The sequence below is a fragment of the Enterococcus dongliensis genome, assembly GCF_031927985.1.
Taxonomy (GTDB): Bacteria; Bacillota; Bacilli; order Lactobacillales; family Enterococcaceae; genus Enterococcus_A; species Enterococcus_A dongliensis.
The window spans coordinates 1-57,671 of sequence record NZ_JARPZC010000009.1 but is presented as its reverse complement, the minus strand read 5'-3'; the positions used below and the strand labels follow the sequence as shown (position 1 = coordinate 57,671).

Sequence of the window (57,671 nt, the reverse complement as noted above, 5' to 3'; positions counted from 1 at the left end):
TTGCAAGAACGGTTGCAGCAACAAATGCAAGGCTATTTAGAAAATCAACAACGCAGAGTCCAGCAAGCCATTGCATCGCTAGATCTATTAAGTCCATTAAAAACAATGGGTCGCGGCTTTACTTATACGACGCAAGATGATCAAGTGATTCGTTCAGTAACGGATCTAACAGAAAAAGAACTGACGATCCATTTTGTAGATGGTTCTGTGAAAGCATCAATTTTAGAAATTCAAAAGGAGCAAGAATAATGGAGAATAAGACCTTTGAGGAATCAATCGCACAATTAGAAACTATCGTGACTCAATTAGAACGAGGAGATGTTCCCTTAGAAGAAGCATTAGAAGCTTTTCAAAAAGGGATGGTCTTGAGTAAACAATGCCAAGATACGTTAACAAAAGCAGAAAAAATGCTGACAAAGATGATGAGTGAAGATGGAGAAGTCCCTTTTACAGGTGAGGAGGAAGCTTAAATGCTGCAGCAGCTTTCTGCTGAGGAGCTACCTAAAGTTGAAAAAGAGATTAGTGATTTCATTAATACGTACACGTCTCATGAAGAATTAAAAAAGAGTATGCTTTATTCGATTGAAGCAGGAGGAAAACGGCTGCGACCGTTGATTATTTTAGCAACGGTAAAGGCCTTCCAAAAAGAATTAACGACTCCTGTATATCAGACAGCCGGAGCACTTGAAATGATTCATACATATTCCTTGATCCACGATGATCTACCTGCGATGGATGATGATGATTTGCGTCGAGGAAAGCTCACGAACCATAAAGTTTTCGGCGATGCGTTAGCGATTTTAGCCGGAGATGGATTGTTAACTGGTGCTTTTCAACTGCTCAGTGAAACTACTTTAAGTCCAAGCGAAACTGTTTTGTTGATTCAGCTTTTGGCCAAAGCCGCTGGTATTGGTGGAATGGTGGCTGGGCAAGCAGGTGACATGGCAGCAGAAAAAAATCAGATTCCATTGAAGGATTTACAAGCCATTCACCATAGAAAGACTGGTGCATTGTTGACCTATGCTTTTGTAGCAGGAGGTATTCTAGCAAATCAAACGGAATATGTGGCAGAATTACTTGAGACACTGGGTGGACACATCGGATTAGCTTTTCAGATCCGAGATGATCTACTAGATATCGTTGGAACGACTGAGGAATTAGGAAAGCAAATTGGTCAGGACGAAAAATCAGAAAAGAGTACTTATCCGAGCTTATTAGAACTTGAAGGTGCTCGTCAAGCGCTAGCTGATGAATTAGGACAAGCAAAGATTGTGATCCACCAATTGGCAGAAGTTGCTGAATTTCAACCACAAATTTTTGAAGAATTGCTGACACTTTTTGACTTAGAAAAGTAACTGATTGAATCAAACGAAATCTATTTATGAAGTAGGGGACGAAATGAAAAAAGAACGTGTGGATGTGTTAGCTTTTAATCAAGGGCTTTTTGAGACGAGAGAAAAAGCTAAGCGCGGCGTAATGGCAGGACAAGTCTACGACCAAAAAAATGAACGGTTGGACAAACCTGGCGAAAAAATTCCGGTTGAAACGATTTTACAAGTCAAAGGACAAAGTTTGGCGTATGTTTCTCGTGGTGGATTAAAATTAGAAAAAGCATTAAAACAGTTTGATGTAGATATCCGTCAAAAAATCTTATTAGATATTGGTTCTTCTACAGGCGGTTTTACAGATGTTGCTTTGCAAAATGGAGCTACATTGAGTTATGCGTTAGACGTCGGCTACAATCAACTAGCTTGGAAATTACGGCAAGATGAACGAGTAGTCGTAATGGAGCGAACGAATTTCCGCTATTCTAAATTGGCTGATTTTGATCGCGGGCAACCAAACTTTGCGACAATCGATGTGTCATTCATCTCATTACGCTTGATTTTACCGCCACTACACGATATTTTGACAGAAGATGGCGATGTAGTAGCGTTGATCAAACCCCAATTTGAAGCAGGAAAAGAATTTGTTGGAAAAAAAGGGATCATCAAAGATCCAAAAATTCATTTGATGGTATTAAAAGAGATTACAGATTTTGCTGTGGAACATGGCTTCGATGTACGAGAATTGACTTTTTCTCCAATTACTGGCGGTGAAGGCAATATTGAATTTTTGGCCCATTTAAAAAAAGTGCCAGAAAAAGGTCATTTAAATCCAGAAATAGAGTTAGCGGCTGTCGTATCAGAGGCTCATCAACAACTAGCTAAATAATCGGGAGGAGAAGGAATGCGAAAACAAGAAAGACATCGTATTATCACGCAACTGTTAAGCGAACACGATGTAAAAAAACAAGAAGATTTCGTAGCGATTTTTGCACAGCGAGGTGTGGCAGTAACGCAAGCCACAATCTCACGCGACATCAAGGAAATGAAATTAATCAAAGTCCCCGCACAAAATGGTGGGTATCGCTACAGTTTGCCGCGCAAAGAACAAGAAGATGTAAATGAGAAGTTAGCGGATCTTTTGAAAGAGGCAGTGGTATCTGTCGATCAGATGGAAAAATTCATTAATGTAAAAACATTACCAGGAAATGCAGCAGCTTGTGCCAATTTATTGGAAAAACAATTTGCGGCAAGTTTATTTACGACGTTGAATGATGATGACAGTATCTTATTGATTGTTCGAACAGAAGAAGATGCTAAACGAATCCAACAAGATATTATGGAAAAAAGTCAAAATAACTAGCAGGTCTGAGTAAAGGGGAATAGGAAAAATGTTACAAGAATTGACAATCAAAAATTTTGCGATCATTTCTTCGTTACATTTGAGTTTTACTAATGGAATGACGGCTTTGACTGGAGAAACAGGCGCCGGGAAATCGATTATTATTGACGCCGTCAGTTTGTTAGCTGGTGCTCGCTCTTCAATCGAATATATTCGTCAAGGCAGTGACAAATGTTTGGTGGAGGGTCTATTTGATCTGCCTGAACAACAAGCATTTTATTTATTGATGGAAGAACTTGGGATAGAAGTTGATGAAGCAGAGCTGATTGTTCAAAGAGATTTGAATATCTCAGGCAAAAGTATCTCTCGAGTAAATGGCCGAATCGTGACTTTAGCAAATTTACGCCGAATCGGACAATTCTTAGTCGATATTCAAGGACAAAATGATCATCAAGAGCTGATGCATCCAGAATCCCATTTGCGTCTGTTAGATAGTTTTGGCGATACGGCATTTCAAAAAATTAAAGCGACTTATCAGACTGCGTATAAAAGCTACGTTTCCTTAGCGAATCAAGTGAAAAAATTCAAACGAAACGAACAATCTTTCGCTCAACGAATCGACATGCTGACTTTTCAGCAAGAAGAAATCAGCAATGCTGGTTTGGTCATTGGCGAAGAAGAAAAGTTGGTCGAAGAACGTGAAAAACTGACGAATTATCAAAAAATCGTCGACAGTCTTTCTTATAGCTATCAGGCGATGACCAGTGAAGAAACGAGCGCTTTGGATGCAATCGGTTCAGCTAGTCAAGAACTGCAAACAATTGCTTCTTTAGATAAAGAGTATGAAACTATTTCTGATAACGTCCATAGTGCCTATTATTTGTTGCAAGATGCTGTCAGTGAGATCGGTCGCCAATTGGACTTATTAGAATTAGACGAAGAACGACTAGACCTGGTTAATGAACGCTTGGAATTGATCCATCAGTTAAAACGAAAATACGGCGATTCGATTGAAGTCATTTTAGACTATTATAATCAAATCAGCCAAGAATTATTGGATTCCGATTTTTCAGGAGACAAGCTTGAAAAATTAGAACAGGAATTGGCGACTAAAGTAGCGAAACTGCAAAAATTAGCAGAGAAATTACAAATTGCACGCAAAAAAATGGCTAAAAAATTAGAGGCAGCAATTCAAGCTGAATTAAAGGGACTGTATATGGAAAATGCTCGCTTTGAAGTCACCTTCAAAACGATCTCTTTTGAAGGAGAAGGAATTGATGAGGTGGAATTTTACATTACGACGAACCCGGGAGAGCCATTGAAACCTCTAGTCAAAGTAGCTTCAGGTGGAGAAATTTCACGTGTTATGCTCGCCTTGAAGACCATTTTTTCAAAAACACAAGGACTGACGAGTATTGTTTTTGATGAAGTGGATACTGGAGTTAGTGGACGAGTGGCACAAGCAATCGCTGATAAGATTTATCAAATCGGTCAAAATTCGCAGGCATTGTGCATCACACATTTGCCACAAGTTGCCGCTAAAGCCGATCATCAATTGTTTATTCGCAAAGAAGTAATTGCAGGCCGTACTGTGACTAAAGTAGAAGAATTGGCTGAAGGAGAACGAACGAAAGAAATTGCTCGTATGTTAGCAGGAACTGAGATTACCGATTTGTCAGTGGAACATGCCAAAGAATTATTGCAATTAGCTAAAAAATAGCCGGAGCAGCTGCTCCGGCTATTTTTTATATAAGAGACAACAGTCATAGTAAAACGACCTACCAAATGCAGTCATTTTTACATAATACTAAACAGACTACTCAAAACTAATGAACCAATTGTTAAAATCAACATGGTCCAAATAACGACTTTAGTAACTTTAGAAAATGTGCTCGTAGATTTTTTGTTATTCATGATGTCACCATCCTCAAAAAAATGTCAAACTCATCATACTCCATTTAGGAAAACTCCGCAAATAACTAAAAAAACTTTTAAAAAATACTAAGAAATCTTTTCGTGAGATTCTCACGAATTCAATTGTTAAAACTTGTTAAATCCTTTATATTTTAAATGAATTGCAACACGAATGTAACGATAAAGCAGTATAGTGAAAAAGTAATTTAAAGAGGAAGGACTGTGTTTATTGGCATCATCGCTACCAGTACTATTGTTATGGTATATTTTTCCGATTATCGTCTTTTTAGGGTCTGATTATATCGTAACAATATTTAAATTAAAACAACGCTTTAATTTGAAGACTCCCGATATCACCGTGCCATTTTTGATCGTTGGGATGCATGAGATCTCTAAAAGTATCAGCACATTTTCGATTTTACCATATTTTTTATTGACCATTTTATTGTTAGGAATTGGTGTCGTCGTTTTTCAAGCCTATCGTTATCGTGACATCATGTATGGCCGTTTTTTTAAAATGTTTTGGCGTTTAACATTCCTACTAGCTGTTTTGATTTATTTGGTTTTGATTATTGCAAGTATTATCAGTGTATTATAACCGATAAGAACTTTAAAAAAACTCCGAATTGTTCTGGAGATTCTCTATTTCATCATATGGTCAATGAAGGTAAAAAAAGTGTTATTTTTGTTTTTTACAAAGTGTGGTAGATTGTGGGGGATTGTGGTAGACTAATCACATATGGTGGTAAAAAGGGGTGGAGTCTAGATGTTCATGGGCGAATTTCATCATAATATTGATGCGAAAGGCCGATTGATCGTTCCATCAAAATTACGTGAACAGCTAGGCGAGAAATTTGTTATTACCCGTGGAATGGATGGGTGTTTGTTTGGCTATCCGTTGAACGAATGGAACCAACTTGAAACGAAACTAAATGAGATGCCGCTTGCAAAAAAAGACGCGCGCGCATTTGTCCGTTTCTTTTATTCTGCAGCCACTGAATGCGAGATTGATAAACAAGGACGCATCAACATACCTGTGTCTTTACGCAATCATGCATCACTTGAAAAAGAATGTGTCATTATCGGCGTGGCCAATCGAATCGAAGTTTGGGATCAAACACGTTGGAATGAATTTACAAAAGAAACAGAAGCAAGTTTTGATGACATTGCAGAGACAATGGTCGATTTCGGATTTTAGAGAAGAGGATTATTCATGACAGACTTTCAACATACAACCGTTTTACTCCACGAGACAGTTGACGGTCTAGCAATCAAACCAAACGGTATTTATGTTGATTGTACATTGGGCGGAGCTGGTCATAGTGAGTATTTATTAAGTCAGCTAGACACAGACGGGCATCTTTACGCTTTTGATCAAGACCAAAAAGCAATCGATAACGCAAAAATTCGTTTAGCTGAATATGTGACTAAAAATCAAGTGACCTTTGTTAAAGCAAATTTTAGAGAACTTACGACAGAATTGAACCGTTTAGGTGTGACGGAAGTCGACGGGATTTTATATGATTTAGGTGTTTCTTCTCCGCAACTTGATGAAGCCGAACGTGGATTTAGTTACCATCAAGATGCGCCATTAGATATGCGGATGGATCAAACGGCACCACTTAGCGCGTATCAGGTTGTAAATGAGTATTCTTATCATGAATTAGTAAAAATCTTCTTTCGTTATGGTGAAGAAAAATTTTCTAAACAAATTGCTCGTGTGATCGAGCGTAAACGAATGGATCAGCCAATCAAGACAACTGGGGAACTTGTAGATGTTATTAAAGAGGCTATTCCTGCACCGGCAAGACGAAAAGGCGGTCATCCTGCTAAACGAGTCTTTCAAGCGATTCGAATTGCTGTAAATGACGAATTAGGAGCAATTGAACGTTCATTAGAACAAGCCATCGATATATTGGCTCTTGAAGGTAGAGTGAGTGTGATTACCTTCCATTCATTAGAAGATCGAATCGTAAAAACGATGTTCAAAGAATTCAGCACGCCAAAAGATATGCCTCCAGGTTTACCGATGGTTCCTGAAGAATTTCAACCAGTATTGAAGTTAGTTAACCGAAAACCAATTATTCCTTCAGAAGAGGAATTAGATAATAATAACCGTGCAAGAAGTGCGAAATTACGAATCGCTGAGAAAGTGAAGAAAGGATAAGGATTATGGCAGAATTAAAGAACAATCAATCATTTCCATTTGATTCTCAGCAAGAAGAAATTCGCCAAACGCCAGATTCTTTTAAAGTTTTTGTTTCTCCGGGAGATCGTTTAAAGAAAATCACGCGTGTAGAAAAATTTGCAGTATTGGCGTTTTTAGCGATGTTGATTGGTCTTTCAATCGTAATGGTTAATTATCGAAATGAAATCAGCAAAACACAAAATGAAATCACCAGTATTCAAACAAATATTGATGCAAAAGAAAAAACAGCTACACAACTACAACAAGAAAAGAGTGAACTGTCTCGCTCGGATCGTTTGAAAGAAGTTGCGGAAAAAGCTGGACTTTCAATCAATGATGAGAATTTAAGGAAAGTGAAGTAGATGAGCTTTAAAAGGCTAAAAAGAAAAATCCGAAAAAAGAATCTGACTCCGATGAACAATCGCAAAAAAGTAGGCGTTATTTTGTTTGCTACGAGTATTGTATTGTTCTTTTTCTTTGCCATCCGCATGATTTATGTAGTGGCAGGAGGACACGTAGCAGGAACCTCATTGAAGGTGAAAACAGAAGAATTGTATCATGGCGGTGAGGTTGTCAAAGCCAAACGCGGGACGATTTATGATCGGAATGGGGAAGTCATCGCAGAAGATGCCACTTCTTATTCGATTTATGCAATCTTATCAGAAAGCTATGTATCAGGAAAAGAAAAACTCTATGCTCAAGAGAAAAATTTTACTGAGTTATCCTCAATCTTACATAAGTATTTAGGAATCAAAAAAAAATCAGCATTGAAAACCCTAAAAAGTGGGATTAATAGTGATGGTACCAGCAAATATTATCAAGTCGAATTTGGTAATAAAGGTAAGAATATTTCTGAGGAAACCAAACAAAATATTGAAGATGCCATGAAAAAAGCAAAAGTCAAAGGATTGTATTTCACGGAACACACAGATCGCATGTATCCAAACGGGAATTTTGCTTCTCATTTTATTGGTTATGCTCAGCCGGACAAGAAAGAAACATTGGTTGGAATGATGGGTGTTGAAGCGGCTTATGATGATGTCTTAAAAGGAAAAGATGGAAAAGTCGTCTATCAAAAAGATGAAAACCAACGACCAATTCCTGGCAGTGTCGCCGAAGAAAAAAAAGCAGTTGATGGCGAAGACATCTACACGACTTTAGACGCTGGATTACAAAGTTACTTGGAGACACTTTTAGATAATGTAAATGCAGAAGTTAAACCAACTGAGATGACAGCCATGCTGATGCAGGCAAAAACAGGAGACATTTTGGCAATGTCTCAACGTCCAACATTTAATCCTGAGACAAAAGAAGGTCTGGGAGAATCAGATGCTTGGCGCAATTTTTTAATTGAAGACAGCTATGAACCAGGTTCAACAATGAAAGTATTCACGACTTCTGCTGCGGTAAACGAAGGCGTATTTAATGAAAATGAAAGTTACGTCTCTGGTAAGATTCAGGTGGCTGATGCGACGATCAATGACTGGGATTTAGGTAAAAAAGGAATTCTGACGATGCGTCAGGCACTTTCTTGGTCTAGTAATGTTGGAATGGTCAAGCTAGAGGAAAAACTAGGTGATCGTTGGCCGGAGTATGTAAAACGTTTTGGATTTGGTCAGAGTACGTATTCCGGTCTGCCGGGTGAATCAGAAGGCACGTTGCCGACTAGCAATATCGTTGACCAAGCAATGAGTTCATATGGACAGGCAATCGGTGTAACGAATTTTCAAATGATGCGCGGATTTACTGCTGTAGCAAACGATGGAAAAATGCTGCAACCTCATTATATCGAAAAGGTCTCTGATCCTAATACAGGCAAAGAGATCATTGCTGAACCTGAAGTAGTTGGAGAGCCTATCACAGCTGAGACGGCTCAAAAGGTTCGTGAATATATGCGGGACACGGTCGAAAGTGAAAACTATGGTTCTGCCTATGATCAATACAAAGTACCTGGTTATAATATTTCTGCTAAAACAGGGACTGCACAGATTGCAAGCGGGGGAACTTATCTAACGGGAAGTACCAATTATATTTATTCGATTGCTTTGATGATCCCTTCGGAAGATCCTGAATATATTTTATATTTGACAATGAAACAACCCCAAGAAAGTAAAGAAGGTGTTTTGGGAGAAATCGCTAATCCGTTATTAAGTCGTGCGATGGAATTTCAAAATAATCAAGTAGATTCTTCAGAGGAAAAAAGTGATACTAAAATCACTGTAGAAGACTATCGGAATCTCTCAACTGCTAAAGCTGCCGCTGATGCCAATAAACGAGGATTGACAGCAGTCGTGGTTGGCGACGGAGATAAAGTCATCAAGCAATCAGAAAAACCAGGTGAGAAGGTCATGGCAAATGAGCACTTGATCTTACTGACTGATGGTAAGAAAGAAATGCCCGATGTACGCGGTTGGTCAAAAGCAGATATCTTGAAATTAACAAATCTGTTAGACATTGAGGTCAGCTTTAAAGGAGATGGTTATTGTACAAAACAAAGTATCGCTCCTTATGCAGCAATATCGAAAAAGAAATTGAAAATTACGTTAAGTTAAGACTGGAGAGAAAAAAATGCAACCGGCACAATTTTTTATTGCCTTTGCCAGTAGTTTTGCAATTACTGTAGCAGGCATGCCCTTTATAATCGGCTATTTTAAAATGAAAAAACAAGGTCAAGAAATTCGTGGGGACGGTCCTAAATGGCACAATTCAAAAGCGGGAACACCGACAATGGGTGGGCTAGGATTTTTGACCGCTGCTGTAATCACGGCAATCTGGTTCAGTCTTTGGACACAAACAATGACGACTTCACTAGTGATTTTAGTGTTTGTTCTATTGTTATATGGAATCATTGGATTTTTAGATGATTTCATTAAATTAACAAAAAAACAAAATGAAGGACTGACTTCAAGACAAAAATTCATCGCGCAAGTCGTTGTAGCGATTATCTTCTACCTTGTCTATCGGATGGAAGGATATCCTAATACATTGAATTTCTTCGGCATTGATTTGCCGCTAACTATCTTTTATGGCTTGTTTGTAATTTTTTGGCTGGTTGGTTTTTCCAACGCAGTAAACTTAACGGATGGTATCGATGGATTAGTCTCTGGATTAGGGACAATCTCATTTGCAACTTACGGAATCATTGCATGGAATCAACAACAATATGAAATCTTGATCGTTTGCTTAGCTGTAATGGGCGGATTGGTCGGTTTCTTCCCATACAATAAAAAACCGGCGAAGATTTTTATGGGTGATGTAGGTTCACTTGCCTTAGGTGGCTTGTTAGCAGCGGTGTCAATCCTCTTGCATCAAGAATGGACATTGTTATTAGTTGGTCTAGTTTATATTTTTGAAACAGCTAGCGTGATTATTCAAGTCACTTCCTTTAAAATGACAGGAAAGCGTGTTTTCAAAATGTCACCATTGCATCATCATTTTGAAATGTCTGGCTGGTCAGAGTGGAAAGTCGATACGGTGTTTTGGGCAATCGGACTCATGGCATCCATTATTGTTTTATTGATCGTACTGTAGGAGATGACTAAGGAAATGAAACAAATTAAACAATATGAAAACGAAAGAGTATTAGTGTTAGGATTAGCAAAAAGCGGATTTAGTGCGGCTAAGTTATTAAATGACTTAGGCGCACTTGTTACGGTCAATGACGGGAAGCCTTTTGAAGAAAATCCCGAAGCGCAAGATTTACTAGAACAAGGAATCCGAGTAATCACGGGACATCATCCTATCGAATTATTAGATGAAGATTTCGCTTTAATGGTAAAAAATCCTGGAATCCCTTATGATAATCCGTTAGTAGCAAAAGCAGAAGAATTACATATCCCTATTTTGACTGAAGTAGAATTGGCTTATCAAGTTGCTGAATGTCCAATCATAGGTATCACTGGAACAAATGGCAAAACAACGACCACGACTATGATTGGTCTATTACTGAATCAAGAACGCACAAAAGGAAAAGCATACTTAGCCGGAAATATTGGCTTTCCTGCTAGTGAAGTTGCTGCTAAAGCTACAGCAGAAGATGATATCGTGATGGAATTGTCAAGTTTCCAATTGATGGGGATTGATGGATTCAAACCGGAAATTGCAGTTATTACTAATATGTATGAAGCACATTTAGATTATCATAAAACTCGTGAGAATTATGTAGCAGCTAAGTGGGCGATTCAAGAAAATATGACATCGGATGATTATGTCGTCTTAAATTGGAACTCTGAAGAATTACAAGAAATGAGCAAACAAACCAGTGCCCAAGTTGTTCCTTTTTCAACAAAGGAGAAATTGGTAAACGGCGCTTATTTATTAGATGGTGGATTATACTACAAAGAAGAAAAAATTATGGATGCTGCTGAATTGGGAGTGCCTGGTGCACACAATATTGAAAATGCGTTAGCAGCAATTGCCGTAGCAAAATTAAAAGGTGTCTCTAATGAAGGAATCCGCACAGCATTAAGTACTTTTCATGGCGTGCCTCATCGGACACAATATGTAGATACAATCAATGGTCGTAAATTTTATAATGATTCAAAAGCGACCAATAGTTTAGCTACAGAAATGGCACTGAGCGGTTTTGCTAATGAACAGTTGATCTTGCTAGCTGGCGGTCTGGATCGCGGAAATGGTTTTGATGAATTGATCCCAGCTTTTAAAGGAATCAAAGCGATTATTTTATTTGGTGAAACAAAAGATAAATTAGCTGAAACAGCAAAAAAAGCTGGTATCTCAACGATTATTATGACTTCTAATGTTGAAACGGCTGTTCCATTAGCGTACGAACAAAGTGAAGTCGGTGACAGTATCTTATTATCGCCGGCAAATGCAAGTTGGGATCAATATCCGAATTTTGAAATTCGGGGCGATAAATTTATGCATGCTGTAAAGCAACTAGAAAAGTAGGGAAATAACATGAGAATACTTGTTACAGGCGGCGGCACGGGCGGACATATCTATCCAGCCTTAGCATTTATCCGCTACGTACAAAAAATCCAACCGGATTCTGAGTTTTTATATGTAGGAACACACCGTGGATTGGAAAATAAGATCGTGCCTGAAACAGGCATTTCTTTTAAAACCATTAAAATTCAAGGATTCAAACGAAAAATTTCGCTTGAGAATGTTAAGACCGTTCGACTGTTTCTTGAAAGTATCAAACGTTCGAAAGAAATCTTGCGTGAATTCAAACCAGATGTCGTAATCGGTACAGGCGGATATGTATCTGGTTCGGTAGTATATGCTGCTGCACATATGAAGATTCCGACGATCGTTCATGAACAAAATAGTGTCCCAGGGATTACGAATAAGTTTTTAAGTCGGTTTGCGGATAGAGTCGGCATTTGTTTTCCTGACGCAGCACAATATTTTCCACAAAATAAAACCGTTTTAGTAGGAAACCCTCGAGCACAAGAAGTTGTCGCTAGTGGAAAATCAGAAGTTTTGGAACAATACGGCCTGCTAGCTGATATTCCTACTGTGTTGATCTTTGGTGGTAGTCAAGGGGCTCTTAAGATTAACCAGGCAGTTATACAGGCATTACCTAAATTTTCACAAAAAGAATACCAAGTGTTGTATGCGTCAGGCGACCGTTATTATAATGAGTTGTCGGAAAAATTCGATGTAACAAAAATTAACCACAATCTTTCACTACAACCATATATAAAAAATATGACAGACGTTATGGCAAATGTAGACTTGTTGATTGGACGTGCTGGAGCGACATCGATTGCAGAATTCACAGCTTTGGGACTACCAGCAATTTTAATCCCTAGTCCATATGTGACAAATGATCATCAGACGAAAAATGCACAAAGTCTAGTGAATGCCGGTGCGGTCCAAATGATCACAGATGCGGAATTAACTGGTGAAAATTTAGTTGAAGCAGTTGATGAGATCATGGATAATGCCGAAAAAAGAGAGAGAATGGCCAAGGCTTCAAGACAAGAGGGTATTCCAGATGCTGCTGAACGTTTATGGTCATTGGTCAATGAAATCGTTAAATAATTTTTGGAGGTGAGGATCATTAGTCGTGAAGAGTTTCCAAAAGAAAGCAAAGAACAAGAAGAACAGCCGAAACAAGATCATTTAACACCATGGCAATTAGCAAATTTAGAGTATCTAAAACAAAAGGCACTTGAAAATAACGAGTCAGAAGTACCGTTGGAAAATTCTGAGCAATCGGATGAAACGTCAAACACTAGTGAACCTGCCGATGAAAAGCTTGAAGAACCAGAAGAAACTGTTAGTGAACCTTTAGAAGAGGATCTGGAAGAAGTTGAAGAAACTGCCAAAGGACCTAAAAATGGTTCGTTTTTAGAACGACTGCCTAATATCAAACATGAACGAAATCGTCGTTTAGTTCGCCGAGCTTCTATTTTGATCGGATTGTTCTCCATTCCAGCATTATTATTGTTGTATTATATCTCACCTTTGGCTAAACTGAGCGGGGTAAGCGTGGAAGGAAATGAACGAATCTCAGCAGAGACGATTGAAAAAGAACTTGGTTTTGCAGTCGGCGATAACTTGTGGCAACAATATTTTGATCGTAAAGATAAAGTAAAAACATTGAAAAAACAAGAATTACAAATCAAAGATGCAGAAGTCCATATAGAAGGATTCAATCATTTCAACGTACAAATTAAAGAATATCCTGAAATTGCTTATCTGGAAAGTGACGGTAAGTATTCACCGATTATTTCAAATGGAAAAATCATTCCGATTGAGGTTGAAAAAAGTGAAGGGGATCTGCCAATTTTAGAAAGCTTTACTGGACCAAAACGTATCCTAAAAGTACTTCAAGGGTATAAAAAATTATCTGAAGAAGTCAAACAAGGGATTTCTCAGATAAAATACGCACCTACGAATGAGAACAAAGAATTGTTGGAAGTTTTCATGAATGATGGAAACAAGGTTCTGGTAACAATCAATGATTTTGGGAAAAAAATGAATTATTATCCACAAATCGCTAAGGATATGGCTGACAAACAAATCAAAGGTGTTGTTGATATGGAAGCTGGGATATATAGTTATCCTTATGAAGAAGATACAACCGCTGAAAATCCGACACAAAACTCGGTAGATCAATCAGAAACACCAATTGTAAATGATTAAATTTATTACAAGAAAGTGTTGAATCTTCTTTTTCATTCTAGGGAAAATGTGTTAAAATTGAAGGCAGTGAATTACTTGCAAAAAATTATATTTCATGCTTGACAGTAAGTGAGAATATGGAAGCTGAATAAAGCATTTATTTAAAAAATAGGAGGGAATCCCATTCATGGCAAAAGCAGGAATGTATGTAGGCCTTGATATCGGGACAACATCGATAAAAGTTGTTGTTGCCGAGTACATCGATAGCCAAATGAATATCATTGGTGTTGGAAACGCAAAATCAGAAGGAATCAACCGTGGGATTATCGTAGACATTGATAAAACCGTACAGGCGATTCAACGAGCAGTAAAACAGGCCGAGGAAAAAGCTGGGATTCAGATTAAAAGTGTCAGCGTGGGACTACCTGCCAACTTATTAGAAGTTGAGCCATGTCAAGGTATGATCGCTGTTAACAATGAGTCAAAAGAGATTATGGACGAAGATGTTCGTAATGTCGCTTCAGCAGCAATGGTTCGTTCAGTTCCTCCTGAAAGACAAATCGTTGCGCTATTGCCTCAAGAATTTACTGTTGACGGCTTTGAAGGCATCAAAGATCCACGCGGTATGATTGGGGTTCGCCTTGAAATGTTTGGGCTAGTCTTCACAGGACCAAAAACAATCATTCATAACATTACAAAATGTGTGGAAAAAGCTGGATTATCTGTGGCAGAAACAGTGATTACTTCTTTAGCATTAACAGAATCTACTTTATCTGATGGCGAGAAAGACTTTGGGACGATTGTGATTGATATGGGTGGCGGTCAAACAACGACGGCTGTCATGCATGACAAGCAGTTGAAATTCACCCATGTCGATCAAGAAGGCGGCGAATTTGTCACTAAAGATATCTCTATCGTTTTGAACACGTCATTTAATAATGCAGAAGCATTGAAGATCAACTACGGGGATGCATATCCAAGTCGAACTTCTGCAGACGAAGATTTTCCAGTTGACGTTATTGGTAAAACAGAACCAGTTAAAGTTGATGAACGCTATTTAGCTGAGATTATTGAAGCACGTTTAGAACAAATTTTCCGTAAAGCAAAGGATGCTTTAGATGAGATTGAAGCGCTCGATTTACCCGGCGGTGTAGTTCTAACCGGTGGTGCAGCAAGTCTGCCTGGCGTGGTCGATTTGGCCGAAGATATTTTTGGAACGACAGTAAAATTGCACGTCCCTAATCAAATGGGCTTGAGAAATCCAGTCTTTACCAATGTCATCAGTATCGTTAATTATTCAGCAGAACTAAGTGATGTCTATCATTTAGCAAAATCAGCTGTAACGGGTGAAAAAGTGCCTCTATCTACTTCACCGCAAACAAGTGCTGTTTCAAATACACCAGTATATGATGATTATGAAGCAACCAATGACTATGAAGAAGAAACAAAACCAAAAAATGAAGAAAAAGTAAGTGGGAAGATTAAAGACTTCTTCTCTAATATATTTGACTAATTCACAGGAAAATAGTTTTTCTTTTGACTTTAGCAAAGCAGTTTAGTGGCATGATTTACGGATGAAAATGAAGATTTGCTTTTTCCCCTGAAAAAGTAATTACATTAGTATGAAGTAGGAGGAATAGAAAACATGGAATTCTCAATAGATAACAATATTAACGAAGGTGCGGTTATTAAAGTTATCGGTGTTGGCGGCGGCGGTGGCAATGCCATCAACCGTATGATCGAAGAAAACGTCAAAGGCGTTGAATTCATCGCATCAAACACTGATGTACAAGCACTTAAAAATTCAAAAGCAGAAACAGTTATCCAATTAGGACCTAAATATACGCGCGGCTTAGGAGCTGGATCACAACCTGAAGTTGGCCAAAAATCAGCTGAAGAAAGTGAGCAAGCTATCCGCGATGCATTAGAAGGCGCTGATATGGTCTTCATCACTGCCGGTATGGGAGGCGGAACTGGGACTGGAGCAGCACCAATCGTTGCAAAGATTGCAAAAGATCTAGGCGCTTTAACTGTTGGTGTAGTAACGCGTCCATTTAGTTTTGAAGGACCAAAGCGCGGCCGTTTTGCTGCTGAAGGAATTTCATTGCTAAAAGAAAATGTGGATACATTATTGATTATCTCAAACAATCGTTTACTTGAAGTTGTTGACAAGAAAACACCAATGCTTGAAGCATTCCGTGAAGCTGATAATGTTTTACGTCAAGGAGTCCAAGGTATCTCCGACTTGATCACAGCACCAGGTTACGTGAACTTAGACTTTGCTGATGTGAAAACAGTGATGGCTAATCAAGGAACTGCCTTGATGGGTATCGGTGTAGCTAGCGGAGAAGATCGTGTTGTTGAAGCAACGAAAAAAGCAATCTCTTCTCCATTACTAGAAACATCCATCGATGGTGCAGAGCAAGTGTTGCTAAATATTACTGGCGGTCTGGATATGACTTTATTTGAAGCACAAGATGCTTCTGACATTGTTGCAAATGCAGCAACGGGTGATGTGAACATCATTTTAGGAACATCAATCAGCGAAGAATTAGGCGATGAAATTCGCGTAACAGTAATTGCGACAGGAATTGATCCAACAAAAAAGGAGCGTATGGCTACTCGTAATACACAACGTGCTAGCCAAATCCAATCAGTTCCCCAAAAACAAAATTTAGATATTGAACCTACAAGAAATAATGAAAATCAATCAGCTTTTGGTGAATGGGATATTCGTAAAGAAGAAAATATCCGTCCGAAAGTTGAAGAAACACAATTCGACAATATCGAAAAGAAAGAATTTGAAACGTTCAATCGTGAAGAAGTAAAACCAGAAAAAGACGAAGAACTAGATACACCACCATTCTTTCGCCGTAGAAAATAAAAGGGGGAGAGCACATGATCGCTGAAAACTTGCATAGAATCGAGCAAGAGATTCAGGAGTCGTGTGCTCTTGTTTCACGTAATCCACAGGATATTACTATGGTTGCAGTGACCAAGAGTGTCGACTCCATGACAGCAAATGAACTTGTTGAATTGGGTGTTACTGATTTAGCAGAAAATCGAGTAGATAAATTACTAGAAAAAAAGCAGAATCTTTCTCAACATCAACAGCTTCATTGGCATCTTATTGGCAATTTACAGCGCCGCAAGGTAAAATTGATTATAAATGAAATTGATTACTTTCATGCATTGGATAGTTTACGTTTGGCACAAGAGATTCAAAAACGTGCGGAACGACCAATAAATTGTTTTATTGAAGTAAATGTTTCTGGTGAAGAATCAAAGCATGGCATCAAGCCAGAGGAACTTCATTCCTTTATTAAGGAACTTGCTGATTTGGATAAGGTCAAGATAGTCGGCTTGATGACGATGGCGCCTTATGAAGCAAGTCAGCAAAGTGTTCGCAAAATATTTGCTACATTGAAACAGCTTCAAGAAAGTGTGAAAAATCAAAACTTGCAGTACGCTCCTTGTACAGAATTGAGTATGGGGATGAGCCAAGACTTCAAAACGGCAATTGAAGAAGGTGCCACGTTTGTTCGGATTGGAACGGCACTATTTAAGAAAGGTTAGGTAAAGTTAATGGGAATTAGTCTAGCAAAGATCACTGATTTTTTTGGTTTAGCAGATGATGATATGTATGAAGCAGCAACACCTACTCCCAAAAAGCAGGTTAGCCGCCCACAAAAAAGCGTACCTAAAAAGGAACGTGTTCTAAAAGAACGTTCTACCTATCAAAAACAAGAACGTCCAGTAAAAGAAAGAGTTCAGCCGGTTGCGGAACCCACTGTGAATCGACGAGCTGAATCAGTCGTAAAAAAAGCAGAAAGCGCACCGAAAATAAATGAAAAAATTGTTTCTATGCCCAATAATAGTTCTCGGACACAGCGGCTCGCTCCTAAAATGGAAGAAAAGCGAAAAGACCGTATTTCTGTAGTTGAACCAAGAGCGTATAACGAAGCGATGACGATTGCAAAACGTGTGGGACAAGGTGAAGTAGTTTTGATCAACTTCCAATCTCTTGATGAAATGAAAGCACGCCGTGTAGTGGATTTTCTAACAGGAGTGGTCTTCATGATTGATGGCGACATCAAACGTGTGGGAAATGAAATGTTTTTATGTACACCAACAAACGTTGAGATTACGAATTCAGCGTTGAGTTCAATGGTTGATGATGATATTTATGGATTAGAAATGTAAAGGAGACGCTTATTTGAATTTGCTTATTACACTTTTCAATGTTTTGAATCGACTAGTTTATCTTTATACAATTCTATTAGTCGTTTATGCGTTGATGTCATGGTTCCCTGGAGCCTACCAATCTAAATTCGGACAGCTTTTAGGCCGGATTTGCGAACCGTTTTTGAATTTGTTTCGGCGGTTGCCTTTACAATTTGGCGGAATTGATTTTTCAATCATGGCCGCGATCTTAGCATTAAATATTGCGATGGAGGTTTTACAAAAAATTCTGATTAATCTTATCTATTAAGGAGGTGGCAGTATGAATGCAAATGTCTATCAGCACTTTAGACCAGAAGAGCATCCATTTGTTGACAGTGTTGGCGATTGGTTAGAACAAGTTGAAAGCCAATACGCTCCTTATTTGACGAATTTTTTAGATCCACGACAAGCTTATATCTTAGAAACTTTGATTCGCGAAAACAGCGATTTAAAATTTTCTTTCTACGGTGGCTATGAACAAGCTGAACGCTGTCGTTGCATGATTTATCCGGATTATTACGAACCACAAATCGATGATTTTGAACTTGTAATGATCGAGATCAATTACCCGCAAAAATTTACAGAACTTTCTCATGGGAAAGTTTTAGGGACATTGATGAATGCAGGAATCAAACGTGATTATTTTGGGGATATTATTTCCGATGGGAATCGCTGGCAGATTTTCTTAGCGAAAGAATCTGCTAGTTATATAGAAAGTCAAGTTACTAAAATTGGTCGCGTGACGGTTCATCTGGAAGAACGTCCTTATACGGATATCATTGTACCAAAAGACAGCTGGACAGAAGAAATCACTACAGCGAGTTCATTGAGACTAGATGCGATTATTTCAACTGTTTATAATATCTCACGTCAGCGATCCAAACAGTTGGTCGAGGCTGGCAAAATAAAAGTAAACTGGTCTGTCAATGAACGTCCAGATTACTTGCTTGATTTATTAGATGTCGTATCGGTTCGTGGATTTGGTCGTATACAAATTCAAGGATTAGAGGGAAAGACAAAAAAAGAAAAATTCCGTTTGCGTTTAGGCGTTTTACGAAAATAAATTTATGAGGTGAACAAAAATGGCATTAACACCATTAGATATCCAAAATAAAAGCTTCTCCACTAAAATGCGTGGATATAACCAAGATGAAGTCGATGACTTTTTAGATATGATCGTTCGCGATTATGAAGATAGTATCGCAAAAAACCGTGAATTAGAAAAAGCATTGAAACATTCAGAAGAGAAATTAGAATATTTCAATGAGTTGAAAGAAGCGTTGAATCAATCTATTGTTGTGGCACAAGATACTGCTGATAAAGTAAAATCTTCTGCAAGCAAAGAATCTGAAGTAATCGTCAGCTCTGCTCAAAACCGTGCAGATGAATTGATTTCTAACGCAATGCAAAAAGCAAACTTATTAACAACAACTGCTGAAGATAAAGCAAAAGAGATTTTAACAGATGCGACTGCGAAAGCTCGTCAATTAGCTGCTGAAACAAATGACTTGAAAAAGAAGACACGGGTCTTCCATCAACAATTGTTGTTATTATTGGAAACACAATTGGATCAAGCACGCAGCGGGGACTGGGAAGAAATTTTGAAACCAATGTCAGCTTATGTTGGCAATGGTCATGAAGTTTTACGCGAAGTTTTATCTAATGAACTTGACAATGAGCCTGAGGTTGCAGTAGACTCAAATGAACCAATCGTTGATGATCAACCACAAGAAGATATGGGTTTGACGATTGATATTCCTGAATTGATTAAATCAGATGAAGACTAAGTTCTAGAACAGAAAAGCTAATTAGATTCATTCAGCGAGCCGATGATAGTGAAAGTTCGGCGGACCCTCTAATTGGAAAGATCCTCTAGAGTATTCGACTGTGAACAAGAGTAACAGCCGACGCGTCATTTGCGTTAACGATGATTAGAGGAAACTTAGGTTTCAAATTTTGGGTGGTACCACGACAAGCTCGTCCCTTTGCGGATGCGCTTGTTTTTTTTCGTCTAACTTATATTCGATAATAAATCAAGTTAGAAAGAATAATGAGTTATTATTTTAGCGTAGTGTAACTTAAGATTAGTTTTTTAAATTGATCTTTTAAAATAGAAAAAGGAGTCGATCGACAGTGAAGACAAAAGAAACACTTCAATTAGGAAAAACTGGTTTTCCAATGCGCGGAAACTTACCGAATCGCGAAGGTCAATGGGAAAAAGATTGGGAAGAAAATAAGGTCTATGAAAAACGTCAGAAATTAAATGAAGGCAAACCATCCTTTGTTTTGCATGATGGACCGCCTTATGCAAATGGGAACATCCACATTGGACATTCACTAAATAAAATCAGTAAAGACATCATTGTTCGTTCAAAATCTATGTCAGGTTTCCGTGCACCTTATGTCCCTGGTTGGGATACTCATGGATTACCTATCGAACAAGTGCTTACGAATAAAGGAATCAAACGCAAAGAAATGACGATGTCTGAATACCGTAAAAAATGTGAAGAGTATGCATTATCACAAGTAGATAAACAACGGGAAGACTTCAAACGTTTAGGTGTTGCGGGTGAATGGGACAAACCTTATATCACATTGACCCCAGATTATGAAGCAGCTGAGATTCGTGTCTTTGGTAAAATGGCTGAAAAAGGCTATATCTACAAAGGCCTTAAGCCAATCTACTGGTCACCATCTAGCGAATCTTCATTGGCAGAAGCCGAGATTGAATATAAAGATGTGAAATCACCATCTATTTTTGTAGCTTTCAAAGTAAAAGATGGTAAAGGAATCTTAGACACAGATACTTCTTTTGTTATCTGGACAACAACGCCATGGACATTGCCAGCAAACCAAGGGATCTCAGTGAATCCAGCCTACACTTATGTCGTTGTAGAAACAGCTGGAAATAAATATGTCGTTGCCAAAGATTTATTAGCTACGGTTGCTGAAGAATTAGACTGGACAGAACCTACAATCGTTAAAGAAGTTTCAGGTAAAGATCTTGAATACATGACGGCACAACATCCATTTTATGATCGTGAGTCATTAGTTCTTTTAGGGGATCATGTTACTTTAGATGCTGGTACTGGTTTAGTTCATACCTCTCCAGGACACGGGGAAGATGACTATTTTGCTTGGAAAAAATATCGTAACGATATTATTTCACCAGTAGATGATCGTGGTGTGATGACAGCAGATGCTCCTGGATTTGAAGGAGTCTTTTATGATAAAGCCAATCCGATGGTTACTGAACTTTTGAAAGAAAAGGGCGCGTTATTAAAACTAGATTTCTTCACCCATAGCTACCCTCATGATTGGCGGACGAAAAAACCGGTAATTTTCCGAGCAACACCGCAATGGTTTGCTTCAATCGATAAATTCCGTCAAGAAATTTTAGATGAAATTGAAAAAGTTGATTGGATTATTCCATGGGGAAAAACACGATTGTACAATATGATTCGCGATCGTGGTGACTGGGTAATCTCTCGTCAGCGCGCTTGGGGTGTTCCTCTGCCAATTTTTTATGGAGAAGATGGGGAAGCAATCATCACACCAGAGACCACAGAGCATGTAGCTCAATTATTTGCTGAACACGGCTCAAGTATTTGGTTTGAGCGGGAAGCAAAAGAGTTATTGCCAGAAGGCTTTACGCATCCAAGTTCACCAAACGGTAAATTTACAAAAGAAACAGACATCATGGATGTTTGGTTTGATTCAGGCTCTTCTCACGAAGCAGTTTTACGTCAACGGGAGAATCTAACCTTCCCAGCAGATATGTACTTAGAAGGTTCTGACCAATATCGCGGCTGGTTCAACTCAAGTATCACAACCAGTGTGGCGATTAACGGTGTAGCTCCTTACAAAGCAGTTCTTTCTCAAGGATTCACATTAGATGGAGAAGGACGCAAAATGAGTAAATCTTTAGGGAATACGATTGCTCCTGAAAAAGTAATCAAACAAATGGGCGCTGATATTTTACGTCTATGGGTCAGCAGTGTGGATTATGAAGCAGACGTTCGGGTTTCGATGGATATCTTGAATCAAGTGTCAGAAGTTTATCGGAAAATTCGTAACACAATGCGTTTCTTATTGGCAAATACAACAGATTTTGAACCGGAAGAACACGGTGTTGCTTATGAAAAATTGCGTTCGGTAGATAAATATATGTTGGTACGTTTGAATGAAGTAATCAAAACAGTCCGTGAAGAAGGATATGAAAAATACAACTTCACGCAAATCTATAAGACAGTTGTCAACTTCTTAACCGTTGATTTGTCTTCTTTCTACTTAGATTTTGCAAAAGATGTCGTATACATCCAAGCAGAAGATAGTTATGAACGCCGCTGCATGCAAACTGTTTTCTATCAAGCAGCCGTTGCATTGACGAAATTATTGACACCAATCATTCCTCATACAACAGAAGAAATTTGGACATATTTAAAAGAAGAAGAAGAATATGTTCAACTAGCAGAGTTGCCAAGTTATGAAGAATACCCAAATCAAAGCGAATTATTGGATACATGGAAAGCCTTTATGGACTTCCGCGATAAAGTTTTGAAAGCTTTAGAAGAAGCTCGTAAGGAAAAAGTAATCGGAAAATCATTGGAAGCAAAAGTGACGATCTATCCTAATGAACAAGTTGCGACCTTGTTAACGGCTTTAGATGCAGATTTAGCTCAATTATTGATTGTATCTCCAGACTCATTTAGTCTTTCAACAGAAGCAGCACCAGATACCGCTTTGGTATTTGATGATGTAGCGATCTTAGTTGAAAAAGCCGAAGGAGAGGTTTGTGATCGTTGTCGTCAAGTTCGGACGACCGTCGGTGAAGCCCCTAAATTACCAACTTTATGTGCGTCATGTGCCCATATCGTAGAAGAACATTATCCAGAAGCAGCTGCTGAAGGATTAGAATAGCAAAAAAACATGCCAGGAGAATTCTTGGCATGTTTTTTTTATAAAAGAGCGATGATCAGTGTGATCATCGCTCTTTTAAGTAAAGGATATTTCTATAAAGTGAGTTTATTTTAATTTTCCTCGTTCACGATACCATTGATCTGGTTGCCAAGCCCATTCGTGTCCATTTTTGGCTAAAAGATCGAAGGCACACTGCGGGCCCATTGTTCCAGCCGCATAATTAGGAAATCCTGGTGTAGTTTGATCCCAAGTATTGCGAATTCGGTCAACAATCTCCCAAGAATTTGCTACTTCATCCCAGTGGGAGAAGTTAGTGCCGTCGCCATGTAAGGCATCCAACAATAATTTTTCATATGCTTCCGGGCTGTTTTCAGTTACTTCAGCGCTTTGACGGAAATCTAATTTGACTGGTTCTGTATTAAACCCTTGCCCAATTTTTTTTCCGTTTAAGGTCAATGAGAATCCTTCTGTTGGTTGAATATAGATTGTCAAAATATTTTGCGGCAATTCTTCACCATCGGCTTCTGCTTGCTCAAAATTAAAGACATTGACAGGAACTTGTTTAAAGACGATATTGATTCGAGTCCCTTTTTCAGTCATTCGTTTTCCTGTTCGAACATAAAATGGAACACCGGACCAGCGGAAATTATCAATCAAAAATTTTCCAGCAACAAACGTTTCCATTAAAGAATCTTCAGCAACATTTGGTTCGTCACGATAAGCGCTGTATGTTTGATCATCTATCACACCAGCGTCATATTGTCCACGAACAAAATTTTGGAGAACTTCCTCAGAATCATACCGGCGAATGGCTTGGAGCACTTTGACTTTTTCTTCTCGGATTGATTGATTAGAAAAAGAGGTAGGGACTTCCATCGCTAACAACGCGACAACTTGTAAGATATGATTTTGTACCATATCTTTTAAAGCACCACTATGTTCATAGTAGCCGCCACGATCTTCTACGCCTAAAGCTTCAGAGAATGTAATCTGGACATTTTCAATATACCGATTGTTCCATAGTGATTCAAAGATATTGTTAGCAAAACGGATCACGGAAATATTTTGGATCATTTCTTTTCCTAAGTAGTGATCGATTCGGAAAATATCTTGTTCTGGAAATACGTTGCGGATTTGATCATTTAGTTTATTAGCTGAGTCATAATCAAAGCCAAAGGGTTTTTCAATCACTAAGCGGTTGTAACCAGTCGTTGTCAGAATCGCTTGGGATTTTAGATGATTGACGATTGTACCAAAGAATTGAGGTGCCATCGCTAAGTAATATATACGGTTGCCTTGTAATTGATAGGTATCATCCAATTGATCAGCTAATTCTTTTAATTGATCATAGTGCTCAGTGTCGTTGACATTGTGGGACAAATAGTAAAAATGATCAGAAAATTCTTGCGCTTCTTTGTCTGTAGGTGCCAAGTCTTTGATTGTTTCACGGACAATCTCCCGATAGTGTTCATCACTCCATGGTCGTCTAGCTGTACCAATTACAGCAAAATGATCTGCGAGATTTCCCTTTTTATATAGGCGAAACAACGAAGGATAAAGTTTTCGTTGTGCTAAGTCACCAGTACCACCAAAGATGGTGAATAATGCCGCTTGTTCCATACAATCCACTCCTAAATTATATAATATAGTCATTTTCAAATAAAAATGATTTTTTATTATCAGTCAATAAATATTAAGTTAGTTGTTTTCTCTTAAAAAGGCTGAGAAAACATTACTGATCACTTCTAGTTTCTTTAGAGATATACAGTGATCAATATGCAAGGTGATACAACGAATTACAGTGCGTCAACAAAAATCGTTGATGCCGCTTTGTAACTAATTGCCACTTCTTTTTGCTCATTTTGTAAAGTGATGGGTCCTTCATAAGCCGCAATACTTGTAATCGTATATTCTTCATGGATATTTACACCAAGATCCATCAAATAATCCAATAAATCTTTCTCATCCAAAACACGCGCAATTCGAACATTTGTACCTTCAGGATAGTTTATCAGCGTCTGACGATCATTTTCGTGAACGGTCTGTCCTTGTTGTGGAATCATTCCACCATGAGGGCAAAAGACAGGATGATTTAAATAATTATCCAATTTTTGTTCTAGTTGCGAAGATGTCACATGCTCTAATACTTCTGCCTCATCATGGACTTCATTCCATGAATAACCAAGGTGATCAACTAAGAAAACTTCCCACAAGCGATGCTTGCGAACGAGTGTACTGGCTTTTTCTAAACCGGTGGGCGTCAACTGAACACCTTGATAAGGAGAATGTTCAACAAGTTTTTCTTTGACTAGTTTATTGATCATCTCGCTGACAGAAGCTCCAGAAATGGACAAACCAGCAACGATCTTTTTATTGCTAACTTTTTCTTTATCGCCACCTAATTCTAATATTAATTTTAAGTAATCCTCACGATTTGGCGTCATTGATGTTCATCCTTTCATAACGAAGCATATCAGATTAAGTTTACCAAATAAATCTTTTTTTTTCCATTTGATTGGATTTTTCTTTAAAAATAGCAGATTAGTATAACAAAAGTAATTAAAAAAAAGTTCTAAGAACGCTTGCCTATCTTTTTAAAAAAAGGTAGTATATTAAAAATAAATGAGAATTGTCAAACTATTTAAAGGATGGATGTCAATGACAGAAGCAGAAGAACATGTATCAGCAGTTTCGACTATGTATGAGCCTTCGTTTGAGAAAGATGCATGTGGTATGGGATTTATTGCTCAGATGCAAGGCAAAGCTTCTCATCAATTGGTGAAGCACGCATTGACGATGCTGGAACGAATGAATCACCGTGGAGGTACTGGGGCAGAACCAGAAACAGGAGATGGTGCAGGGATTTTAGCGACACTTCCAGACGATTTCTTTCGAAAAGAAGCGAGCACCGCAGGGATATCATTGCCTGAACGGGGACAATATGCGGTAGGGATGTTTTTTTTACCAGCTGAAAAAAGACAAAAAGCAGGGTTGCAACAGGCTTTGGCAAAAGAAATCACAGAAGCAGGATACCAAGTTTTTTGGCAGCGAGATGTTCCATTTCAATATGAGAACTGTGGACCCGGCGCACAAAAAGTTATGCCTAGTTTTGTTCAGTTTTTCATAAAACGACCAGTAGAAGTTGAACAGGATCGTGATTTTGAGGATCGTTTGTATCGATTGCGACGTAAACTAGAGAAAATTTATCATCTAGGTGAGCTGACTATTTGTAGTTTGTCTAGTAAGACCATTGTCTACAAAGGAATGCTTCATGCCTACCAAGTCGGGATTTTTTATGATGATTTACAAGATGAAGCATTTGCTGCAAGTATTGCCGTAGTACATTCCCGTTTTTCTACCAATACGTTTCCTAGTTGGGATCGAGCACAGCCATTTCGCTTTTTAGCTCATAATGGCGAGATCAATACTTTACGGGGTTCGGAAAATTGGATGAAAAGCCATGGTATCGAAGTATACAACGAGGAGGATTCAGATTCTGCCAAGTTAGAAAATTGTATGGAGTATTTGTATCGTAATGGCCGTGATATTCCTCAAGCATTGATGATGATGGTCCCAGAAGCTTGGTCAGAAGAATCTGGCTTAGGCGAAGAGCTGGCGGCTTTTCAAGAATACAATGCCAGTTTTATGGCACCATGGGATGGTCCGGCAGCATTGTGTTTTACAGATGGTGAAATGGTTGGAGCGACATTGGATCGTAATGGCTTGAGACCTTCTCGCTACTCCATTACTAAAGATGGTTTTGTTCAAGTTGCCTCAGAATCAGGGGTTGTTGATTTTGCTCCAGCAAATGTTATTGAAAAAGGTGTCTTAGGACCAGCAAATATGATTTTAGTGGATACTATTCACGGAAAATTTTACCGCAATCAGGAAATCAAAGAAAAATATGCCAATGCGCATCCTTATAAAACATGGCTGAGTGAAAATCGAATCGAATTATCACAATTGGCAGAAGCTGAGTCTTACGAGACCTCCATGACTAAAAAAGAGTTGCAAAGAATGTGGAAACTAAATGGGTATAGCGATGAGATTATTCGCGGGGCGCTATTACCAATGGCAGAAAAAGGGGAGGAACCTGTTCTTTCAATGGGTTACGATGCACCGTTAGCTGTACTAAGTCATCAGCCTCAATCATTATTTACTTATTTTAAACAACAGTTTGCTCAAGTGACCAATCCGCCGATTGATGCAATCCGTGAACAATTAGTAATTGGTACGGAGATGTTCTTGGGTCGTGATGGTGATATTCGTGTAGAGACTCCGCAGAATTGTCAGAAATTAAAGATTGACAGTCCGGTACTCAGCAGTTCAAATTTTCAAAAACTTCTTGGATTGAATACAAAGGGACAAAAAACGGTAACAATCTCAACGCTATATTCATTGGGACAACACAATTCTTTAGAATTAGGCTTGGAGCAAATGTTTAAAGCTGCTGAAACCGCCATTGATAATGGAGGGACGATTTTAGTTTTAAGTGACCGTGGTTCAGAACAAGCAAAAATGGCGATACCAATCTTGTTAGCTGTATCAGGATTGCATAATTATCTAGTGAGAAAAGGAAAAGCTGCCTGTGCGAGTTTAGTAGTTGATTCTGCAGAGATTTGTGAAGTCCATCACTTCGCTACATTGATTGGTTATGGGGCTAGCGGAATTCACCCATACGGTGCCTATGCCACATTAAGTGACTTTACTATTGAAAATGGATTGGAAAATTACCGTAAAGCTGCTGAAAAAGGAATCGTGAAAGTGATGTCACGAATGGGGATTTCCACCATCACAGGGTATCAAGGAGCACAATTGTTTGAAGCGGTAGGAATCAGCCAATCGGTTATTAAAAACTATTTCACTGGAACTGTCAGCCGAATTAGCGGATTAACTTTACGACAAATTGAAGAAGAATATTTACAGCGTCATCAACTAGCTTACGGTCCGAGACAAAATGATTCACTGGCTTCTGGTGGAAGTTTTCAGTATAGAGCAGAGGGAGAACATCATTTGTTTAATCCCAAGACAATCTACAGTTTCCAACAAGCAGTTCGTGCGGGCGATTACCAGCTGTTCAAACAATATGTTACTGAGATGAATCAGGAAGCATTAGATGAGCCGACCAATTTACGTGCATTGTGGACATTTAAAACAAATCGTCCGGCAGTGAGACTGTCGGAAGTAGAGCCAGTCAGTAAAATCGTGAAACGCTTTAAAGTCGGAGCAATGTCTTACGGATCATTAAGCGAAGAGGCACATCAATGTATCGCTGAGGCCATGAACGCAATCGGAGCAAAATCTAACAGCGGTGAAGGCGGAGAAAATCGCAAACGCTTCAAGCCGCAAGCAGATGGAAAAAATTTCAATAGTAAGATTAAACAAGTCGCCTCCGGACGTTTTGGTGTCAATGCCGAGTATTTAATGAGCGCGGAAGAATTACAGATCAAAATGGCCCAAGGAGCAAAACCAGGTGAAGGCGGTCAATTACCTGGAAATAAAGTCTTTCCTTGGGTGGCAGAAATTCGCGGTTCGACACCAGGTGTCCGTTTAATTTCACCACCGCCGCATCATGATATTTATTCGATCGAAGATTTGGCCCAATTGATCCATGACCTAAAAACCATCAATCCTTATGCAAAGATCAATGTTAAATTAGTTTCAAGTACAGGTGTAGGTACAATTGCAACAGGTGTGGTTAAAGCAGGTGCAGATGTCGTAGTGATTTCAGGTTATGATGGCGGAACGGGAGCTTCACCGCGAAATTCACTTCGAGATGCGGGCTTGCCATGGGAAATGGGCGTTGCTGAAGCACATCAGACATTGGCGATGAATAATTTACGTCAGCGGATGACTCTAGAAACCGATGGGAAGTTGATGACTGGTCGCGATGTAGCGATGGCGATTTTGTTAGGGGCTGAAGAATATAGTTTTGCTTCATTAGCATTAGTTGCGATAGGCTGTGTCATGATGCGGGTGTGCAGCTTGAATACATGTCCTGTAGGAATTGCTACGCAAAATCCAGCGTTACGAAAGTTCTTTGTAGGAAAACCTGAACATCTGATTAATATGATGTATTTTATCGCCGAAGATCTACGAGAAATCATGGCTGAATTAGGTTTTAGAAGTATTGATGAGATGGTCGGACACACAGAAGTATTGGAACCGCGCTTTCTTGCTAAAGGAAAAGCAAAATCATTGGACTTTTCACGGATTCTTTCAACAAGTGTAGGGATTCAGCGTAAAACAGAAGATCCATTTAAAGAAAAACGCGAATGGTCTGAGCTGGATCAATTTGCTGAAGCGGCCATCAAAAATGGCGAACAATTAGAAATGAATTGCACCATCAACAATGTTGATCGAACAGTTGGTGCACGAATGGGCGGTTGGATTGCAGAACGATTTGGAAATTATAAACTAATTCCAGGACAGATTAAATATACTTATACTGGAATCGCCGGCCAAAGTTTTGGTTCATTTATTACTCAAGGAATGGAACTAAAATTGATTGGTGAAGGCAATGACTATGTAGCCAAAGGTTTAAGCGGTGGTCGAATAATCGTCGTACCGCCAAAAGATGCGGCTTACGATATAGAAAATTCCCCGATTGTTGGTAATGTTGTGTGTTTTGGTGCAAACCGTGGTGAAGGGTATTTTCGCGGAAAAGCTGGTGAACGTTTCTGTGTCAGAAACAGCGGTGCAACAGTTGTTGTTGAAGGTGTTGGTGATCATGGTTGTGAATATATGACCGGCGGTACTGCAGTTATTTTAGGACCGACTGGCCGAAATTTTGCTGCAGGAATGTCTGGCGGGGTTGCTTATGTTTACGATCCGACAGATACTTTTTCTAAAAAGTGCAACATGGAGATGGTTGAACTTTTCAAATTGGGTGAAACTGGCGATGACATGATCTTAAAAGAAATGATTGAGAATCATCTGGCATATACAGATTCATTGAAGGCGGCTGAATTATTGGATGACTGGGAGAATGCTCAGAAACACTTTGTTAAAGTTTATCCAAAAGAATATCATGAAATGGTTCGCATGACTGAACAATTAGCGAAAACTGGCTTAACTGGGGAAGAGCTGATTGAAAAAGCCTTCATCGAAGTAATCGGTGAGCAAACAGCACCGATTGGAAAGGAGCGTGGCTAAGATGGCAGATCCATTTGGTTTTTTAAAATACCAACGTAAAGATAATCCATATCGTCCAATCACAGAACGGATTAATGATTGGGAAGAACTACAAATACCACTTAGCGCAGAAGAAAGACAAGAACAAGCCGCACGTTGTATGAATTGCGGGATTCCTTTTTGTCATACGGGTGTTTTCTATGGAGGGAAACGGGCGGTCTCAGGTTGTCCCAATGATAATCTGATTCCTGAATGGAACGATCTCGTTTTTCGTGGGGATTTCAAAAATGCATTTGAACGGTTGGTCAAAACAAATCCGTTGCCAGAGATGACTGGGCGGGTCTGCCCTGCTCCTTGCGAAAAAGCTTGTACTGAAGGATTGAACGGAACGGGTGTGACAATTCATGATAATGAACGATTTATCATCGACCATGCGTTTGAAAATGATTGGGTCAAAGCAGATGGTCTGCCAGCTGAGCGAACGGGCTTCAAAGTAGCAATTATTGGTTCAGGTCCAGCGGGACTTTCTGCCGCCTGGCGACTAAATCAATTGGGTCATCAAGTAACTATCTATGAACGCAGCGATCAGGCCGGTGGTTTACTCATGTATGGGATTCCTAATATGAAATTAGACAAAGAAGTCGTTCAACGCCGAATCGATGTGATGAAGGAAGTTGGGATTGAATTTGTTTTGAACACAGAAGTTGGGGTAGATATTTCGGCTGCTGAGTTACAAAGAAACTATGAACGTATAATAATCGCTAGTGGTGCCAGTGTTCCACGAGACTTGAAAATCATAGGTCGTGAATTAGACGGGATTAAATTTGCAGTGGATTACTTGACTGAATGTACAAAAGATGTGTTACAGCATGGAAAGCAAGCGGCTGCTCAAAAATTATCAGGTAAGCATGTAGTCGTGATTGGCGGTGGCGATACGGGGAATGACTGTATCGGATCTGCGCTTCGACAAGGTGCAGCTTCTGTCAAACAATTAGAAATCACCCCACAACTGCCTAAAATTCGTGCAACCGACAACCCGTGGCCAGAATATTCGATGATTGATCGAGAAGGCTATGGTCAAGCAGAGGGAAAGACAAAAAACACTGAATTGACAGACTACAGTACTGCGACGACAGCATTTATCGGAGCGGAGCGAGGCCAAGTGATTGCAATTGAAACAAATCAAGTGGATCATCAATTCCAGCCGATTGATGGGACGAAAAAAACAGTGAAAGCTGATTTGGTTTTGTTAGCGATGGGTTTTGTCGGAGCTGAAAAAAGTCTATTGAATGACTTTGGTATACAAGAAATCTATCAAGATTACACTACAAATAATGAAAAGGTTTATGTGGCAGGAGATGCTAGACGTGGTCCAAGTCTAGTGATCTGGGGGATTCGTGAAGGTCGCAAAGCTGCTGAAAACGTGGATCAAGTATTACGTGCATTGATTCATCAATAAATTAATCCAAAAGATTACTAATTATGATATAAATGAAAACTAGACAAATTATCCGAACGATAGAAGACGGAAAGCAACTGCTCATCATGCAGTTGCGACGAGGCTTGCTAAAGCATAGAAGCAAGCCATCCGCTATCGTTCGGATAGTTTTTTTGAACTAAAATGTTCGCAAACAGCGATTTTGCTGGATTTGTGAAGTATTGATTAATGATTCCTCATTTATTGTTTGAGTGGAAGAATTGGAAACGAAACGTCTTCTAACTCATCATAAAGAGTTACTGGTGTACCGTTTTTTGTTTTAATCAATAAATGGTAGCCATATTGATCTTGAATTGCCAATTTTTGGTCGCTCAATTCAATCAAATGATAGATGATGGCAGTGCCATCTAAAATAATCGAAAGATCTGGATAGATTGTAATAGTGTGAGTTTTATGACTTTTAGGATGACTGAATGTCCAAGAACCGACATAAATAGTATTTAGATCTTTTGCTTCACGTTTTTGAACAAATCTCTTACTCACTGCCGCCACACCAAGGGAGGTTGCACTGAGTAAAACAGGCCATTTCAATCTCATCAAAAAAACTCCTTTCACACTTTTAGACTAAGCAAAATGTTCATTGCTATCAGCACTCATTACAATAAATGTTCTTAAAAAAATTAGGTAGAACAGAACCAATAGCCTTTTTACCTTACTTTGTTATACTATATAATAAAGTAAGGATTCTTTCCATCCGACTTAAGGACTATTTAACTTTTTAAAAGGACGCTGATAGAAAATGAACTATTCTGCCATTCAGCTAGCTGTTTTTATTGAAAGAAGAAATCGGTTTGTGGCTTCTTGTTGTTTGATAGAAACGGGTGAGGTGATCGTCACTCATGTAAAAAATACAGGACGCAGCAAAGAATTATTAGTAGCAAATGCTTTAGTGGCAGTGAGTCATCAACCGTCACTCAAACGGAAAACGGCTTACGATTTGATTGCAGTCAAAAAAGGAGAAAGTTGGATCAATATCGATTCACAGATTCCTAACGCATTAGCAGCAGAAGGAATCTTAGCAGGGCAGATTCAATTACCAAAATTAAAAGGGCAGATCACCTATTTAAAACGAGAATTTACCTTTGAACATTCAAAATTCGATATTTATTTCGAGACAGATCAGCAAGAAAAAGGATTTGTTGAAATCAAAGGTATGACGTTGGAAAATCAAGGGATCGGGGCGTTTCCTGATGCGCCAACGCTAAGAGGATTGAAACATGTAGAAGAATTACGCTTGGCACAAAAAATAGGGTATCATTGTTATGTCTTATTTATCGTACAATTTTTACATATTCAAGTCGCAACGATTCATCGCAATATGCAGCCAGCACTTTATGATGCGATAAAAATGGCTGAGACAGACGGCGTACAAGTTTTGGCGTATAATTGTGAAGTAGACCAGAAGACTATTTCAATCAAAGGAGCAGTTCCTTTTGATTTGAAACAAAAATTTATTGATCCAAATCATTGAAAGGTGGAGAAGTCATGATTAATTTAGGTATCATCGGAACAAATTGGATTACTGATCAATTTGTTCAAGCGGCACATGAAACTGGAAATTATCAGTTAGTAGCCGTTTATTCTCGAAAGTTAGAAACAGCACAAACATTTGGTGAAAAATACGGCGATGTGGAATATGCGACCGATTTGGAGACATTTTTTGCCCTCGAACATTTGAATACCGTGTATATTGCTTCACCTAATAGTCTGCATTTTGAACAAGCCAAACAAGGAATCTTAGCTGGTAAGAACATCATCGTTGAAAAACCTGCCTTTTCAACACCAAAAGAAATGGCTGAGATTATCGAGTTAGCTAATCAGAAAAACGTCTTTTTCTTTGAAGCAGCTCGTAATATCCATGAGCGAGCTTTCAAAACAGTCGCAGATTTTCTGCCATTAAAAAACCAGATCATTGGGGCAGATTTTAGTTACATGAAATACTCTTCACGCTACGACAAAGTCTTAGCTGGCCAAGAACCCAATGTGTTCTCTCCTCACTTTTCAGGCGGAGCATTGGTCGATCTTGGTGTTTATCCGATTTATGCAGCGCTGGCGTGGTTTGGTCTGCCAAATGAAAGTATTTATTATGGCCAAAAGATCGCAACAGATGTGGATGGTATCGGTACAGGGATCTTGCGCTATGATCATTTTGACGTCACGATTCGAACAGGGAAAATCGGAGATAGTTTCCAACAATCAGAGATTTATTTGACAAATGGGACCTTAGTGATGAATGCGATTAATTCGATTGATGAAGCAGTATTTCATGATCGCAACCATCAGCGCAGAGAAAAATTATCTGTTCATCAATTGGAAAATCCTATGATAGAAGAAGCCGAAAACTTCGCGCAAGTGATCTTGAATCCAACTGACCACAAGTTGGGGACTGAGTATGAAGAATGGGTCGAATTATCTCGTAATGTGAACCAAGTGATTTATGATATGCGAAAAAGTGCGGGTATCGTTTTTGATGCTGACGAGGAATAGAGGAAACTATGAATAATCAGGATTTTGTTCCATTTTTACAAAAAAATTGGCAGGAAGCCGGGTTTCAAAAACCGGCACTGATCCAATCAAAAGTTTTTACAGCGATTACTGAAGGCAAAAATCTTGTTGGAATCGCTCCAACTGGCAGCGGTAAGACATTGGCTTATTTACTGCCGTTGTTTAACAAACTAATACCAGGAAATCCCAGTCAACTTTTAGTTTTGACGTCTTCGCAAGAATTAGCGATGCAAGTCGTTGAAGTGGCTCGTAAATGGCTCGCCGGCTCAGGCATGAAAGTTCAGCCATTGATCGGCGGGGCCAATGTCAAACGACAACAAGAGGCATTGAAGAAAAAACCAGAAGTATTGATTGGGACACCAGGTCGTGTTTTGGAATTAATTACAGCTAAAAAAATCAAAGCGCCGACTATCAAAACCATCGTTTTTGATGAAGTAGATCAATTAGTCCAAGGACAAAGTCTGCAGCTCATTCAACAAATAGTCAAAGCGACGGATAATAACACCCAACATTTATATTTTTCTGCAACAGCAGATGTTGTTTTAGCGGAATTGAATCAGTTTGAATCGGAATTGCTATTGGTCGATGTAACAGAAGAAGACGATAGTCAAGGAGACGTTCAGCATTTTTATTTAGAGGTCAGTGAGCGTAAAAAAGTCGAGCAATTACGGCGGTTATTGAATTTGCCATCGTTTTGGGGAATGGTGTTTTTCAATCAATTAAACGATATGGGAAGCGCTGAAGAAAAATTACTTTTCCACCACTTACCAGTTGCCAGTCTCGCATCGGATCAAGCAAAAATGTCTCGTAAAGCAGCCATTGAACAATTTAAAAAACATCAAGTCTTAGGTTTGTTGACGACCGATCTAGCAAGTCGCGGATTAGATATCGAAGCATTGCCATTTGTGGTGAATACAGATGTTCCGCTAAGTGAGGAAAGTTACCTCCATCGGGCCGGTCGCGTTGGCCGAATGGGGAATACTGGGGTTGTCATCACATTTGTCACACCGCAAGAAAAAGCAGATCTAACTAAGATTGCTAAGAAACTTGATTTAAATCTTGCACCAATCTATCTATTTGGTGGAGAATTATTGACACAAGCACCTATTAAAAAAAGTGAAAAGAAGAAAAATGAAAAAAAGAGTAAAAAAAGCAAAGGGAAAAGACGGAAATAAGTCTTTTCCTTTTTTTGCTAGTAGAATAGTTGAACAGTGAATGGATTAATTGTCTGCACATCTTGCTAAAAGAAGTTAAAATCGCTACAATGATAAAGTCCTGTTCTCGTAGCTCAGTAGGATAGAGCGATCGCCTCCTAAGCGATAGGTCGCTGGTTCGATTCCAGTCGGGAACATAAAAAACCACTTAGAAATTTTTCTAAGTGGTTTTTAGCTTAGGCCCAGTCACCATTTCTGAAAATAGGAACTCTTGAACCATCTTTACGGATACCGTCGATATTCATTTGAGCAGATCCTACCATAAAATCAACATGAGTCTGGCTGCTATTCAGGCCAGCATCGGCTAATTCTTTTTTCGTCATCTCAGTACCGCCTGCAACACTAAAAGGATATGCTGCACCAAGTGCTAAATGATTGGATGCATTTTCATCAAACAAGGTATTGAAGAAAGTAATGCCTGATTGAGAAATGGGAGAAGGGTCTGACACCAAGGCTACTTCACCTAAATGTTTGGCCCCTTCATCAATTGCCAATAATGATGCCAATACATCTGTTCCATTTTTGGCAGAAAATTCAACGACTTGCCCATTTTTAAAAGTAAATTTCATTTCATTTAATGTCGTTCCGGCATAGCTTAATGGTTTCGTACTAGTGATATAGCCGTCCACCCGGTTACGATCAGGTGCAGTGAATACTTCTTCTGTCGGCATATTGGCCATAAATTCGTTGCCATCGGCAGCAAAACTGCCAGCACCTTCCCAAACATGATTTTCTGGCAAACCAATAACGATATCGGTGCCAGGAGCAGTGTAGTGAAGTGCAGAAAATTGTTCTTTATTCAGACGTTCAGCTTGTTCTCGCATAGTTGCGTCATGTTTCTCCCAAGCTTTGACTGGGTCTTCTGTGTAGATACGAGTCGTTTTAAAAATTTCTTGCCACAATCGATCCACTTGTTCTTCGCTTGAAGCAAGTTCTGGAAATACTTTTTCCGCCCACGCTGGGCTAGCGGCTGCCACAACAGTCCAACGTAATTTATTTGATTGAGTGGCTTCCATGACTGCTTGCAAGGCTTTTCCTCGAGCTGCTTGGAAAGCGGCCACACGATTAGTATCTACACCTAATAAGGCATCTGGATTTTGTGAAACAATACTGATTCGCGTCACACGTTTTTGGGCAAAGTCATTTGCCTCATCAATTTTATAGGCGGGAACTTCAGTGATTCGCTCCTCTGCAGCATGACTTAAAAATTCGCGTTGGATGGTGTCGTCGTTCCATTGTACGAGAACTTCGGCCGCGCCTAATCGGTAGGCTTCTTTAGTGACAAGGCGAGCCAATGTCGCTTGTTCCACACTAGCATAAACGACAACAGTGTCTTTTTTTTGGATATTTACCCCAACTTTAGCAATTAGATGGGCATATTTTTGTAAGAGTTCTTCAAAATTTGGTAAAACCATTTTTATTCCTCCTTTTTCATCATTCTATCTTAGCATTTCTTAGATTTTCTCAAAAGAAGTGAGGCTCAACTGATAAAAAAAGATGCCCCGATTCGGTGCATCTGTTGTAACCGTCTATGAGGCTGCTTCGACGATTTTTTTTGCGAAAGCTTCTAAGTTTTCAATGTCTTCCTCTTCAGCTGCCATTTCTACTTTGACACTATCGGCACCTCGAGATGCTCCAGTTTTTAAAAAGGCCGCGTCAAAATCATCAACTGATTTACAATATTGATCATAAAAACTATCTCCTGAACCGCATACACCAAAAATTTTTCCGCTTAGATCCAGTTCTTGCAGATCTTCATAGAAATCCATGATCTCATCAGGTAAATCTCCTTCACCATAAGTATAAGTAGCAACGACACAAATGTCGGCATCTTCAAAATCTTCGGCATCTACTTGCGTACATTCATCGATTTCCACTTCAAGATCTAAATTCTCGAAAGCTTCAGCGACGATGTCGGCGATTTCTTCAGTATTTCCAGTCATACTGGCATAAACGATTTTTGCTAATGTCAAAAGAATTCCTCCTTAGCTTTAAGCTAAATTTATGGTCATTATATCAAAATAAAAATCAAAAGGAAAACACCGCTTTTTAACCATTTGTTCGCTTTATAGTGTTATGTTAAAATAAATAAGATGAAAAAGGATGTTTGCCCAATTTTTCAGACATCAATGATAAGCAAGTAAGCTGTGAAAAACTACTAATGTATATCATTCGATAGTCAAAAAGACAACCAGTTTGAACATCTGAGCCATTTTTCACCAGAAAAGTAGATAGATTAAAAGAAATTAGGAGACGAGAACATGATTACTTTAAAATCACCCCGCGAAATTGAAATGATGAATGAATCAGGCGAATTATTGGCTGATGTCCATCGTCATTTACGAGATTTCATAAAGCCAGGAATTACTAGTATGGATATTGAAAAATTTGTTAGGAACTTTATTGAAAGTCATGGTGGGATAGCTGCTCAAATAGGTTTTGAAGGGTATGAGTATGCAACTTGCTGCAGTATCAATGACGAAATTTGTCATGGTTTTCCAAGAAAAAAACCGTTAAAAGATGGCGATTTGATCAAAGTAGACATGTGTGTCGAATATAAAGGTGCCATGTCAGATTCTTGTTGGTCTTATGCAGTCGGGGAAGTGTCACCAGAAATCAAACGATTGATGGAAGTGACGAAAAAAGCGATGTATCTAGGAATCGAACAAGCACAAGTCGGCAATCGGATCGGAGATATCGGTCATGCGATTCAAACTTATGCAGAAGGTGAAGGATTTTCTGTTGTTCGGGATTTTGTCGGACATGGCATTGGACCAACGATTCATGAAGAACCAGCGATTCCGCATTATGGTGTTGCCGGCAAAGGATTACGCTTAAAAGAAGGTATGGTCATTACGATTGAACCAATGATCAATACAGGTGAGTGGCAAATGAAGATGGATCCAAATGGTTGGACCGCTTATACGCGTGATGGCGGCTGGTGCGCGCAATATGAACACACCTTAGCAATCACAAAAGAAGGACCAAAAATTTTAACTTCACAAGGTGAAGAAGGAACTTACTAAGATGACGAGGACTTTATGGGACCAATAGATAAAATTAAAAAGAATAAGAAACTAATGGATTTTATCCAATCGATCCGCAAACATTTAACAGAAACAGAAATAGGCGACCGCTCAGTGGTAGTTGCCTATTATTTGTTGCTGTCTTTTTTTCCGCTGCTGATTATCGTAGGAAATTTGCTGCCATACTTTAATATTACACCGGAAATCGTCTTACCTTATTTAAGCGAAGCGATTCCACCGAATGTTTTCAGTTTTTTAAAGCCAGCAATCGTCGGCTTGTTAGAAGATACTTCAGGCGGGATGTTGTCCATATCTGTATTAGCTGCCTTGTGGTCTTCTAGTCGTGGGATTAATGCCTTGCAAACAGCGTTGAACCGGGCGTATGGAGTGGAAAAACGTGGGAACTTTGTGATTAGTCGAATCGTGTCAGTTGGGATCGTGGGGATCTTTATGATGGCGATTGTAGCTGTCGCCTTGTTTTTCAGTGCAGGTCAAGTGATTTTAGATGCTTTGCAGCAATTATTACACTTTTCACCTGATATTATTGATACATTTTTAACCTTGCGTTGGCCAGTAACATTGATTGGGTTATTAGTGATTCTAGGCGGATTATATATCGTGATTCCTAATGCACGCGTACGACCAAAATATGCATTGCCTGGAACGATTTTTGCAACAGTTGGCTGGATCGTCTTAGCTCAAGGGTTTAGTCTGTATGCTCAAACTTTTGCACAACGTGTTTCTGGGTATCAAATCATCGGAAGTTTTATCGTTTTGATGTTTTGGCTGAATTTTTCCGCGACAATCATTATTTTAGGCGGTATATTGAATGTGACAATCGAAGAATATCTCACAGGTCAAGAGGTCAAAGAGGGATCCAATCGTGTGAATAAGTGGTTCAATAAATTAAAAGAGCGATTTACGAAGAAATAATCTCAAGTTTTGTTGTAAGATGTGAAGAGGACCTTGTAAAGAACGTTGGATCTTATATAATAATTTTAGAAAAGGGCAGGTGGCAACATGTTAGTATCTTTCGGACTAATTATCAGGTATTTTTTAACATTCTTGATTGCATTGATTTTGACTCCGATTTTTAAAATAATTTCTGTCCAAACAGGATTAGTCGATAATCCCAATGCACGCCGAATGAATCAAGTACCGATGCCTAGTGCAGGTGGTTTGCCGATCTTTATTACTTTTGCTATCTCTTCATTAGTCCTATTTCGTGAAGTGATTCCTTTTGACTATATTAGTAAGATTTTATTGGGTGGCTTGATCATCGTGATCACCGGATTACTTGATGATAAGTATGAACTTACTCCTAGACAAAAAAGTTTTGGGATTTTATTAGCCGCACTTGTCGTTTATTATTTCGCAGGGATTCGTTTTAATTTCTTTACAGCGCCGTTACTTGGTCGGATTAATCTTGAGTGGTTGAGTTTACCAGCAACACTGTTTTGGATTTATGGAATCACCAATGCATTGAATTTGATCGATGGATTGGATGGATTAGCTTCTGGAGTATCGATTATCGGATTAACGACAATCGGTGTTATCGGGTATTTCTTTTTGCATTCATCGACAGTCTATATCTCATTAGCAATCTTTTGCCTAGTCGCAAGTATTATGGGATTTTTCCCTTATAATTTTCATCCCGCTAAAATCTATTTAGGGGATACCGGAGCTTTATTTTTAGGCTTCATGATTGCGGTGCTGTCATTGCAAGGATTGAAGAATGTTACGTTCATCTCTTTAATCACTCCGCTGATTATTTTAGGTGTACCAGTAACAGATACTTTTTTCGCAATGGTTCGTCGCAAAGCTAAAAAATTGCCTATTTCTGTAGCGGATAAACAACATTTGCATCATCGGTTGCTGAACTTAGGGTTCACCCATCGAGGAGCGGTTTTGACAATCTACGCCATTGCAGTGTTGTTCTCATTTACAGCGTTATTGTTAAATTATACGAGTCGCATAGGAACGATTGTTTTGATTGTCGCCATGCTTTTTGCGTTGACTTTTCTTTTAGAATTAATTGGTTTGATCAGTGAAAAATATAGTTTCATTACAAAAAGTTTTCGTTTCTTCGGAAACAAGGATTATCGTTTGCAAGTGCTGCATAAATATTTCAAGAAATGAGTGTTATCGTTCGTGATGAATAGCAAGGATATGAATGTGACTGTCAGCATCGTGACTCATAATAGTGATAAGATTTTTTTGAGTCTGGATGCATTGATCAACACATTAGGTGATGATCAGACGATTCAGATCAAAATTTTTGATAATGCTTCAGAACCGGCGTATCGCAAGCGGTTAAGCAAATATCTCACCTATTCATTTGTGACGATTGATTTTTATAAAGAGAACAAGGGATTTGGGTTTGGGCATAATAGCAATTTGTTGAATACTTCTGGCTATGGCATTATTTTCAATCCAGATATCATTCTTTCAGAGAATCAATTGAAAGAAATGGTCACACATTTAGCAAGTCGGCCGGAGTGTGCATTGTTAGCGCCCAAAATTTTAAATGAAGATGGAACGACACAATACTTGATCCGCAATCATTTAAATGTTTTTGATTATATCTTGCGCTTTGTTCCGTTTAAGTTTATCAAAAAAATGTTTGCTAACCGATTGGCTAAATTTGAATGTCGAGGATTACCAGATGATCAAGATAGTTATGTCCGAATGATCTCTGGCAGTTTTATGGTAGTAGACCTAGCTAAGTTCAATCAGATTGCAGGATTTGACGAACGGTACTTTATGTATTTTGAGGACAATGATCTTTGCCGCAAAGTGGAACAAGCAGAGTATAAAGTAATCTACAGTCCGCAATTTTCGGTGACACATCTATATGAACGCGGCGCAGTCAAAAATCGGAAATTATTTTTTATTTTCTTACAGTCGATGGGAAAATATTTCCACAAGTGGGGCTGGCAATTTTTTTGATGATGGAGGTAGGAAATGAATAAGCAGTCCAAGACGAGGATTTCCGTTTGTATGGCGACATATAATGGCCGTCACTTTATTGAAGAACAATTGAACAGCATCCTCCCACAACTTTCAGAATATGACGAGCTGATTATTTCCGACGACCATTCAACCGATGGTACGTGGGAATTTTTATTAGATTTAAAAACAAAAGATCCACGGATTAAGCTTTTTCAAAACAAAAACCAGGGAGTAATCGCAAATTTTGCGAACGCAATCGAGCAAAGTACCCAGCCGATTATTTTTCTGAGTGATCAAGACGATGTTTGGCAGCCAGATAAAATAGAAAAAATCCTGCCTTATTTTGAAAATCCACAAACGCAAGTCGTAGTTTCTGATTTAGTTATTGTAGACAATGACTTTGCCATTTTAGAGCCGTCTTATCAAGCGATGCGTCACACTCAAGCCGGATTTTGGCATAATCTTGTTAAAAGCAGTTATATTGGTGCAGGAATGGCTTTTCGAGCAACGTTAAAAGATATTGTCTTACCGATTCCAGCGACTGTTCCAATGCATGATATGTGGATTGGATTGCTGGCAGATTATAATCGAGGAGTTGTGTTTATTCCTGATCGGTTGGTTTATTATCGCCGTCATGGACTAAATGCTTCAGAGATCAAGACGACAGCTTCGCGGGTTCAACAATTTAAATGGCGCTGGAATGCTTTGCAATTGGTTAGAAAAAGAATAAAGGAAGTTAAAAAAAAGTAATAAAACGATTTTTCTACCACTTAACATCAGGTATAATGTTATCGTATGTATTGAAAAAGATGTGTATTCATCTAATTTATAAGACAGCAAACGATTTTTGCTAAATGACGGTTACATTTAACTGATGCAATAAACTTAGTTTATCTGGCGAAATGCCATATTGATAAGAAGATTGAATCCATAAGGAATAGGAAGTGTAAGTATGAAAGGAATTATTTTAGCAGGAGGCAGCGGGACGCGTTTATATCCGTTGACTAAAGCGACTTCAAAACAATTAATGCCGGTTTATGACAAACCAATGATCTACTACCCAATGTCTACGTTAATGTTAGCTGGAATCAATGAAATCTTGATCATTTCGACGCCACAAGACACACCGCGTTTTGAAAATCTTTTTGGTGACGGTCGTGAATTAGGCATCCATATTGAATATGCAGTGCAAGAAAGTCCAGACGGCTTGGCACAAGCGTTCATTATCGGTGAAGAATTTATCGGCGATGATAGTGTCTGCCTAGTTTTAGGCGACAATATCTATTATGGTGATGGATTGTCTAAAATGTTGCAACGAGCAGCGAAGAAAACTGAAGGCGCAACTGTCTTTGGGTATCATGTGAATGATCCAGAACGTTTTGGCGTGGTAGAATTTGATGGCGGCATGCAGGCTGTTTCCATTGAAGAAAAACCAGAAAAACCAAAATCTCATTATGCAGTAACTGGTCTGTATTTCTATGACAATGAAGTGGTTGAGATCGCTAAAAACATCCAACCATCTGAACGTGGTGAATTAGAAATTACCGATGTGAATAAAGAATACTTAAAACGGAATAAATTATCTGTTGAAGTAATGAGTCGTGGTTTTGCTTGGTTAGATACAGGGACCCATGAATCATTATTAGAAGCATCGACGTTTATTTCAACGATTGAAAAACGTCAAAACTTAAAAGTCGCTTGTTTAGAAGAAATCTCTTATCGAATGGGCTATATTTCAAAAGAACAATTGATTGAATTGGCACAACCGTTGAAGAAAAACCAATATGGTCAATACTTATTACGTTTAGCAGAAGAGGAATAATTATGGGAAAAATCAAAGTAACTGAAACAAATCTAACCGATGTTAAAATTATCGAACCTGCAGTTTTTGGCGATCATCGCGGCTTTTTTACTGAAAGCTATTCAGTAGAAGACTTTAAAGCAGCTGGCATCGATTTTGACTTTATTCAAGACAATCATTCATTGTCGACTCAACCAGGAGTGTTGCGTGGTTTGCATTTTCAAAAAGGAAAGTCTGCACAAACTAAGTTGATTCGTGTGGTAACGGGTGCAGTTCTTGATGTGATCGTGGACATTCGTAAAGGAAGTCCGACTTATGGAAAATGGGAAGGGTATATCCTTTCTGAACACAATCATCGTCAATTATTAGTCCCTCGTGGTTTTGCCCACGGTTTTGTGACATTGACACCGAATGTCAATTTCATGTACAAATGTGATAATTATTATGATGCAAAAGCAGATGGAGGAATCTCGTTTGCTGATCCAGATTTAGCAATCGATTGGCCGATTGCTATTGAAAAGGCAATCACATCAGAAAAAGATGCAAAACAACCAACCTTGAAAGAATTTGAAGCTGAAAATCCTTTCGTTTATGGTGAAATCTAGGAGGGAAATTAGATGAAAAATATTATTGTAACTGGTGGCGCCGGGTTTATCGGCTCGAACTTTGTCCATTATGTCGTGAACAATCATCCTGAAGTCCATGTGACAGTCTTAGATAAACTGACTTACGCAGGCAATAAAGAAAACTTAGCAGGTCTGCCTGAAGACCGCGTAGAATTAGTAGTAGGTGACGTAGCTGACGCTGATCTAGTCGATCGTTTGGTCCAAAAAACAGACGCCGTTGTTCATTATGCGGCTGAATCACACAATGACAATTCCTTAAAAGATCCATTTCCATTTATTCAAACAAATATCATTGGAACGTATACCTTGCTGGAAGCTTGCCGCAAACACAATGTACGTTATCATCATGTTTCTACTGATGAAGTATACGGAGATCTACCATTAAGAGAAGATTTGCCTGGTCATGGCGAAGGAGAAGGGGAAAAGTTCACTTCTGAAACAGCCTACAATCCTTCAAGTCCCTACTCATCAAGTAAAGCAAGTTCAGATTTGTTAGTCAAAGCATGGGTCCGTTCATTTGGTCTGCAAGCAACGATTTCTAACTGTTCAAATAACTACGGACCTTATCAACATATCGAGAAATTTATTCCCCGTCAGATCACGAATATCTTAAAAGGGATTCGACCAAAATTATATGGTGATGGAAAAAATGTTCGTGACTGGATTCATACAAACGATCATTCTTCTGCTGTTTGGTTGATTTTGACTAAAGGAGAAATCGGCGAAACGTATCTAATCGGTGCTGATGGTGAAGAAGACAATAAAACAGTCATGGAAATTATTTTAGAAGAAATGAATCAACCAAAAGATGCCTACGAACATGTAAATGATCGCGCTGGTCATGACTTACGTTATGCGATTGACTCAACACGTTTACGAGAAGAATTAGGCTGGGCACCAGAATTTACTAATTTCCGTGCAGGGATACAAGATACGATTAAATGGTATACTGATCACGAAGATTGGTGGAGTGCCGAAAAAGAAGCGGTTGAAAGCAATTACGCGAAAAACGGCCAATAATACAAATCAAAATCGGCAGGTGTATCCTGCCTTTTTTATGGGTTTTTCATTAAAGGCTCATAAACTGTGAGCAGCAGCTATATCTTTTTGAAAAAAATTAATAAGAATAAGGAGTCGAGATAAATGATTTTAATCACAGGTGGACAGGGACAATTAGGAACAGAATTGCGTCACTTACTAGATGAAAAGAAGATCGAATATGTTTCCACAGATGCTGATCAACTAGACATCACAGACAAAGAAGGTACCTACAAATTCATTACTGAGATGAAGCCAGAAATTATTTATCATTGTGCTGCCTATACAGCAGTTGATAAGGCAGAAGATGAAGCCAAAGAGTTAGATGAAAAAATCAATGTTGATGGTACGCGCAATGTGGCTGAAGGGGCAAAAGCAGCGGGCTCAACCTTAGTTTATATCAGTACAGATTATGTTTTTGATGGTAAGAAAAAAGAAGGTATGTATCAAGTGGATGATGCAACAAATCCATTGAATGAATATGGTCGTACGAAACTTTTAGGTGAAGAAGCCGTACAAGAAATCATGGAAGACTACTACATTATCCGGACTTCTTGGGTATTTGGTATTTACGGACATAATTTCATTTATACGATGCAAAAACTTGCTGAGACACATGATCGTCTAACAGTCGTAAATGATCAATTTGGCCGTCCTACTTGGACCCGTACATTGGCAGAATTCATGACCTTTGTGATTGAGAAAAAAGCGCCGTTTGGTGTTTATCACTTATCTAATGAAAATAGCTGTTCTTGGTATGAATTTGCCAAAGAGATCTTGAAAGACACACAAGTAGATGTGGCGCCTGTAACATCAGCTGAATACCCGCAAAAAGCTACTCGTCCACAATATGCGATCATGGATTTAAGTAAAACAACGGCACTAGGCTTTGAAATACCAACTTGGCAAGAAGCGTTAGCAAAATTTCTTGAATTAGCAGCTAAACAATAATTAAATGATTCGGAGGTGAGAAGTTTGTTTGAAATGGTAGTTGTTTTGTATAACATGACGTATTTAGAATCGTCGACAATTAAAAGTTTAAACGAACTGCTTGCCTCTGAAATTTTTTCTGAAATTAAAAATATCTTGATTTTTGATAACAGTGAACAAGCCACCGAACCTAGAGGATTAGATGAACGTTTCAGTTACTATCACAGTTTTCAAAATGTTGGCTTGGCGCAGGCTTATAATTATGCGTTAAGTCAATGCGGTGCTGAGACCAAATGGTTGGTCACACTTGATCAAGACACTGTTTTAACACACCATTACTTAAAAGAATTGATTCGAACGGCTGCAAAGGCAGCAAGCTCTGTCGTAGCATTAGCACCAGTCGTTACAGATAACACACAACAGATTTCACCTGTTCGCAGCGACACATTGCGTCCATTACATAGTACATTACCTCAAGAAAATCAAACCTATTCCCAAAATATCATGGTAATTAATTCAGCCACCGCGCTACGGATCAGTTTTTTGCAAAAAATCGGGGGTTATAATCTAGATTTTCCATTAGATTATTTGGATTATTGGCTAAGTTGGAAGATTTTTATTGAACATAAACAGATTCATATTCTAAAAACTGCGTTGCAACATCAATTATCGGTACTGAACTATGCAGATCAAATGTCTATTTTTCGTTATCAATCGATTTTACAAGCTGAAAAATGCTATTATTCTTTATACGAGACAAAATTATTTACACAATATCGCAGACAATTATTTTTGCGAGGATGCAAACAATGCTTGACCGGAAACTTTACTTACAGTAAAGAAACATTTAAATTTTTCATCTCAGGAGGAAACAATGGAAACAAGAGCACAAAAGCGGGCGAATGAGGAAGCCTATGAAAGAACTAATCCTTTTAAATGGATGATAGACCAGATCATTCGTTTTCGTTATTTGATTGGCTTAATTTTTCTAATTTTGATTGTTGCCCTGAATTTAAATGGGAGTTCAATCGGCTCATGGGATAAAATTGTTTCAGAGCGCAGTGATAATAAGACATCAGACGTTATTTTTGGTGAGAACCGGGAAGTCCGCTCGGATGAATGGATGGTTCAAACGCCGTTTTATTTTTCGCAGGCTGAGAGCGATTATCCAGTTGTGAATAAACAGTATGGCAAAGAAGGTCAGAATATGATCATTGCTTACAATTCACCAGTCAAAGATTGGACAGTGATTGGAAAACCATTTAACTGGGGCTTTCTTTTTTTAGGGAAAGAACGAGGCTTATCTTTTTATTGGGGCTTTAAGATTATTGGGATGCTGTTACTAAGTTTTGAAATGGTCATGATTTTGACCAAACGCAATAAGTATTTATCATTGCTTGGTTCATTTTGGCTCACTTTTTCTCCTGCAATCCAGTGGTGGTTCATGCAGCATGTGGGAGACTTGATATTTTTCACACTAGCGATTATGGTGGCAAGTTACCATTACATTGCAAATCATCAAAAGAAACTCCTGCGTTTATTTATGATGGGGTTGATCGTTATCAACGGAATCGGTTTTGTTTTAGTATTGTATCCAGCGCATCAAGTTCCGTTAGTGTATTTGATCGTATTCTGGCTGTTTGGGACATTGATTCACTTCAGAAAAGAATTGATACTAGATATTTGGGATTTGCCAATCATTATTGGCGGTCTAGGAATCATTGGCATTGTTCTTTTTCATTTTTACAATACGTCAAAAGACGCAATCGATGCGACGCTCAACACGATTTATCCTGGACGTCGAGAAGCTAGTGGCGGAGGACGGCCGCCTTCTGATTACTTCTATTTTTTGACCAATTGGAAGCTCCCATTTGCGGACTTTAAATTCCATGGGACAAATAATGGAGAAGTCGCATCGTATTTTAATTTCTTTCCATTAACAGTGCTATTATCGCCGTTTATTATCTTTACAAAACAAGGAAAAGAAGAAAAATATCTCGGTGCAATCTTAGGTTTATTCTGTTGTTTCATGTTTGGTTGGACATTCTTCGGCTATAGTCATAGTATTGCCAAAGTGTTAATGCTGACTTATGTAACAAGCACTCGTGGCTTAGTAACTTTAGGATTTGGATCGGTTCTACTTTCTCTTTGGATGATTCATTTTATTTGGGAATATGTAAGAGTTCCAGGCTGGGTAAAATTGATTTTTCTAGGTCTGATCCTTGCATTAGCTAATCATTCGCTAGTTACTTCTGTGATGGGCTTATATTTCAATCGATTTGAGATGCTTATGACGTTGATAGTATTTGCCTTGATTTTGTTCAGTTTATTATTCAAATTGAAAAAAATATTTCTACTGACCATGAGTCTGGTCGTATTGGCTTCGGGAATCTTTGTAAATCCTGTCGTTCACGGAACCGGAGCAATCGATAAGAAGACGTTGGCTGAAGAGATTGTTCGGATTAAAAAAGAGGATCCTGAAGCCGTATGGCTATCTGAAGGAGATCTTTATAATTTCACACCAGCATTAGGGGTGAATACAATTAATTCTGTCCGTTTCTATCCAGATATGAAATTGTGGCATAAGATTGATCCTAAACATAAACATGAAAAGATTTATAATCGCTATGCCCACACTAGAGCGTTTATTACCGCAGATAAAACAAAATTTTATTTGGATCGGCCAGATAATTTTACTGTAAATATTAATTTCACAGATTGTAAGAAATTAGGGATCAAATATGTCATCAGTAATCGACCGTTGCAAGACTATAATCCTTTAAATTACGCTCAATTTGAACAAATCTATGGTCCGGATGAAGACAAATGGTCGATTTATCAGTTGAGTTTTACCTCAGGTGATACGCAAGCAACCATTACAGAAGATCCTGTCGGTGGTACAGAAGATTATCAAGAGATTCCACAGCAAGCACCAAATGATTATGAATATATCAATTAAATCCCAAAATAAATTCTTTGGATCTAGCAATAATTGCTGAAGATGATTTTGATGGGGAGTATTTTTATCTATATATAGAAGGAAATTAGGTGTGTACATGAGTTATTTACTTTTTTTAGGTATGGGAAGTTTGACGGCGATTTTTAGAAAGAATAGAGTCATTTGTTCCATTCTAGTTTTTCTATTCTGGATAGCCATGACTTTCAATACGTTGATTGCAGATCGGGGTCAATATCAAAAATTTTATAGTGATCCGGTTGCTGCAAAAGAAGAGTGGGGATATACACAACTTCAACTCATAGCAAAAACGATCGGCTTGTCGTTTCAAGCCTTCTTTGCGATTATAATCGGTGCGGCACTATTGATGATTCTTTACACGGTTTTAAGAGCCTCACTTAATCCTGGTTGGACGTTAGTCTTGTATTTGATTTTTCCCTTTACAATGGATGCTGCCCAAGTTAGAAGTTTTGTTGCCGCTGCGTTCATTGCGACTGGATTAGTTGTTTTGGCAAAAGATCGCAGTCTATCAAGTATTGTAAAATATTTGGTTCTCGTTACTGGAGGAGTCATGTTTCATTATTCAGCAATCTTTTTCTATCTAGTAGTGATTGCCTACTTCGTACCAACTGCGGTCTTATATCTAGCAACGACTTTGTTTGCTCTATTTACAGCTTCAAATCTTAATAACGTGATTCGATTCGTTGGGCGCTTATTACCGTTTATTGATTATAAGATCAAGCGCTATTACCATGCAGATTCTATGACTGCACCTGCAGAGATTAAGGGATATACGATTTATTTGATTTTATTATCTTTACTGGCTTTAATTGCTTGGTTGATGATTCGACACAGCCTTAAAAATCCAAATGAGCGATTTTTTGCTAGTAAACAGCATTTGGCAAAAATCAATAATTATTACTACAATCACGCGGATTTAGTAATAAAAGTCAATGCATTGTTGATGCTGGCACTTCCTTTGCTATCGATCTCAGTAAGTTTTGACCGATTAATCAGAGCCTGTCTGTTATCAAATTATATTCTATTTGCTAATGCGCTAGGATCTAAAGCAAGTTGGTGGGTGAAAACTTTATTTGCAATTGCTTGCTTGCTATTTGTCGGTTACTATTTTAATTTTTATATTTATTCTCGTTTTCCAGAAGTTGTCTTTCGTTCCGTATTTGAACAAAATTTATTTTTACCGTAAGAAGAGAAGCGACACTCTTAAAATGATGTGGAATCATTTTAAGAGTGTTTTTGTATCAGCTGAAAACGACACGGTCATCTATTTTATTAAATAATACTTACTAACTATTCAAGCAAAGTTGAATTACCGAAGCTTTTCTTAATGACCTTGCTTTTATATATATCTTTCTGTAGAATAGTAGCGTTAATCAACTGTAGAAATAATAAATAAAGCGTTAGATGAGAGGAAAAAAAATGTTCAAAGACTTACTTGGTTTTTCTAAAGAAATTTTTCAAAATCGTAATTTGCTAAAACAATTCTCTGTGAATGACTTCAAGGCGCGTTATGCTGGTTCAGCCTTAGGAACTTTCTGGGCTTTTGCGAACCCATTAGTGATGGTCGTGACCTATTGGTTCGTTTTCGGCGTTGGTTTTAAGGCAGCCATGACTGATGGAAAATATCCGTTTATTGTCTTTCTATTGACTGGTTTAGTACCATGGATGTATTTTTCAGAAGTACTTGGCTCAGCAACAAATGTTTTTCGGGAATACAGCTATTTAGTTAAAAAAGTTGTCTTCAACATTCGTATCTTACCTACTGTCAAGCTTTTCTCTGCATTGTATATGCATGTATTTTTTATTATCATTGCCTTTATCGTGGGGATCTTTAATCATGTAGTACCTGATTTGCATGTATTGCAAATGTTCTACTATCTTTTTGCGATGATGATGTTTTTGACCGGTTTGACGTGGGTTACTTCATCAATCCAGCCATTTTTCCCTGATATCAATCAATTTATTGGTGTAATCATGCAAGCTTTGATGTGGGGGACTCCTGTTTTATGGAGCATCAATCAATTTGCAGGTCATCCAACCATTCAATTTATCTTAAAATTCAATCCGATGTTTTATATCGTCCAAGGCTATCGCGACGCATTTTTTGGCGAGCAATGGTTTTGGGAGAAACCGTTATTATCGATCTATTTTTGGGCTGTGACTTTGATTTTATTAGTGGTCGGCAGCATTGTCTTAAAACGCTTGAAACCACATTTTTCTGATGTTTTATAAGGAGATAATTAAATGACTGAAACAGTAATCGAAATCAACCACTTAACAAAGAAATATGATATGTACAAAAAACCTTCTGATCGATTGAAAGAAGCGTTAAGTCCTACGAGAAAAACGTATCATGAAGTTTTTTATGCGTTGAATGATGTAAATGTTCAAGTAAAAAAAGGTGAAATGATCGGCTTCATTGGGGAGAACGGTTCAGGGAAATCAACTATTTTAAAAATCATCACAGGGGTTTTAACGCCTTCAGAAGGCGAAGTGAAAATCGAAGGAAACATCGCAGCGTTACTAGAACTAGGTTCTGGTTTTAATCCAGAATACAGTGGTTATGAAAATATTTTCTTGAACGGGATGGTCTTAGGTTTTTCTCGAGAAGAAATGGAAGAAAAAGTTGATGACATCATTAATTTTGCTGATATTGGCGATCATTTGTATCAACCAGTTAAAACTTATTCAAGCGGGATGTTTGTCCGACTGGCCTTTGCCGTTGCGATCAATGTTGATCCGGATATCTTGATTGTTGATGAAGCTTTGGCCGTTGGTGACTTGGAGTTCCAATTAAAATGTATGGAAAAATTTACGGAATTACGAAATGCTGGAAAAACGATTTTATTTGTTTCGCATGATGTCAATGCGGTTCGTCGTTTCTGTGACCGAGTTTATTGGTTGAAAAACGGTGTCGTTGAAGCAGAAGGTGAAACAATGGAAATCACGGAGACTTATGAAAACTTTTTGAAAAAGAAATCGTTGAAAACAGTCGATCGTGATAATTCTACTTCGGATGAATTTTCTGCTTATGATATCGTTGAAGTGAAATCAGCGGAGTTATTAGATGGAAATCTGCAGCCGCTAGAAATCGTCGAACAAGACAGCAAAGTTGTGATCAAAGTGGTTTATAACGTGAAAGATGATTCAATCAAAAGACCGGTTCTAGGTGTAGCAATCCGAACAGTCGATAACAATTACGTTTGTGGATTAAACACATTACTAGATGAAGAATCGATTCCTTGGAAAAAAGGGGAGAATGTCTTTTATTTAGAATACGAAAAAATGGCGCTTTTAGGCGGCGAATACTATTTTGATGTGGCGCTTTTTGAAGAAAATGCAACAGTGCCGCTCGTCTATAAAACAAGATATTTGACCATGTTTATTTCTGGGAAATATGTCGGCGAAGGCATCGTCGTTTTGGATCATAAGTGGAAGGATACGATTTAATTATGAAGTATGATTTTGATTTGTCGCTTGAAGAACATACGAGTGTAGGAAAAATCATCAGTCAAATCACTGAAGGTTCGTCCGTTTTGGAATTTGGTCCTGGTAATGGCCGAATGACCCAATATTTGATCAACGAAAAAAAATGTGAAGTATCGATCGTCGAATTTGATCCGGTCTTATTTGAGCACGTCATGGGCTTTGCCCAGGACGGCTTTTTAGGAAATATCGAAGAATACAAATGGAATGCTCATTTTGCGGATAAGAAGTTTGACTTTATTATTTTTGCGGATGTTTTGGAACATTTGACAGACTCAGAAAAAGCGTTACAAGAAGCTAGCAAATTCTTAGCGCCAAATGGCGAGATATTATTGACTTTCCCCAACTTGGCACACAATTCAGTAATGATCGATTTGTTTAATAATAAATTGGATTGGAAGCAATACGGTTTATTGGATCGAACACACAATAGTTTTTATACTCAACAAGGATTTGAAGAATTATTTGCACGGATTCATTTGTCGATTCGGCGGGAAGATTTCACTTATTCGCAAGTGGGTCAGAACGAATTGCCTGCAAATTACGGGGATCTGCCACAGATGGTTCGTTATGATTTTAAGAATCGTCCGTTTGGTGAAGTATATCAATATTTTTACGCATTGCGTAAAGAACCGGTCGAACAACCAGAACGAGTCGATCCGATTAATTCAAATTATAATAAACAAGTCCAACTGGCTTATTTGGTTGATGGAAAATTTGATGTTGAGCCTTATATATTCAATAATCAAACGAATGAAAATAAAACTACGAATCACCATGCGCCAGCGAACGCTGAAAAATTACGGATTGTTATTGGGAAAGTCCCAGCAACCATTGAATTATCGGTCATCGTTGACAATAAGTTGTTAGCAATTGAAGAAACGAATGCCTCTTGGTATCAAGAAAATCTATTTCTATTTCCTGAAATCACAGAAGAGCCTTATGTGATAATCGATGGGTCATTGATTGCAGGAAAAGAGTACACAGTGACTGTCAATGTCTTGAACGAAGAAGAATTTATTCCTTCTGAAATGAAAGTCATCCAAGACGTGACAAATGAAAAAATCAAGAACCGCTTACTTACTTTAAAATTAAATTATTTGGATCAATACGATTATCAATTAAAAGAGATTCCTTATATTGATGCAGCTAGTGAGACTAAAGGAATCAAATTGGCAATCGAATCTATTGAGAACAATGAAGCCGAAAATGAAGTGATCGTCAAAGGCTGGGGTTTTTCAGAAAAAAATTATCTACCGCTGGATTATTTATTAGCAGAATCGATGAATGACTTGCAAGTCAATCCAATTTACCGACCAGATGTAAACGAGGTTTTTGGTATTGATTCAACGGAGAAATACGGATTTATTCTAACGGTCAAAGAGCTGCAAGTAATGGATGATTTTAAATTATTCGTCATAGATGAACAAGATCAAGTGTACCCAATCACAGCTAAACATACAAAACCTGTGAACACACCAATGACCAGAAAAATTCGTCACTTGTTAGGCTCAATCAAACGCAATGGTTTTTCGGGTGCACTGAAAAATTATCAACGGTCAAAACAACAAAGTGCAAATTATGAAGAGTGGATGACAAAAGTAGAGGTTCTCACTCGAGCAAAGTTGGTTGAGACATTGAATCAATTAACTTTTCAACCTAAAATTTCTTTAGTCGTGCCTGTGTATAATGTCGACGAAAAATGGTTGCGCGCTTGTGTAAAATCATTGACGGACCAAGTATATCCAAATTGGGAACTGTGTTTGGCTGATGACGCGTCACCTAAGATTCATATCAAACCATTGTTGCAAGAATTAGCAGCTGAAGATGAACGTGTGAAAGTTGTCCTTCGTGAAAAAAATGGACACATCTCTGAAGCGACCAATTCAGCGATTGAAATCGCAACAGGGGAGTACATCGGATTTTTAGACAATGACGATATTTTAGCAGATACTGCCTTGTTAGCTGTAGTAAATGCACTAAATGAAGACAAAAATCGTGAGTTTATTTATACTGATGAGGATAAATTATCAATGAGCGGTAAACGATTTGATCCTTTCTTCAAACCTAATTGGAATGAAACTCTTCTATTAGGACACAACTATATTACTCATTTTGTTGTGGTAAAACGTTCAATCGTAGAGAGTATCGGGGGATTACGAACGGAATTTAACGGCAGTCAAGATTATGATTTTGTTCTGCGGGCGACCGAAGCGGCTAAAGAGATTTATCACATTCCTAATATTCTTTACCATTGGCGCACGATTGAAACTTCAGTAGCGATGGATCCGCAAAGTAAAGAATACGCTTATGTAGCTGGTAAAGATGCTTTGCAAGCGGCGCTTGAACGACGTAATCTTGGGGGTGTCGTTACTATGACAAAAAATTATGGTGCCTATAAAATTGATTTCAAGCATGAAACAAAACCGAAAGTTTCGATAATCTTAAGTGGAAAACCAAGTGATATACAGTTGAAGGCAATTCTAGCAACGGATTGGGAAAATTTTGAGATCATAACCAATGCATCGAAAGTAAATGATGAGCGGATCAAAGTATTTGCTGGTAAAACTGAGAACGAATTAGCTAAAGAAGCGACTGGAGAGTTTTTGGTGTTTCTAGCAGCAGAATTATCACCAACAAAGGAAAGCTGGCTGAATGAAGCGCTGAATTTTGTCCGATTGCCATCTATCAGTGCTGTTACAGGTAAAATTATCAGCAAAGATGAAGCGATTTTAAATTGTGGTGTAATCATTGATCCTATAAATGAGCGGATCATTTACGAAGAACAAGGACTGTCCAATAAAACAATTGGAACTTATTTCCGTCCCGCGTTGCCACGAGAAATTTATACAGCCACAGAAGATACACTGATCATCAGCAAACAAGATTTCTTAGCTTTAGATGGGTTTGATACGACACTGCCACCAGAGATTAAAGGCATTGATTTTTCAATCCGATTAGCCAAAGAAAATAAAAAACTAGTTTTCGATCCGTATTTTGAAATGCGTTATCCTGGTGAAAATCACTTTAGTGTGAAAAAAGAAGCATATGATAAGTTAACGAATAAATATTCTCAAGAATTGAATGATCCATTGATCAATCCAAATCAATTCAGTATAGGAGGGTAATTCCGATGACAAAAAATGAACAAGTTTGCATTGATCAATGCAGTTATCATCCTGAAACTAAACAATTAGAAATCAAAGGATGGGCCCTTGATCTGATCACCAAAAAGATTCCTGAGATTATTATCTATCCAGAAAATGTGATTAGTGATAAAAGCGAACGTTATCCGCGTTCAGATGTAGCAGCTGCTCATAAAACCAGTGCCAGCTTGCAAATGGGGTTTCATTTAACGATTGAGGCAGCAGATCCGGCTGAAAAAATCATCCTTGCTTTTGATTTCGATGGGAATACTCAGACCCAATCATTTATCCCAAATGAAAATGTTGTGAAGGAGGCAGCGCAACCTTCACAGATTCATACATTTTACGGTAAAGTTCGAAAAGGATTAGGTTATCTGAAACGCAATGGTGTAAAAAATACGTTACGTCGGATCAAGTTAGAACAAACAAAACAGTCAGATGAAAGCTATCAACAATGGATTGCTGAAAATGAGAATTGGGATATTGCAGCAATTAAAGCAGAAATCAACGACTTTGACTATCAACCAGTCATTTCGATTTTGATGCCGGTTTATAATGTAGAAGAAAAATGGCTGGAAAAATGTATCGAATCTGTTCAAAATCAATTTTATCCAAACTGGGAACTATGTATGGCAGACGATCATTCTACGGATGCTTCGGTCAGACCGCTGTTAGAAAAATACGCAGCACAAGATGCGCGTATTAAACTTGTTTTTCGTTCTGAAAACGGACATATTTCTAGAGCGACTAACTCAGCATTAGAGATTGCGACAGGGGAATTCGTTGCATTGTTAGACAATGATGATGAATTAGCCCCCATTGCTTTATATGAAGTAGTCAAATGTTTGAATCAAAATTCAGAGTTGGATTTGATCTATAGTGATGAAGATAAAATAGACATGGTAGGCAAACGTTTTGATCCAGCCTTTAAACCTGATTGGTCGCCAGATTTATTATTGGGAACAAATTATATTTCTCACTTGGGTGTCTATCGTCGTACTATTATGGAAAAAATCGGCGGCTTTCGTGTTGGCTATGAGGGATCACAAGATTATGATTTGGTTCTTCGTTTTACTGAGCAAACTACAGCTGAACGAATCGCTCATATTCCGCAAATTTTATATTACTGGCGTATCTTACCAAGCTCAACTGCTGCAGATCAATCAACGAAAAGTTATGCATTTGATGCGGGCTTAAAAGCGGTTCAAGACGCGATTGATCGTCGAAAGATCAAAGCAACTGTTCAACATGCAGCAGGGAATGGTTTGTATGATGTGGATTATCATGTAATATCTGAAGAATTAGTCAGCGTAATTATTCCAACACGCAATGGCTATGATGATGTGAAACGCTGCGTGGATTCGATTATTGATAAGACGACCTATTCAAATTACGAAATCATTATGGCAGATAACGGCAGTGATCAACCAAAAATGCAGGAACTCTATGCCGATTATCAAAAACAATTAGGCGAGCGATTTATCGTTGAATCGATTGATATTCCTTTCAATTATTCTCGTATCAATAACCTGGCCGCTAAAGTTGCAAATGGGACTTATTTATTGTTTTTAAATAATGATACCGAAGTAATCACGCCTGAGTGGATGACGAAAATGGTGTCATTTGCCCAGTTTGATCGAATCGGCTGTGTCGGAGCAAAATTATATTATCCTAATAATACAATCCAACATGCGGGAGTTATCTTAGGAATGGGTGGTGCAGCCGGACACGGTCATCATACCTTCCCACGGGGAGATTTTGGCTATTTTGGAAAATTAGAAATCAACGTCGATTATTTAGCTGTCACAGCTGCCTGTTTAATGATTCGTGCCAAAGATTTTGCTGAAATCGGAGGATTTAATGAAGAATTAACTGTCGCTTTCAACGATGTCGATCTATGCTTGAAAGAGTACGAGAAGGGACACAATAATGTCTGGCTTCACGGCGTAGAATTGTATCATTTTGAATCCCAATCACGCGGCTATGAAAATACGCCAGAAAAACAAGCCCGCTTTGAAAAAGAAACCAAGTACATGGAAAAAACTTGGGCAGATTATATTGAGAACGATCCCTATTACAATCAAAATCTGACAAGAACCGGTGGAGATTTTTCCGTGAGGTTAGAGAAGTGAGTTTTCTCGATGCGTAAATTCTAGATTTCATTATCATTTTTCAAATATTTTAGCTTCATGCTGGTAGGCACATAAAACTTAACTTATTCAATATGCAATGATTATGACGAAAATAATTGAGAGTGTAAAATATTTTGTGTAAATGAATAAAATCCATACAAAAAAGGAAGTCCCTTCTGTAGAATTAAGTTTACG

At 38.4% G+C, this 57,671-nt stretch carries 50 protein-coding genes and 1 tRNA gene (1 of these 51 running past the window's edge); 45 read left to right on the top strand and 6 right to left on the bottom strand.

Going from position 1 to position 57,671, the window contains the following annotated elements:
• The 6 genes in view from xseA to recN are tightly spaced (at most 43 nt apart) and all read left to right on the top strand, a layout consistent with a single transcriptional unit that may run on beyond the window.
• A protein-coding gene (gene xseA, locus P7D84_RS07985; protein ID WP_311805911.1) for an exodeoxyribonuclease VII large subunit crosses the window boundary here: on the top strand, nt 1–249 show its 3' end. Its footprint begins 1,086 nt before the window's first position; the window shows 249 of its 1,335 coding nt (coding positions 1,087–1,335); the start codon falls outside the window, past its left edge; it ends in the stop codon at nt 247–249.
• A complete protein-coding gene (locus P7D84_RS07980) occupies nt 249–470 on the top strand; it encodes an exodeoxyribonuclease VII small subunit (protein WP_311800247.1) in 222 nt (73 codons plus the stop codon). Before xseA ends, P7D84_RS07980 begins: the two co-directional genes overlap by 1 nt.
• Complete coding sequence (locus tag P7D84_RS07975) at nt 471–1,355, top strand: polyprenyl synthetase family protein (RefSeq protein WP_311805909.1); 885 nt, start codon at nt 471–473, stop codon at nt 1,353–1,355.
• A gap of 43 nt (nt 1,356–1,398) precedes the next feature.
• On the top strand, nt 1,399–2,214 hold the full coding sequence (locus P7D84_RS07970) for a TlyA family RNA methyltransferase (RefSeq protein ID WP_311800245.1): 816 nt from the start codon (nt 1,399–1,401) through the stop codon (nt 2,212–2,214).
• Between the two features lie 15 nt (nt 2,215–2,229).
• Nucleotides 2,230–2,688: an arginine repressor gene (locus tag P7D84_RS07965; protein ID WP_311805907.1), complete on the top strand. Its 459-nt coding sequence runs from the start codon at nt 2,230–2,232 to the stop codon at nt 2,686–2,688.
• 28 nt (nt 2,689–2,716) lie between these two features.
• Nucleotides 2,717–4,387 carry a DNA repair protein RecN gene (recN, locus tag P7D84_RS07960; RefSeq protein ID WP_311800243.1) on the top strand — a complete coding sequence of 557 codons (1,671 nt, stop codon included), beginning with the start codon at nt 2,717–2,719 and terminating at the stop codon, nt 4,385–4,387.
• A 77-nt stretch (nt 4,388–4,464) separates the two neighbouring features.
• Here recN and P7D84_RS07955 read toward each other — a convergent pair whose 3' ends face one another.
• Nucleotides 4,465–4,581 (bottom strand): DUF4044 domain-containing protein, encoded by a 117-nt coding sequence (locus P7D84_RS07955; protein ID WP_311800242.1) that lies wholly within the window; start codon nt 4,579–4,581, stop codon nt 4,465–4,467.
• Nucleotides 4,582–4,810: 229 nt separating this feature from the next.
• Between P7D84_RS07955 and P7D84_RS07950 the strand changes: the two genes are divergently transcribed.
• From P7D84_RS07950 to ileS, 17 genes are all read left to right on the top strand, one after another.
• Complete coding sequence (locus P7D84_RS07950) at nt 4,811–5,179, top strand: DUF3397 domain-containing protein (RefSeq protein ID WP_311800241.1); 369 nt, start codon at nt 4,811–4,813, stop codon at nt 5,177–5,179.
• 168 nt (nt 5,180–5,347) lie between these two features.
• Nucleotides 5,348–5,779, top strand: coding sequence for a division/cell wall cluster transcriptional repressor MraZ (mraZ, locus tag P7D84_RS07945; RefSeq protein WP_311800240.1), 432 nt, complete (start codon nt 5,348–5,350; stop codon nt 5,777–5,779).
• A gap of 15 nt (nt 5,780–5,794) precedes the next feature.
• Entirely contained in the window at nt 5,795–6,748 is a 954-nt protein-coding gene (rsmH, locus tag P7D84_RS07940) for a 16S rRNA (cytosine(1402)-N(4))-methyltransferase RsmH (protein WP_311805905.1), read from the top strand.
• 5 nt (nt 6,749–6,753) lie between these two features.
• The gene (gene ftsL / locus P7D84_RS07935; RefSeq protein ID WP_311800238.1) at nt 6,754–7,131 is read left to right on the top strand and encodes a cell division protein FtsL; all 378 of its coding nucleotides are present in this window, start codon (nt 6,754–6,756) and stop codon (nt 7,129–7,131) included.
• On the top strand, nt 7,132–9,321 hold the full coding sequence (locus P7D84_RS07930) for a penicillin-binding transpeptidase domain-containing protein (protein ID WP_311800237.1): 2,190 nt from the start codon (nt 7,132–7,134) through the stop codon (nt 9,319–9,321). It abuts the gene before it with no gap.
• 16 nt (nt 9,322–9,337) lie between these two features.
• A complete protein-coding gene (gene mraY / locus P7D84_RS07925) occupies nt 9,338–10,300 on the top strand; it encodes a phospho-N-acetylmuramoyl-pentapeptide-transferase (RefSeq protein ID WP_311805903.1) in 963 nt (320 codons plus the stop codon).
• Nucleotides 10,301–10,315: 15 nt separating this feature from the next.
• A complete protein-coding gene (gene murD / locus P7D84_RS07920) occupies nt 10,316–11,680 on the top strand; it encodes a UDP-N-acetylmuramoyl-L-alanine--D-glutamate ligase (RefSeq protein ID WP_311801189.1) in 1,365 nt (454 codons plus the stop codon).
• A 9-nt stretch (nt 11,681–11,689) separates the two neighbouring features.
• Nucleotides 11,690–12,781: an undecaprenyldiphospho-muramoylpentapeptide beta-N-acetylglucosaminyltransferase gene (gene murG / locus P7D84_RS07915; RefSeq protein WP_311805901.1), complete on the top strand. Its 1,092-nt coding sequence runs from the start codon at nt 11,690–11,692 to the stop codon at nt 12,779–12,781.
• A gap of 9 nt (nt 12,782–12,790) precedes the next feature.
• Nucleotides 12,791–13,888 carry a cell division protein FtsQ/DivIB gene (locus P7D84_RS07910; protein WP_311805899.1) on the top strand — a complete coding sequence of 366 codons (1,098 nt, stop codon included), beginning with the start codon at nt 12,791–12,793 and terminating at the stop codon, nt 13,886–13,888.
• Between the two features lie 166 nt (nt 13,889–14,054).
• Nucleotides 14,055–15,380 (top strand): cell division protein FtsA, encoded by a 1,326-nt coding sequence (gene ftsA / locus P7D84_RS07905; protein ID WP_311800232.1) that lies wholly within the window; start codon nt 14,055–14,057, stop codon nt 15,378–15,380.
• Between the two features lie 132 nt (nt 15,381–15,512).
• Nucleotides 15,513–16,751, top strand: a complete 1,239-nt coding sequence (gene ftsZ, locus P7D84_RS07900) for a cell division protein FtsZ (protein ID WP_311805898.1) — start codon at nt 15,513–15,515, stop codon at nt 16,749–16,751.
• A 14-nt stretch (nt 16,752–16,765) separates the two neighbouring features.
• On the top strand, nt 16,766–17,443 hold the full coding sequence (locus tag P7D84_RS07895; RefSeq protein ID WP_311800230.1) for a YggS family pyridoxal phosphate-dependent enzyme: 678 nt from the start codon (nt 16,766–16,768) through the stop codon (nt 17,441–17,443).
• A 9-nt stretch (nt 17,444–17,452) separates the two neighbouring features.
• Nucleotides 17,453–18,070 carry a cell division protein SepF gene (locus P7D84_RS07890; RefSeq protein ID WP_311801187.1) on the top strand — a complete coding sequence of 206 codons (618 nt, stop codon included), beginning with the start codon at nt 17,453–17,455 and terminating at the stop codon, nt 18,068–18,070.
• 13 nt (nt 18,071–18,083) lie between these two features.
• Nucleotides 18,084–18,359 (top strand): YggT family protein, encoded by a 276-nt coding sequence (locus P7D84_RS07885; RefSeq protein ID WP_311800228.1) that lies wholly within the window; start codon nt 18,084–18,086, stop codon nt 18,357–18,359.
• Nucleotides 18,360–18,371: 12 nt separating this feature from the next.
• Nucleotides 18,372–19,154 (top strand): YlmH family RNA-binding protein, encoded by a 783-nt coding sequence (locus P7D84_RS07880; RefSeq protein ID WP_311800227.1) that lies wholly within the window; start codon nt 18,372–18,374, stop codon nt 19,152–19,154.
• 19 nt (nt 19,155–19,173) lie between these two features.
• Nucleotides 19,174–19,878, top strand: coding sequence for a DivIVA domain-containing protein (locus P7D84_RS07875; RefSeq protein ID WP_311800226.1), 705 nt, complete (start codon nt 19,174–19,176; stop codon nt 19,876–19,878).
• A gap of 346 nt (nt 19,879–20,224) precedes the next feature.
• Nucleotides 20,225–23,011: an isoleucine--tRNA ligase gene (gene ileS / locus P7D84_RS07870; protein ID WP_311805896.1), complete on the top strand. Its 2,787-nt coding sequence runs from the start codon at nt 20,225–20,227 to the stop codon at nt 23,009–23,011.
• 105 nt (nt 23,012–23,116) lie between these two features.
• Here the strand turns inward: ileS and zwf are convergent, their stop codons facing one another.
• Nucleotides 23,117–24,631 carry a glucose-6-phosphate dehydrogenase gene (gene zwf / locus P7D84_RS07865; RefSeq protein ID WP_311805894.1) on the bottom strand — a complete coding sequence of 505 codons (1,515 nt, stop codon included), beginning with the start codon at nt 24,629–24,631 and terminating at the stop codon, nt 23,117–23,119.
• A 176-nt stretch (nt 24,632–24,807) separates the two neighbouring features.
• On the bottom strand, nt 24,808–25,455 hold the full coding sequence (efaR, locus tag P7D84_RS07860; RefSeq protein ID WP_311800223.1) for a transcriptional regulator EfaR: 648 nt from the start codon (nt 25,453–25,455) through the stop codon (nt 24,808–24,810).
• Between the two features lie 214 nt (nt 25,456–25,669).
• Here efaR and gltB point away from each other — a divergent pair, with 214 nt between their 5' ends.
• Both gltB and P7D84_RS07850 read left to right on the top strand, forming a co-directional pair.
• The gene (gene gltB, locus P7D84_RS07855; RefSeq protein WP_311805893.1) at nt 25,670–30,166 is read left to right on the top strand and encodes a glutamate synthase large subunit; all 4,497 of its coding nucleotides are present in this window, start codon (nt 25,670–25,672) and stop codon (nt 30,164–30,166) included.
• Nucleotide 30,167: 1 nt separating this feature from the next.
• On the top strand, nt 30,168–31,604 hold the full coding sequence (locus tag P7D84_RS07850) for a glutamate synthase subunit beta (protein WP_311805892.1): 1,437 nt from the start codon (nt 30,168–30,170) through the stop codon (nt 31,602–31,604).
• Nucleotides 31,605–31,823: 219 nt separating this feature from the next.
• On the opposite strand, the gene P7D84_RS07845 is transcribed toward P7D84_RS07850, so the two are convergent.
• Nucleotides 31,824–32,180: a DUF4828 domain-containing protein gene (locus tag P7D84_RS07845; RefSeq protein ID WP_311805891.1), complete on the bottom strand. Its 357-nt coding sequence runs from the start codon at nt 32,178–32,180 to the stop codon at nt 31,824–31,826.
• 202 nt (nt 32,181–32,382) lie between these two features.
• Between P7D84_RS07845 and sfsA the strand changes: the two genes are divergently transcribed.
• The 4 genes from sfsA to P7D84_RS07825 all read left to right on the top strand — a co-directional run bounded on the left by sfsA (nt 32,383) and on the right by P7D84_RS07825 (nt 35,499).
• Nucleotides 32,383–33,114 carry a DNA/RNA nuclease SfsA gene (gene sfsA / locus P7D84_RS07840; RefSeq protein ID WP_311805890.1) on the top strand — a complete coding sequence of 244 codons (732 nt, stop codon included), beginning with the start codon at nt 32,383–32,385 and terminating at the stop codon, nt 33,112–33,114.
• Nucleotides 33,115–33,128: 14 nt separating this feature from the next.
• Entirely contained in the window at nt 33,129–34,130 is a 1,002-nt protein-coding gene (locus P7D84_RS07835) for a Gfo/Idh/MocA family protein (RefSeq protein ID WP_311800218.1), read from the top strand.
• Between the two features lie 8 nt (nt 34,131–34,138).
• On the top strand, nt 34,139–35,323 hold the full coding sequence (locus tag P7D84_RS07830) for a DEAD/DEAH box helicase (protein WP_311805888.1): 1,185 nt from the start codon (nt 34,139–34,141) through the stop codon (nt 35,321–35,323).
• Between the two features lie 102 nt (nt 35,324–35,425).
• Nucleotides 35,426–35,499, top strand: a tRNA-Arg gene (locus P7D84_RS07825).
• Between the two features lie 39 nt (nt 35,500–35,538).
• Here P7D84_RS07825 and P7D84_RS07820 read toward each other — a convergent pair.
• Together P7D84_RS07820 and P7D84_RS07815 are read right to left on the bottom strand one after the other, a co-directional pair.
• Nucleotides 35,539–36,777, bottom strand: a complete 1,239-nt coding sequence (locus P7D84_RS07820) for an aminopeptidase (RefSeq protein ID WP_311805887.1) — start codon at nt 36,775–36,777, stop codon at nt 35,539–35,541.
• A 114-nt stretch (nt 36,778–36,891) separates the two neighbouring features.
• Nucleotides 36,892–37,335, bottom strand: coding sequence for a flavodoxin (locus P7D84_RS07815; protein WP_311803253.1), 444 nt, complete (start codon nt 37,333–37,335; stop codon nt 36,892–36,894).
• A 288-nt stretch (nt 37,336–37,623) separates the two neighbouring features.
• Between P7D84_RS07815 and map the strand changes: the two genes are divergently transcribed.
• The 16 genes from map to P7D84_RS07735 all read left to right on the top strand — a co-directional run bounded on the left by map (nt 37,624) and on the right by P7D84_RS07735 (nt 57,476).
• Complete coding sequence (gene map, locus P7D84_RS07810; RefSeq protein ID WP_311800214.1) at nt 37,624–38,388, top strand: type I methionyl aminopeptidase; 765 nt, start codon at nt 37,624–37,626, stop codon at nt 38,386–38,388.
• A 15-nt stretch (nt 38,389–38,403) separates the two neighbouring features.
• A complete protein-coding gene (locus tag P7D84_RS07805) occupies nt 38,404–39,321 on the top strand; it encodes a YihY/virulence factor BrkB family protein (protein ID WP_311800213.1) in 918 nt (305 codons plus the stop codon).
• An 87-nt stretch (nt 39,322–39,408) separates the two neighbouring features.
• A complete protein-coding gene (locus P7D84_RS07800; RefSeq protein ID WP_311800212.1) occupies nt 39,409–40,527 on the top strand; it encodes an MraY family glycosyltransferase in 1,119 nt (372 codons plus the stop codon).
• 15 nt (nt 40,528–40,542) lie between these two features.
• The gene (locus tag P7D84_RS07795) at nt 40,543–41,337 is read left to right on the top strand and encodes a glycosyltransferase family protein (protein WP_311800261.1); all 795 of its coding nucleotides are present in this window, start codon (nt 40,543–40,545) and stop codon (nt 41,335–41,337) included.
• A 15-nt stretch (nt 41,338–41,352) separates the two neighbouring features.
• A complete protein-coding gene (locus P7D84_RS07790; RefSeq protein ID WP_311805886.1) occupies nt 41,353–42,090 on the top strand; it encodes a glycosyltransferase family 2 protein in 738 nt (245 codons plus the stop codon).
• 202 nt (nt 42,091–42,292) lie between these two features.
• A complete protein-coding gene (gene rfbA, locus P7D84_RS07785; RefSeq protein WP_311800210.1) occupies nt 42,293–43,162 on the top strand; it encodes a glucose-1-phosphate thymidylyltransferase RfbA in 870 nt (289 codons plus the stop codon).
• A gap of 2 nt (nt 43,163–43,164) precedes the next feature.
• Nucleotides 43,165–43,746, top strand: coding sequence for a dTDP-4-dehydrorhamnose 3,5-epimerase (rfbC, locus tag P7D84_RS07780; protein ID WP_311805884.1), 582 nt, complete (start codon nt 43,165–43,167; stop codon nt 43,744–43,746).
• A 12-nt stretch (nt 43,747–43,758) separates the two neighbouring features.
• Nucleotides 43,759–44,787 (top strand): dTDP-glucose 4,6-dehydratase, encoded by a 1,029-nt coding sequence (rfbB, locus tag P7D84_RS07775; protein ID WP_311800208.1) that lies wholly within the window; start codon nt 43,759–43,761, stop codon nt 44,785–44,787.
• A gap of 123 nt (nt 44,788–44,910) precedes the next feature.
• The gene (gene rfbD / locus P7D84_RS07770) at nt 44,911–45,756 is read left to right on the top strand and encodes a dTDP-4-dehydrorhamnose reductase (RefSeq protein ID WP_311805883.1); all 846 of its coding nucleotides are present in this window, start codon (nt 44,911–44,913) and stop codon (nt 45,754–45,756) included.
• A gap of 33 nt (nt 45,757–45,789) precedes the next feature.
• Entirely contained in the window at nt 45,790–46,641 is an 852-nt protein-coding gene (locus P7D84_RS07765) for a glycosyltransferase (protein WP_311805991.1), read from the top strand.
• Nucleotides 46,610–48,694 (top strand): DUF7657 domain-containing protein, encoded by a 2,085-nt coding sequence (locus P7D84_RS07760; RefSeq protein WP_311805881.1) that lies wholly within the window; start codon nt 46,610–46,612, stop codon nt 48,692–48,694. Before P7D84_RS07765 ends, P7D84_RS07760 begins: the two co-directional genes overlap by 32 nt.
• A gap of 97 nt (nt 48,695–48,791) precedes the next feature.
• Entirely contained in the window at nt 48,792–49,898 is a 1,107-nt protein-coding gene (locus P7D84_RS07755; protein WP_311805880.1) for an EpsG family protein, read from the top strand.
• A gap of 233 nt (nt 49,899–50,131) precedes the next feature.
• Nucleotides 50,132–50,944 carry an ABC transporter permease gene (locus tag P7D84_RS07750; RefSeq protein ID WP_311800204.1) on the top strand — a complete coding sequence of 271 codons (813 nt, stop codon included), beginning with the start codon at nt 50,132–50,134 and terminating at the stop codon, nt 50,942–50,944.
• Nucleotides 50,945–50,956: 12 nt separating this feature from the next.
• A complete protein-coding gene (locus tag P7D84_RS07745; RefSeq protein WP_311800203.1) occupies nt 50,957–52,162 on the top strand; it encodes an ABC transporter ATP-binding protein in 1,206 nt (401 codons plus the stop codon).
• A gap of 2 nt (nt 52,163–52,164) precedes the next feature.
• On the top strand, nt 52,165–55,326 hold the full coding sequence (locus P7D84_RS07740; protein ID WP_311805879.1) for a glycosyltransferase: 3,162 nt from the start codon (nt 52,165–52,167) through the stop codon (nt 55,324–55,326).
• A gap of 5 nt (nt 55,327–55,331) precedes the next feature.
• Nucleotides 55,332–57,476, top strand: coding sequence for a glycosyltransferase family 2 protein (locus P7D84_RS07735; RefSeq protein ID WP_311805877.1), 2,145 nt, complete (start codon nt 55,332–55,334; stop codon nt 57,474–57,476).
• Nucleotides 57,477–57,671 lie beyond the last annotated feature (195 nt).

What these genes read in the sequence shown, in the direction of transcription:
- P7D84_RS07980 (WP_311800247.1), top strand. Translation starts at nt 249, where the DNA reads ATGGAGAATAAGACCTTTGAGGAATCAATCGCACAATTAGAAACTATC.
- P7D84_RS07975 (WP_311805909.1), top strand. Translation starts at nt 471, where the DNA reads ATGCTGCAGCAGCTTTCTGCTGAGGAGCTACCTAAAGTTGAAAAAGAG.
- P7D84_RS07970 (WP_311800245.1), top strand. Translation starts at nt 1,399, where the DNA reads ATGAAAAAAGAACGTGTGGATGTGTTAGCTTTTAATCAAGGGCTTTTT.
- P7D84_RS07965 (WP_311805907.1), top strand. Translation starts at nt 2,230, where the DNA reads ATGCGAAAACAAGAAAGACATCGTATTATCACGCAACTGTTAAGCGAA.
- recN (WP_311800243.1), top strand. Translation starts at nt 2,717, where the DNA reads ATGTTACAAGAATTGACAATCAAAAATTTTGCGATCATTTCTTCGTTA.
- P7D84_RS07955 (WP_311800242.1), bottom strand. Translation starts at nt 4,581, where the DNA reads ATGAATAACAAAAAATCTACGAGCACATTTTCTAAAGTTACTAAAGTC.
- mraZ (WP_311800240.1), top strand. Translation starts at nt 5,348, where the DNA reads ATGTTCATGGGCGAATTTCATCATAATATTGATGCGAAAGGCCGATTG.
- rsmH (WP_311805905.1), top strand. Translation starts at nt 5,795, where the DNA reads ATGACAGACTTTCAACATACAACCGTTTTACTCCACGAGACAGTTGAC.
- ftsL (WP_311800238.1), top strand. Translation starts at nt 6,754, where the DNA reads ATGGCAGAATTAAAGAACAATCAATCATTTCCATTTGATTCTCAGCAA.
- P7D84_RS07930 (WP_311800237.1), top strand. Translation starts at nt 7,132, where the DNA reads ATGAGCTTTAAAAGGCTAAAAAGAAAAATCCGAAAAAAGAATCTGACT.
- mraY (WP_311805903.1), top strand. Translation starts at nt 9,338, where the DNA reads ATGCAACCGGCACAATTTTTTATTGCCTTTGCCAGTAGTTTTGCAATT.
- murD (WP_311801189.1), top strand. Translation starts at nt 10,316, where the DNA reads ATGAAACAAATTAAACAATATGAAAACGAAAGAGTATTAGTGTTAGGA.
- murG (WP_311805901.1), top strand. Translation starts at nt 11,690, where the DNA reads ATGAGAATACTTGTTACAGGCGGCGGCACGGGCGGACATATCTATCCA.
- ftsA (WP_311800232.1), top strand. Translation starts at nt 14,055, where the DNA reads ATGGCAAAAGCAGGAATGTATGTAGGCCTTGATATCGGGACAACATCG.
- ftsZ (WP_311805898.1), top strand. Translation starts at nt 15,513, where the DNA reads ATGGAATTCTCAATAGATAACAATATTAACGAAGGTGCGGTTATTAAA.
- P7D84_RS07895 (WP_311800230.1), top strand. Translation starts at nt 16,766, where the DNA reads ATGATCGCTGAAAACTTGCATAGAATCGAGCAAGAGATTCAGGAGTCG.
- P7D84_RS07890 (WP_311801187.1), top strand. Translation starts at nt 17,453, where the DNA reads ATGGGAATTAGTCTAGCAAAGATCACTGATTTTTTTGGTTTAGCAGAT.
- P7D84_RS07880 (WP_311800227.1), top strand. Translation starts at nt 18,372, where the DNA reads ATGAATGCAAATGTCTATCAGCACTTTAGACCAGAAGAGCATCCATTT.
- P7D84_RS07875 (WP_311800226.1), top strand. Translation starts at nt 19,174, where the DNA reads ATGGCATTAACACCATTAGATATCCAAAATAAAAGCTTCTCCACTAAA.
- zwf (WP_311805894.1), bottom strand. Translation starts at nt 24,631, where the DNA reads ATGGAACAAGCGGCATTATTCACCATCTTTGGTGGTACTGGTGACTTA.
- efaR (WP_311800223.1), bottom strand. Translation starts at nt 25,455, where the DNA reads ATGACGCCAAATCGTGAGGATTACTTAAAATTAATATTAGAATTAGGT.
- gltB (WP_311805893.1), top strand. Translation starts at nt 25,670, where the DNA reads ATGACAGAAGCAGAAGAACATGTATCAGCAGTTTCGACTATGTATGAG.
- P7D84_RS07850 (WP_311805892.1), top strand. Translation starts at nt 30,168, where the DNA reads ATGGCAGATCCATTTGGTTTTTTAAAATACCAACGTAAAGATAATCCA.
- P7D84_RS07845 (WP_311805891.1), bottom strand. Translation starts at nt 32,180, where the DNA reads ATGAGATTGAAATGGCCTGTTTTACTCAGTGCAACCTCCCTTGGTGTG.
- sfsA (WP_311805890.1), top strand. Translation starts at nt 32,383, where the DNA reads ATGAACTATTCTGCCATTCAGCTAGCTGTTTTTATTGAAAGAAGAAAT.
- P7D84_RS07835 (WP_311800218.1), top strand. Translation starts at nt 33,129, where the DNA reads ATGATTAATTTAGGTATCATCGGAACAAATTGGATTACTGATCAATTT.
- P7D84_RS07830 (WP_311805888.1), top strand. Translation starts at nt 34,139, where the DNA reads ATGAATAATCAGGATTTTGTTCCATTTTTACAAAAAAATTGGCAGGAA.
- P7D84_RS07820 (WP_311805887.1), bottom strand. Translation starts at nt 36,777, where the DNA reads ATGGTTTTACCAAATTTTGAAGAACTCTTACAAAAATATGCCCATCTA.
- map (WP_311800214.1), top strand. Translation starts at nt 37,624, where the DNA reads ATGATTACTTTAAAATCACCCCGCGAAATTGAAATGATGAATGAATCA.
- P7D84_RS07805 (WP_311800213.1), top strand. Translation starts at nt 38,404, where the DNA reads ATGGGACCAATAGATAAAATTAAAAAGAATAAGAAACTAATGGATTTT.
- P7D84_RS07800 (WP_311800212.1), top strand. Translation starts at nt 39,409, where the DNA reads ATGTTAGTATCTTTCGGACTAATTATCAGGTATTTTTTAACATTCTTG.
- P7D84_RS07795 (WP_311800261.1), top strand. Translation starts at nt 40,543, where the DNA reads ATGAATAGCAAGGATATGAATGTGACTGTCAGCATCGTGACTCATAAT.
- P7D84_RS07790 (WP_311805886.1), top strand. Translation starts at nt 41,353, where the DNA reads ATGAATAAGCAGTCCAAGACGAGGATTTCCGTTTGTATGGCGACATAT.
- rfbA (WP_311800210.1), top strand. Translation starts at nt 42,293, where the DNA reads ATGAAAGGAATTATTTTAGCAGGAGGCAGCGGGACGCGTTTATATCCG.
- rfbC (WP_311805884.1), top strand. Translation starts at nt 43,165, where the DNA reads ATGGGAAAAATCAAAGTAACTGAAACAAATCTAACCGATGTTAAAATT.
- rfbB (WP_311800208.1), top strand. Translation starts at nt 43,759, where the DNA reads ATGAAAAATATTATTGTAACTGGTGGCGCCGGGTTTATCGGCTCGAAC.
- rfbD (WP_311805883.1), top strand. Translation starts at nt 44,911, where the DNA reads ATGATTTTAATCACAGGTGGACAGGGACAATTAGGAACAGAATTGCGT.
- P7D84_RS07765 (WP_311805991.1), top strand. Translation starts at nt 45,790, where the DNA reads ATGGTAGTTGTTTTGTATAACATGACGTATTTAGAATCGTCGACAATT.
- P7D84_RS07760 (WP_311805881.1), top strand. Translation starts at nt 46,610, where the DNA reads ATGGAAACAAGAGCACAAAAGCGGGCGAATGAGGAAGCCTATGAAAGA.
- P7D84_RS07755 (WP_311805880.1), top strand. Translation starts at nt 48,792, where the DNA reads ATGAGTTATTTACTTTTTTTAGGTATGGGAAGTTTGACGGCGATTTTT.
- P7D84_RS07750 (WP_311800204.1), top strand. Translation starts at nt 50,132, where the DNA reads ATGTTCAAAGACTTACTTGGTTTTTCTAAAGAAATTTTTCAAAATCGT.
- P7D84_RS07745 (WP_311800203.1), top strand. Translation starts at nt 50,957, where the DNA reads ATGACTGAAACAGTAATCGAAATCAACCACTTAACAAAGAAATATGAT.
- P7D84_RS07740 (WP_311805879.1), top strand. Translation starts at nt 52,165, where the DNA reads ATGAAGTATGATTTTGATTTGTCGCTTGAAGAACATACGAGTGTAGGA.
- P7D84_RS07735 (WP_311805877.1), top strand. Translation starts at nt 55,332, where the DNA reads ATGACAAAAAATGAACAAGTTTGCATTGATCAATGCAGTTATCATCCT.